Raw genomic sequence first — 57,442 nt, forward strand, 5'->3', positions numbered from 1 at the left:
ACAGGAACGCCAGCATGGCCAGCGCGAACAGCAGGCCCTTGCCGCGGAAGCGCAGCTGCGAGAACGCGTAGGCCGCCATCAGGCTGATCGCCATCGTGATCACGGTGACCGCCAGCGCCACCAGCGCGCTGTTGAACAGCCAGCGCACCAGGTTGCCGGCGCCCAGGGTCTTGGCGAATGCGTCCAGGGTCCAGGTCTGCGGCAGCCAGTGGAAGTCGGCGGACACGGTTTCCAGTTCCGGCCGCAGCGCGGTGCTGAGCGCCCACAGCAGCGGCGCCGCCCACAGCGCGGCCAGCACGATCGCGCAAATCGCGCCGACTACCGTCCAGCCGAGGTTCGATCGTGCGAAGTTAGAGCTCGACTTCATGCGTCGCGCCTTTCCATAAAGCGCACCACCCACGCCTGCAGCAGCGACAGCAGGATCACCACGGCCACGAAGGCCATCGCGATCGCCGCCGCATAACCGGCATCGCTCTGGGTGAACGCGGTCTCGTACATATAGTGCAGGGTCACGCGGGTGGTGTTGAACGGCCCGCCGCTGGTAAGGATGTAGGTCTGCCCGAACACCTTCAGCGACGCGATCAGCTGCAGGATCAGGCAGGTGGTCGTCACCGGGCGCAGCGCCGGCCAGGTGATGTTGGCGAACAGGGTCCAGCCGCGCGCGCCGTCCAGCGCCGCCGCTTCGTACTGCTCGGCCGGGATGTTGCGCAGGCCGGCCAGGAACAGCAGCATGTTGAAGCCGACAGTCCACCAGATGGTGCCGATCGCCACGGCCGGCAGCGCCCACACCGGGTCCGCCAGCCAGGGGCGCTGGCCGCCGAGGATGTGGTTGACGATGCCGCTCGACGGCTGCAGCATCCAGTCGGCGATCAGCGTCATCACCGAGATCGGCAGCACGAAGGGCAGGAAGAACACCCCCTGCAGCCAGCCCTGGGCCGCCACGAAGCGGTTGACCAGCAGCGCCATCAGCAGCCCGAGCGCCGTCAGCGGGACCACCGTCAACAGCGAAAAATAGAAGGTGTTGCCGAGCGCATCCCAGAACGAGGCGTCATGGACCAGGGTGGCGTAGTTGGCCAGGCCGACGAAGGCGTTGGTGCGGGTCAGGCTGCTTTCGGTGAGGCTGAGCCAGAAGGTTTCCACGGCCGGCACCAGGAAGAACAGCAGGAAGGCCAGCAGGAAGGGGGCCAGCAGCGCCAGCGCCGGAAGATTGTCGCGGCGCGCGGTCGTGGCGCCGGCGGCAAGGGGAAGTCGTGTGCGTTCCATCGTCTCCCCTTCTCAATAGCGCGGCGGCGCCTTGCGCACCAGCCGCGCAGACTCCGTCTCGAAACGGCGCATGGCCTGGGCCGGCGTCATGTAGCCGTACAGCGCGGCCGGCATGAACTTGGAGGCGATCGCTTCCAGCGGGCCGGCCGCGCCCATGTACCAGCCGTCCGGGTCGTAGATCACGTTGTCCGCCGCGGCCGCGTACATGGCGTTCGGCATCAGTGACTTTGCCTCAGGCGATGCCGCCACCGGGCGGTAGGCCGGGATGTGGCCGCCCTCGGCCCAGCCCATCGAATGCTTGCTGACGTAGGCGACGAAGCGCATGACCGCCGCCACCTTTTGCGGCGACGGCGCGTGGCCGGGATTGGCCGGCATGGCGAAGGCATGCGAATCGGCCCAGGTGCTGGCATTGGCGTACATCCTGGGCAGCGGCACGATGCCGTAGTCGAAGCCGAGGGTACCCGCCCTGGTGGCGCGCACCAGTTCCGGTACCTCCCACACCCCGTTCAGCATGAAGGTGGTACCGCCGCCCATGAACTGGCTGGTGGACGCCGGGTAGTCGAGTCCGACCTGGGCGTAGCCGCGCCGGAACCAGGTCGAGATGGTGGCCAGGGTGGCCTCGCCGGCGCCGCCGTAGATGAAGCGGCCGTCGCGGATGATGCCGACTTCCTGCTGCGCCAGCATCGAGGTCCACAGGCGCCAGATCGCGTAGGAACTCTGGCTGCTTTCCATCGTCAGGCCGGGCTTGCCCGTGCGCTCGGTGGCGATGCGGAAGGCGTCGCCCAGCGCATTCACGCCTTCGATCGGCTTGAGCTTGCCGTCCGCGCCGAGCAGGCCGGCCTGGCTGGCCAGGGTCTTGTTGTAGTACAGCACCAGCGGGTGCATGTCGATCGGCACCGCGTAGGCGGCCCCCTGGTAGTTCGATTTCTGCCACTGGCGCGGCAGATAGTCGGACCCTTGCAGCCCGGCCGCCGCCATCTCGGCAGGGGCGATTGGACGCAGCACGCCGCCGCCGGCCAGGTTGACGATGCGCGACAGGTGGACGGTGGCCAGGTCGGGCCCGGCCCCCACCACCGACGCCGTGATCAGCTTCGTATAAAAGGGTTCGCCCCACTTGAGCGTCGTGCTCACCACCCGCACGTCGCGCTGGCTGGCATTGAAGTCATCGACCAGCGCGCGCATGCGCGCACCGTCGCCGCCGCTGAGCAGCGTCCACATCCTGACTTCGAGCTGGGCCGCCGCCTGGCCGGAAGCCAGGGCGGCGGACAAGCCGACCAATGTCTGCAACAGCGCGGCGGCGAGTTTCCATTCTCGTCGTCCCACTTCGTCTCCTTGATTAGGGAGTCCGCGCTGTCTTGTTGTTGCTGCCGATGGTCAAGCCACCTTTTTGCGTGCGCGCGGACCCGTTGCGCCCCGTCCACGGCGTTCGAATCCCGGCGGATTGGCCGGTCCCGGACCCTGCGGCGGTTGGCGCTCACCGGGATAGGCTAACACTTCTGCCGTTTCTCCGACGCGCGTCCATTCAATCGGGAAATCCGGACCGCGCCGGGTGCGCCAGCGTTCGTCGTGGCCGAGCGGGTCGAGGTGCCAGTTGTAGCGCAGCGCATCGGGTCCGCGGGTGGCCGCCGCCAGCGCCTCGATCGGCGCTTTCGGTACCCTGTCCTCGGTCAGCAGGCCGTTCTTTTCGAGGAAGGTGTCGGTCAGCTGGGTGTAGCAGAAACCCGACAGCGGGCGGCAGCGATGCAGCGCCGTCATCAGTTCCTGGTAGCGCGCCAGCAGTTCCTTGCCGTCCTTGGCGGTCGAATAGCCCCAGCCTGCGCCTGCCGGAGATCCCGCAGCGCCCGGCGCCGGCAGGCAGGCGATGCCGCCGAATTCGGACAGGAACAGCGGCTTGCCCTGGCCGGTGAAACCGTCGATCACGATGCGGCGGCGGTCCGGCTGCACGTGTTCCAGCGTGTAGGCGACGCGTTCGCGGGTGCCGTAGCGCTCGATCAGCACCTCCGGGTCCTGCTCGTAGTCGTGGACGCAGACGAAGTCGCCGCACGGGGCTTCCCAGCCGTCGTTGCCGACCACCGGGCGGGTGCCGTCGAGCGCGCGCGTCATGTGGTACAGCGCGCGCACGAAATCGACCTGGCGCCGGTCGTTCATCAGTTCCGGCACGCCCCAGGATTCGTTGGTCGGCACCCAGGCCACCACGCAGGGGTGGGACACGTCGCGCTCGACCAGTTCCTTCCACTCTTCCATCACGGTGTGCACGGTGGTGCTGGAGAAGCCGTAGGCGGACGGCATCTCGGCCCACACGCACAGGCCGAGCACGTCGCACCAGTACAGCCAGCGCGGATCTTCGGACTTCTGGTGCTTGCGCGCGCCGTTGAAGCCGAGGCGCTTGATCAGGAGGACGTCGTGGCGCAGCTGGTCGCTCGAGGCCACCATCAGGCTGTCCGGCCAGTAGCCCTGGTCGAGCACCATGCGCAGGTAGTAGGGGCGGCTGTTGAGCACGAAGCGCTCGCCTTCGACGCTGACGGTGCGCAGCGCGGTGTAGCTCTGCACGGCGTCGAGCAGGTTGCCGTCCGCGGTGCGGATCTCGATCTCGGCGTCGATCAGCTGCGGGTGTTCCGGACTCCACATCCACTGGCCGCGGGCATCGTCGATGCCGGGATCGGGCAGCTGGAAGATGCGCGACAGGCGCGGCCCGGTCAGCAGGCAGCGGTCGTCGACCAGCAAGCGGTCGCCCATCTTGAGGCGGACATTGGCCACGCCGCCCGCCGGCACGTGGGCGACGTCGGCGTCGAGGCGGATCTGCCAGGCGGCGACGTCGGCGATCCAGCGCAGCTGGGTGACGTGGGCGCGCGTCACCTTCTCGATCCAGACCGTGCGCCAGATGCCGCTGGTGCGCGGATACCAGATCTTGTGCGGCTCGGCTTCCCAGTCCATCTTGCCGCGCGCCTTGTGCATGTCCTGCGGGTCGTCCTCGGCCTGCACCACGATTTCGAGGCTGGAACCGTCGAGGTGGCGCGTGATGTCGACCGAGAACGGGCTGTGGCCGCCGCGGTGCTCGATCGCGAAGCGGCCGTTGACCCAGACCCGGGCGCGGTAATTGACGGCGCCGAAATGCAGCATCAGGCGCTCTTCCGCTCCCGGCGCCACCGATGGGATCAATGCGGGATCCAGCAGGAACTGGCGCCGGTACCAGACGCGGCGCCGGAAGCCGCGGTCGTGCACGCCGCTGGCGCGTGCCTCGGGGGGATACGGCACGTTGATCGTGCGGTCGTACGGCACCTCGGCCGGGTCGGCGTACGCCGCCGCGTCGTCGAGCATGGCTTGCCATGGACCGTCCAGGCTGCGCCAGGCGGCGCGCCGCAATTGGGGGCGGGGGTATTCCACGTTGTGACTCCTGTTGACTTCTTGTCTCTCACTGCCTGCGACCCACTTTACCGACCTGCTTCCGCCGCTGGCAAGGGCTTTCGTACGCGATCATGCGGATCGTATATCTGGCGCGACAGCCCGGAAACCGCGATCCGCGTGAACAGTGCGCGGCCGCTGCCGCCCATCGCGACCAGCCCCAGCCGGGCCGGTCCGGGGCGCCCCTTGTCCAGGCGGTGCGTCCACACGGCACCGCCGACCCAGGCCCGGCCGTCCTGGCTGGAATACGCCGTATAACGTTCCTGGTCGCCGTCGCGGCGGACATCCAATCGTAACCAGGTGTGACGGCCGGGCGTGCCCGCCAGCGTATTGCCGTAGCGCGGCCAGTCGGGCGGCACCGGCGCCACTTCCTTGCCGAACTCGACCTGGCGCAGGCCGCCGCGCGCCAGTTCCACCAGCTTGACGTAGTTGTCGTCGTCGCGCATCACCACCAGCCCGGCCTGGGCCGAAGCGCCCTCCTTGACGTCGAGTTCGAGCTCGGCTTCGATGCGGTAGTCGCCGCTGCGCGGCAGCGCCGCCTGCAGCACGCTGGCCGTGTTGGTGTCGACGTACAGGTCGCCCGGCTCGACCGGCAGCGCCAGGCCGCGCGTGTCCGCGGTCGCGGCCAGGGCAGCGTCGGCGCGCGGGCGCAGCCATTGCCAGCGTTCGTCGAGGCGCGGGTCGCGCAGCGTGTCCGTCCACAGCGGCGTCGCCTGCTGCTCGGGCAGCGGCATCGGTGTTCGAGGCGCGGGCGCGCCGGCGCCTGCCACGACGATCGGCGCCGCCATCGGGCCGTCGTTCGGCGCCTGCCCGCCACCGGCGACCGGCCAGCCGTCGACCCAGTCGATCCGGTCGAGCATGGCCAGGCGCCGGGTCAGCTTGTCCTTGGCGCTGAAGAAGGGTTCGTTCTGGTCGATCGCGTGATAAATGGTCCACCACCCGCCGGCGGCGTCGGTGAACACCGTATTGTGGCCAGGGCCGACCCAGCGGTTGCCGTTCTGGAGCAGGAACGGGGTGCCGCCGGCGCGGCCCTTGGCCATGTCGTTGCCGAAGCGGTCGAGGAAGGGGCCTTCCGGCGTACGCGCGCGGCCGACGAACACGCCGTAGCCGGTCAGCGGGCCGTTGCAGCAGTTGGTGGCGGAGGCGAACATGTACCACCAGCCGCCGTGCTGGACGACGTCGGTGCCTTCGTAGCGGCCGTCGGCGCCGACCCGGATGGCGTCGCCGTGCACCGCCATGCCGTCGCCGTCCAGCCGGCGCACCCAGGTGCCGCCACCATAGCTGCCGTAGTACAGATACTTGCGCTCACCGTCGACCACCACCTTCGGATCGTAGACCCAGTGGAAGGCGCAGCGGGGGCCGGCGCGCTGCGGCCCCACCACTGGCGCCCGGCTGGCGCGCCACGGCCCGGCCGGACTCTCGGACGTGGCCACGCCGATCGCGCTGTCCGTCCCGCAGCCGGGTTCCGGGCTGTGGGCGTCGACCACGTCGGTGACGGTGAAATACAGGTAATAGCGGCCGTTCATGTAGACCGGTTCCGGGGCCCACAGGCCCGACGTCGGGTCGGCCAGGCCCTGCGGCCGGTCGATGAAGGCGTCGGCCACGAAGTCCCAGTGCACCAGGTCGTTCGAGCGGTAGACCGGCATCATGCGGAACTTCCAGCCGCCGTCGCCCTCGTGGCCCGAGCGTTCGCGCTTCGAGACCGGGTCGCTGGTGCAGTACAGGTACCAGGTCGGCTTGCGCGCGCGCGGGTCGCGCAGCACGGCCGGGTCGGCGCAGTTCTGGGCAAGTTCGCCGCTGGCCAGGCGCACCGGCAGCGGGTTCTGGTACAGGGCAGGCGGCGTCGCGGGTGCACCTGCGGCAGCGCACAGGGGCGCGGCGCAGGCGCATGCCGCCAGCCAGTGGCCGGGTCGGGTCATGCTGGGTCTCCTTTTTTGTTGTCGGGCGAGCTTACTGCAAGCGCTCTGGTCCATGTTGCACGCTTGAAAACCGCTCCGCAAGGGATATTGAACGCGATGGGGCCGTCCCCGGCAAGGCCTCCCGCGCTCTGGTATCATTGCACCCATTTCGATTCCCCATTTCCCCAATGCCCACGAGGATGACTTTCCGTCATGGACGCAGCGCCACGTTTGCGGCCATGCTGGCCGCAGCGCTGGTGCCGGCCGCCGGCCAGGCTGCCGATATGGTGTTGCGCCCGTGGCCGGCCGCCCAGCCGACGCCGGCCCTGAAGCTGGCCGGCCTGGACGGCCAGCCCTGGGACCTGGCCCAGCTGCGCGGCAAGGTGGTGGTGGTGAATTTCTGGGCCAGCTGGTGCGGCCCGTGCGTGGCCGAGCTGCCGGTGCTGGGCGCCCTGGCGGGGCGGCCGGCGTGGCGCGGCAAGGTGGCCGTGGTCGGCGTCAACTACAAGGAATCGCTGGACACCATCAAGGACTTCACCGGTGCGCGCAGCATCCCTTACCCGATCCTGCGCGACCGCTCCGGCGACATGTTCAAGGCCTGGACCGCCGGCGTGATGCCGACCACGATCCTGGTCGACCGCCAGGGCCGGGCACGCTGGCGCAGTGCCGGCGAGATCGACGCCGGCGACACCGGCCTGCAGCGCAGCATCGACGCCCTGCTGGCGGAATGACCGGGGCGGCCGCCGCCCGGACGGCAGCGCAGGCGACACCCAACCATTGCACGACCAATAACCAAGGAAAAAACGAGCATGACTGACACCAACCACCTCCGCCGCACCGTCCTGAAAGCCGCCGGCGGCCTCCTGCTGGCGAGCGCCCTGCCGCGCACCCTGCTGGCCCAGACCGCCGCGGCAGTGCAGGAGCGCCACTTCGACCCGAAGCCGGGCGAGTGGAAGAGCTACGAGGTGGTGACCCAAGTGAGCCTGCAGCGTGCCGAGGGGCCGTCGACGGTGTGGGTGCCGCTGCCGGCGCTCGACACCGACTGGCAGCGCACGCTGTCCAACAACTGGACCGGCAATGCGAAGAGCGTCAAGGTCGGCAACGACAGCCGCTACGGCGCCAAGTACCTGGTCGCGCAATTCGACGGCTCGGCCCCGCCGATGCTGGAAGTGGTGTCGCGCGTGCAGACCCGCGACCGCGGCGAGGACTGGAAGAAGGCCACGCCGGGCGGCGAGTCGGCCGAAGACCTGCGCCTGTGGCTGCGTCCGACCGACCTGATGCCGCTGGACGGCATCGTGCTGAAGACCGCCAACCAGATCGTGGCCGGCGCCCGCACCGACGAAGACAAGGTCCAGCGCATCTACGACTGGATCCTGCTGAACACCTTCCGCGAGCCGAAGGTCAAGGGTTGCGGCCTCGGCGACATCAAGACCATGCTGGAAACCGCGAACCTGAGCGGCAAGTGCGCCGACCTGAACGGCCTGTTCGTCGGCCTGTGCCGCGCCGTCGGCGTGCCGGCGCGTGACGTCTACGGCGTGCGCATCGCCCCGAGCGCCTTCGGCTACCGCGAGCTGGGCGGCAAGCCGGCCGCGCTGCAGGGCGCCCAGCACTGCCGCGCCGAGGTCTACCTGAAGCGCCACGGCTGGGTCGCGATGGACCCGGCCGACGTCACCAAGGTGATGCGCCAGGAAACCGCCGACTGGATCAAGGATCCGGACCACCCGATCGTGGCGCCGGTGCGCAAGGCGCTGTTCGGCGGCTGGGAGGGCAACTGGATGGGCTACAACTTCGGCCACGACGTGCACCTGCAGGACTCGAAGGTGATCGGCAAGGTCGGCTTCCTGATGTACCCGCAGGCCGAGAACCGTGGCGAAGCCTACGATTCCATGAACCCGGACGCGTTCAAGTACACGATCACCTCGCGTTCGATCTGAGATTGCAATAGACGATGTCCAGCCTAGAACCCGTGACTGTTTCGAATTCCGCCGCCGGCAGCGAACGCAAGGCCGGCCGCCTGGTCGCGCTCGCCGTGGTGGCCTCGCTGCTGGCCTCGACCTGCTGCGTGCTGCCGCTGGTGCTGGTGCTGGTCGGGATCACCGGGGCCTGGATGTCGACGCTGGTGGCGATGAAGCCGGTGACACCGTACGCGACCGCGGTCTGCATCGGCGCGCTCGGCTGGGCCGGCTGGCTGCTGTTCAAGCCGGCCGCGGCCTGCGATATCGAGGACGGCAGTTGCGCCACCACCCGCCCGGTGGCACGCCGCGTGTTCGTCGTGTGCGCGCTGCTGATCGGCCTGCTGCTGAGTTTCCCCCAATTTGCACCGCTGTTCTACTAAACCCTGGATGCCATGATGACCAAATCCTTCCTCGCCCTGCCGCTGCTTGCCACCCTCATCGCCGCACCGCAGTTCGCGTTCGCCAAGCAGCAGACGGTGTCGCTGAACGTGCCGACCATGGATTGCGCAACCTGCCCGATCACGATCAAGGCGGCGCTGAGCAAGGTGCCGGGGGTGGCCAAGGTCAAGGTCAGCTACGAGAAGCGCGAGGCGGTGATCGTGTATGACGATGCGCAGGCGACGGTGGCCGACCTCAAGAAGGCGACCGAGGATGTGGGGTATCCGGCGATGCTGAAGATGGCGCGGTAAAGTAATTTACCTGCCAACCTGAAAACCGTCGCCCCTGCGCAGGCAGGGGCGACGTTGTTTTATTGCGCGGCTAGGCGCCCTTCCCCCGCCGCGGCAGCAACTCCCTCACCACCGCATTCAGTCTCTCCACCGACACCGGCTTGCCCAGGTGCGCCGAGAACCCGGCCGCGCGTGCCTCGGCGATGTCGGCGTCGCGCCGCATGCCGGTGATCGCCACCGCCGGCAGGTTCGCATACTTCGGCATCGCGTGCGCGCGGCGCAGGAATTCGTAGCCGTCGATCTCCGGCATCGAGATGTCCGAGATCAGCAGGTCGATGTCCTCGCGCGCGAGGATGTCGAGGCCCTGCAGCGCGCCGGTCGCCGCGAACACGGTGGCACCGCTCATTTCCAGCAGCGACTGGAACACGTGCAGCATGTCTTCCATGTCGTCCACCAGCAGGATGCGCAGCCCGCTCATGCCTTCGTCGTCGTCGGCCGCGGCGCCGGGCAGCGGCGTCGCCTTGCTGTCCAGCAGCGGCAGCCACAGCGTGAAGCGGGCGCCCTTGCCGATGCCGTCCGAGGCCGCCTCGACGCGGCCGCCGTGCAGGCCGATGATCTCGCGCACCAGCGCCAGGCCGATCCCGAGGCCGCCCTTGGAGCGGGTGGTCACCGACATGCTCTGGCCGTACATGTCGAACACGTGCGGCAGGAAGGTCGGCGCGATGCCCTGGCCGTTGTCGATCACGTCGATCCGCACGAAACCGTCTTCGCGCGACAGGCGCGCCTCGATGCGCCCGAACCTGGGGGTGAATTTCACGGCATTGCTGAGCAGGTTCATGACCACCTGCTCGACCCGCACCACGTCGGCCAGCACGGTGGCGCCGTCGGCGCTGCCGTGCATCTCGATGGTGAGGTCCTTGGCTGCCGGGTCGCTGCGGGCGACGTCGACGATACCCTGCACCACCGCATCCAGCACCACCGGCGCCATCGTCAGCGACAGCTTGCCGGTGCGCACCCGCGAGATGTCCATCAGGTCGTCGATGATCTTGGCCTGGCTCATCACCGCGTTGCGGATGATCGTGGCGGCGCGGGTGAAGGTCGGCGACTGGCGCAGCTCGGGCATGCGCGACAGCAGCTCGACGTTAATGTGGATCATGTTGAGCGGATGGCGCAGCTCGTGCGACATCACGGCCAGGAACTCGTCCTTCAGCGCGGCCGCGTTCTCGGCGTCGCAGCGCTCGGCCTGTTCGCGGTTGAGCGCCTGTTCGCGCTCCTTGCCCTGGCGTTCGCGCGCGGTCTCGTCGCGCGCGATCTTGGCATAGCCGTACAGCTGGCCGCGGCCGTCCTCGCCGCGCAGCGGGGTGGTGACGCCGCTGCAGAAGAAGCGCGACCCATCCTTGCGCACGTGCCAGCGCTCGTCCTCGGCGCGGCCGTCCTCGCGCGCACGGCGCAGCTCGTCGGCCGGCGCGCCCCTGGCTACGTCTTCCGGCGTGAACAGGCGATCCAGCACCTGGCCCAGCATTTCCTGCTCGCTGTAGCCGAACAGGGTTTCGGCGCCCTTGTTCCAGCTGGTCGTGCGCCCGAGCTCGTCCTGGGTGATGATGGCGAAGTCGTTGGCGCTTTCGGCCACCATGCGCATGCGCGCCTCGCTGGCGCGCGCCTGTTCCTCGGCGTGGCGGCGCAGCGTGATGTCGAAGAAAGTCATCACCGCGCCTTCGATGCGGTCTTCGTTGGTGCGGTAAGGCAGCAGGCGCACGATGTAATAGCGGCCGTCGTTGCTGCGCACCTCGCGCTCGACCACGCGCAGGGTGTCGAAGGTGGCGCTGACATCCTCGGCCAGCTGGTCGTAGTCGAGCTTGTGGGTCAGGTCCAGCAGCGAGCGGCCGACGTCGGAGGTGATGATCGAGAACAGGTCGGCCGCGCGCGGCGTGAAGCGCTTGATGCGCAGGCCACTGTCCACAAAAATGGTGGCGATGTCGGTCGAGGCGATCAGGTTGTTCAGGTCGTCGTTGGCCTTGCCGGTTTCCTCGACCTTGACCTTGAGTTCGTAGTTGACGGTGACCAGTTCCTCGTTCACCGACTGCAGCTCTTCCTTGCTGGTTTCCAGCTCTTCGGTGGCCGAGCGCAGCTCTTCGTTGATGGCCTGCAGTTCCTCGTTCGAGGCGCGCAGCTCCTCGGTCGAGATCTCGGAATTCTCCAGGGTTTCCTGCAGCTGTTCGCGCTTGCGCGCCAGCTCGGCCTCGAGCTGGGCCAGCACCACGTCGTGGCTGCCGTTCGGACGCGCCGGAATGGCCTTGTCGGACGCCGCCTCGACAGGGTTGAACAGCACCAGCAGAAACTCGTTCTCGGCCTCGGGGTCGCGGTAGGGCCGCACCGTCATCACCACCGTGCCCATCGCCTCCTTGTCGGCCAGCTCGATCGGGCGGCACTCCACCGCGGTGCCGTGCTGGGTGGCCTGGTACATGGCCGAGCGCAGGTCGAGCCGCAGTTCGGGCAGCACCAGCGACAGCACGTTGCGCGACGGTTCGCCGCCGCCCATGCGCAGGAAGCGCCCGGCCTGCTCGGACATGTGCACGATATTGCCGTCGGCGTCGAGCACAGCCGAGGGCGGCGCGCTCTGGGCCAGCGCACGCTGGTGCAGCTCGGCGTAGGAGAACTGGCGCTTGCCCGGCAGCTTGGGGCGGCTGACCTCGGGCAGGCGCGTGCCATACACCGCCGACGACGGGTTCTGGTGGTGGGCAGGACGGTTGTCGGTGCGGGCGCGGTAGATGCGGTTCTTCTTGTCGACCGGAACGAAATACTCGGCCACCGATTCGGCCGATTCCGAGGTGCCCAGGAACAGGTAGCCGCCGGGTTTCAGCGCGAAATGGAAGGTCTGCAGCACGCGCACCTGGACGTCGCGGGTCAGGTAGATCAGCAGGTTGCGGCAGGACACCAGGTCGAGGCGCGAAAACGGCGGGTCGCGAAGCAGGTTGTGCGAGGCGAACAGGATACGGTCGCGCAGCGGCTTGCGGATGCGATAGCGGTCGTCTTCCTTGGTGAAATACTGGCGCAGGCGCGACGGCGCCACGTCAGTCATGATCGAGGCCGGGAAGTTGCCCGAGCGCGCAGCGTCGATCGCGCGGTCGTCGATGTCCGAGGCGAACACCTGGAACGCCGGGGGGTGCTCCATCTGCGCAGCCTGGTCGGCCAGCAGCATGGCCATCGAATACGCTTCCTCGCCGCTGGAACAGGCCGCAACCCAGGCACGCACTTCGTCGCCCGGGCCCTTGTCCTTGAACAGCTCGGGCACCACCTCGCGCTCGAGCGCCTCGAAGGCTTCGCGGTCGCGGAAGAAATTGGTGACGCCGATCAGCATGTCGTCCAGCAGCAGCTTGTGCTCGCTGGCGTCGGCTTCGAGCAGGTCGCGGTACTCGGGCAGCGTATGCGCCTGGCGCACCTGCATGCGCCTTTCGATGCGGCGCAGCACGGTGGCGCGCTTGTAGTGGCGGAAGTCGTGCCCGGTGTGGCTCAGCAGCATGCCGATCACGTCCTGCAGCGCGCGCTCGGCCTCGGCCACGTCCTCTTCGGTCGGCGGCCGGTCGACCTGGCCGATGTCCTCGTCGCCATGCATCGGCAGCTGGATGGTCTTGGCGTTGTCCCACAGTTCGATCAGCTTCTGCGGCATGTCGCTCACGGGCAGCACGAAATCGACCGCGCCGGTGCGGATCGCCGCCGCCGGCATGCCGTCGTGCTCGGCGTCGGCCGGCGCCTGGGCGATGGTGACGCCGCCCTGCTCCTTGACACGTGCGATGCCGACCGCGCCGTCGGATCCGGTGCCCGACAGCACGATCGCAATGGCGCGCTCGCGGTGCACCGAAGCCAGGGTGCGGAAGAACAGGTCGATCGCGACGTGCTGGCCGCGCGGGCGCTCCAGCTCGCCGACCGTCAACAGCCCGTCCATCATCGACATATGCTGGTTGGGGGCGATCACGTACACATGGCCGGGCTGGATCTGGACCTGGGACGTGACCTGCACCACCGGCATGCGCGTGGCGCGCTGCAGGATTGCCGCCGCCGAGCTCGGATGCTTGGGCGACAGGTGCAGGATAACCACGAAGGCCATCTCGCTCACCGCCGGCATGTTCTCGAACAGCGTCTGCAACGCCGACAGGCCGCCGGCGGAGGCGCCGATGCCGACCACGGGGAAATGCAGTGTGCTGGGAACGACACCCGGATCGTGGGGCAGCGCAACGGATTCGGCAGTGGAATCGTACATCTTGGTAGCAACGGATGAACAAGCCATGAGTCTAGTCGATCCGCGCTACATTTTGGGGAAAGATTGTGAAAAAAATCACAATCTTTGCCCCGAAGATGTCGCCTATTCCCCTCTGTTAGCGAAAGGACGGTGCCGCAAACGTTTGCGACAACAGCAGTTGTGTCATGGCTGGGCGTAATCGCTGTATTCCCACGACCACGGCATGTCGGTTTCGCCGAGCGCCAGGCGCGCCAGTTCCGGATACAGCTGCCCGGCGCGGACGTCGTTGGAAAGGAACACGACGCAGCGCTGGCCCTGTTCCAGGCACAGCGCCATGTTCGCGGTCCACTCGTCATGCCCGCCCTTGAACCAGGCCGGGCCACTGCGATCTGTGAAGCTCACCACCCCGAGCCCCGCGGCCAGGCCCTGCGGCCAGGCCACTGCCGACCCGCCCTCGAGGGTCGGGAACTGGTGCTTCGAGGTGATCGGCAGCCAGCCCTTGACCAGCGCCGCGCGGCTGTCCGGACTGAGGCCCTCGCCGCGCATGATGCCGGCCCACAGCTTGGCCTGGTCGGCGATGGTGGTGTCCATCGAGCCGGCCGCGCGCACCCGGTAGCGCCGCTCGTGCGGGTGGACCACGCCGTCGAAGGCATAGCCCTCGGCCGCGTTCTCTGAAAACTCGGGGCGCCAGCGCATGCTGGTGCGGGTCATGCCGAAGCGGTCGAACACGCGCCGCTGCATCTCGTAGCCGACGTCCAGACCGAGGCCGGCTTCCAGCACCATCTGCAGCAGCAAATAGCCTTCGCCGGAATAGGCGTAGCGGGTACCCGGCTCGAAGTGGATGCGCAGGCGCTCGTCCGCCTCCAGCCAGCGGAAGTTGGCGAAGCCGGCACTGTGCATCAGCAGCATGCGCGGGGTGATGCTCTTCCAGCGCGGTTCGTCGGCCAGGTCGGCGTAGTCGAACTGGCGCTCGCGGTAGAACGGCAACGGCCGCGGCAGCAGCCGCGGGAGCGGGGCGTCGAGGTCAATTTTGCCTTCGTCGGCCAGCTGCAGCACCATGTAGGCAAACGCGGTCTTGGACAGCGACGCGCCGTACATGATGGTGTCCGGCGCCAGCGGCTGGCCCAGCGCCGCGTTGCGCTGGCCAAACACGCGCACCTTGTCCACCTTGCCGCCGGCGATGGTGGCGAAGGCCAGCCCCTGTACGCCCTCGCGCCGCATCACGCGCTGGATCTCGTTGTCGGCCAGCGTGCGTGCGGGGCGCATCTGGGTGCTGCAGGCCGCCAGCAAGGCCAGTGGCAGGCAGGCCAGCGCAAGGCCGAGTCGTTTTGTTGTTTTCATAGGGCGCCATGATGCCACGGCGGCCGGCGCCCTGCACTCCCGGTTCAGCGCGCGCGCCTGTACACCCGCACGTAATCGACCAGCATCTGCTGCGGCAGCGGCGTGGTGGCATCCGGATAGCCGGGCCAGAACCCGCCCACGGCCAGGTTGAGGATCACGAAGAAGGGGCGCTCGAACACCCACTCGCCGCCAACCGTGTCGGGGCGCTCGGTATGGTACAGGATGCCGTCGCGGTACCAGCGGATCACGCCAGGCTCCCATTCGAGCGCGAACACGTGGAAGTCGTCGGCGTAGGCGCCCTTTTCCAGCGCCTGCGGACGCCCCGGTCCCTTGGCGCCGGAATAGCCAGGACCGTGCAGCGTGCCGTGCACCAGGTTTGGCTCCTTGCCGATGTTTTCCATGATGTCGATCTCGCCGCAGCGCGGCCACTGGATGGTGCGGCAGTCGGCACCGAGCAGCCAGAACGCCGGCCAGATGCCCTGCCCGCGCGGGATCTTGATGCGCGCCTCGTAGCGGCCGTGGGTGCGTTCGACCAGGTCCTGGGTCTTGATGCGCGCCGAGGTATACGCCATGCCGCCCATGTTTTCGCGGCGCGCCTCGATCACCAGCATGCCCTTGTCGATGCGCAGGTTGTCCGGGCGCGCGGTATAGAACTGCTTTTCGTCGTTGCCGTTCTTCGGATCGCCGGTCTCCTCGACCCATTTGGTATGGTCGAGCGCCGGGCCGTCGAACTCGTCGTGCCAGTCGAGCACCCAGCCGGACGGCGCGGGAACCGGGGCGGACGTGTCGGCTGCCGCTCCCGCGGCTGCGCTCAAGGCGAGCCCTGCGATAGCCGCCGCCAGTACGCTTTTTATATAGTGATGCATCGTGTCTCCGTTTCTTGGAATCATTTGGAAACGATCCCAAATGGTGGCTCGACTATAGCATTTTCGGCATGAGTGTTGCGTGCGCCCCGCGCCGGCGGCGTCTGCCGGCGGCACCGGAGAATATTCCGTTGACAATTTTTTTTCTTGAACATAAGATTCCTGCAACTTGTATGGAAACGTTTCCATACCGGCCGAGAAAAGCTGGAGAGAGTACGGCACCGCTAGCACGGTCACCGGTTCCAAGAAAAAAACAGGAGACAACAACGATGCATCACCCCAAGGTAACCCCAAAACTGATCAGCCTGGCGGTGGCCGGCGCCTGCGCGGCCTTCGTCCTGCCGGGCTACGCCCAGGACGGCAACAGCCCATCCGATACCTCGGTGCCCACCGGCGCGGTGCAGGCCGCACCGGTCCAGCAGGTCGTGGTCAGCGGCATCCGCGCCTCGATGGCCTCGTCGCTGAACCTGAAGCGCAACGCCGACGGCATCGTCGACGGCATCGTCGCCGAAGACATCGGCAAGTTCCCCGATACCAACCTGGCCGAGGCGCTGCAGCGCATTTCCGGCGTGTCGATCGACCGCTCGATCGGCGAAGGCTCGAAAGTCACCGTGCGCGGCGTCGGCCCCGACTTCAACATGGTGCTGCTGAACGGCCGCCAGATGCCGACCTCGAACCTGGACGACCGCAACGGCCGCGCCTTCGACTTCGCCAACCTGGCCTCGGAAGCGATCTCGCAGCTGCAGGTGTACAAGACCAGCCGTTCCGAGACGCCGGTCGGCGGCCTCGGCGCGACCATCAACGTGATCACCGCGCGCCCGTTCGACAAGATGGGCACCTGGTCCAGCATCGGCATCAAGGCGGTGCACGACACCACCAACAACAACCTGCCGGGCGACGTCAAGGCCAGCAGCTCGACCACGCCGGAATTCTCGGGCATCTATTCCACCACCTCGAAGGACGGGCGCTGGGGTATCGGCATCAGCGCCAGCTACCAGGAGCGCAACCTGGGCTACAACCAGGCCTCGGTGTCGAGCGGCTGGAAAGGCCCGTACCGCGGCGACGAGAGCGGCTGGGGCACGATTCCGCCGGCCGGTTCGCCGGCCGTGACCAACCACCCGAAACCGGGCGACGTCTATGAGGTGCCGCAGAACCTGAACTACAGCTTCAGCGGTGTCAAGCGCCAGCGTACCAACGGCCAGCTGACCCTGCAGTTCGCGCCGGTCAAGGACCTGACCACCACCCTTGATTACACCTACTCGGAAAACAAGATCCAGACCCGCCGCAACGACGTCTCGGCGTGGTTCAACTTCGGCGAGTCCACGTCGACCTGGACCGACGGCCCGGTCGCCGCGCCGCTGGTCTACACCGAAGTCAACCGCGACCCCCGGCCTGCCGGCGACATCGCGATGGGCGCCGGCGACTTCGCCACCAAGAGCGAAAACAAGTCGCTCGGCTTCAACGCCCAGTGGCGCGCTAGCGCCGACCTCAAGCTGGAATTCGACGCCCACCACTCCACCGCGGAGTCCAAGGCCGACAGCCCCTTCGGTTCCTTCAACACCCTGGGCACCGCCAGCTTCAGCCGCGGCACCACCTCGGTCGACTTCTCGCAGGAATTCCCGGTGCTGAGCATCCAGGGTGCGGACTTCGTGCGCGCGCCGCAGCAGGTGACCGGCTCCAACTTCCAGAACCGCTACGTCAAGAGTACCGTCGACCAGGTCCAGGCCAAGGGCCGCCTGCGCGTGCTGGAGTCCTCGAACCTGAACTTCGGTCTCGGCGCCACCAAGATCGGCAACCGCTCGGCCGAGTCCAACAACCAGAGCGACACCTGGGGCGGCGCCACCCGGGCGGAGGACTACGCCAGCAGCCTGTGGCATCCGGAAACCGTGCGCGGCTACTTCGACCAGCTGAACGGCAGCAACAACCCGAACCTGTTCAACAACTTCTACACCTTCAACTTCAACGAAGTGCGCGAAGCGGCCGCCCGCGCCACCGGCAAGCCGCAGTTGTACACCGCCAACAGCAACTTCAACACCTTCCAGCGTATCCGCGAGAAGTCGAAGTACGCCTACCTGCAGCTCAATACCGACTGGGATACGGCGATGCCGATGCACACCGCGGTCGGCTTCCGCTACGAGAAGACCGACGTGGTCTCGCCAGCCGAGGTGCCGACCGCGACCGGCATCAGCTGGGGTTCGCAGAACGAGTTCAGCGTGCTGCAGGGCCCGACGGTCAGCACCTCGCTGGGCGGCAGGTACCACAACCTGCTGCCGAGCCTGGACTGGGACATGGACGTGCGCCCGGACATGAAGGTGCGCGCCAGCTACGGCGAAACCATCGGCCGGCCACGCTACGACCAGATCGCCGGCGGCCTGGTGCTGAGCACCCTGGCGCGGGTCGAGGGCGGCACCGGTTCGCAGGGCAACCCGGGCCTGAAGCCGGTGCATTCGAAGAACCTCGACCTGTCCTTCGAATGGTATTACGCCAAGCAGAGCTTCGCCTCGGTCAATGCGTTCTACAAGGACCTGGAAAACTACGCCGGCCAGTCGCAGCTCATCCTGCAGCCATACGGCCTGCACACCCCGGTGGGCGGCGCGCTGTGGAACGAAGCGCTGACGCGCGGCTGCACCACGGCCGACACCACCTGCATCCGCAACTACATCTTCCGCAACCACCCGACCGCACCGGGCGTGACCGCCACAGGCGTCGACGGCATCGGCAACTACACCGGCCAGATCGTCGGCCAGCCGGGCGACCCGGTCGCCGACTTCCGCGTGACCACCTTCTCGAACCAGAAGAAGGCGAACCTGCACGGCCTGGAATTCAACGTCCAGCACATGTTCGGCAATTCCGGTTTCGGGCTGCAGGCCAACTACACGCTGGTGCGCTCGAGCCTGAAATACGACAACGCCTCGGTCGGCGAACAGTTCGCGCTGCCGGGCCTGTCCGATTCGGCCAACCTGGTCGGTATCTACGAAGACAGGAAGTGGGCGATCCGCGCGGCCTACAACTGGCGCGACGAGTTCCTGTCCTCGACCTTCGACGGTGCCGGTCCGAATCCGATCTACGTGGAAGCCTATGGCCAGCTCGACCTGAGCGTCGGCTACAACATCACCGAGAAGCTGAGCGTGCAGGCGGAAGCGATCAACCTCACCAACGCGACCACGCGCAGCCACGGCCGCCGCAAGGAGATGGTCGAGTACGCGACGCAGACCGGTCCGCGCTACATGCTGGGGGCGCGCTACAAGTTCTGAGTGGCGGCGCCGGCCACCGGAGATGCAGTTGGCGCAAATACTTGCTGAAAAGCTAGCAACTTTGCGCTAGACTCCGGTGGCCGGTTCCCTCCACAGGACATCTGATGAGCAACACCATCGAACACATCGTGGTGGTCGGCGGCGGTTCGGCCGGCTGGCTGGCCGCCGCGGTCATCGCAGCAGAACACCGCCACCTGCGCGTCACCCTGGTCGAATCGCCCGGCGTCCCGCCGATCGGCGTCGGCGAAGGCACATGGCCTTCGATGCGCGACACGCTGCACCGCATCGGCGTGTCGGAATCCGCGTTCTTCCGCGAATGCGACGCCGCCTTCAAGCAGGGCTCGCGCTTCGACCGCTGGGTCGACGGCAGCGCCGGCGACTATTATTTCCACCCCTTCGTCCTGCCCCAGGGCTACGGCGATGCCAACCTGGCCGCGGCCTGGCAGGCGCAGCGCCGCCACGTGCCCTTCGCCGACCTGGCCAGCTTCCAGCCGCACCTGTGCGTCGGGGGACGGGCGCCGAAGCAGGCGCGCACGCCGGAATTCGCGGCGGTGGCGAACTACGGCTACCACCTCGATGCCGGCAAGTTCGGCCTGTTCCTGCGCGCGCACTGCGTCGAGAAGCTGGGCGTGCGCCACGTGCTGGATCACGTCGATGCGGTAGTCCCCCATGACAATGGCGACATTGCCGGCCTGCGCCTGCGCGACGGCGGCGTGCTGGCCGGCGACCTGTTCGTCGACTGCACCGGCATGCAATCGCTGCTGCTCGGCGGCCACTACGGCGTGCCGCTGCTGCACCAGCGCCACGTGCTGTTCAACGACCGCGCGCTGGCGGTGCAGGTGCCCTACGCCACGCCGGATGCGCCGATCGCCTCGCAGACCACTTCCACCGCCCAGAGCTGCGGCTGGATCTGGGACATCGGCCTGCCGACCCGGCGCGGCATCGGCCACGTGTATTCGAGTGCCCACATCGGCGACGACGAGGCCGAAGACCAGCTGCGCGCCTACGTGGCGGCGAGCGGCGGCCCGTCCGACATTGCGCCGCGCAAGCTGCGCTTCGAACCGGGCTACCGCGAGCGCTTCTGGCAGCGCAACTGCGTGGCGATCGGCCTGTCGGCCGGCTTCATCGAGCCGCTGGAAGCGTCGGCGCTGGCCCTGGTCGAGATGTCGGCGGCGTGGCTGGCCGACGACATGCCGGCCACCCGGGCCCAGGTCGACGTGGTGGCGGACCGCTTCAACGAAGCGTTTGCCTATCGCTGGGAACGGGTGATCGAATTCCTCAAGCTGCACTACGTGCTGTCGAAGCGCAGCGACGCGCCTTACTGGATCGATCACCGCCGGCCGGAGACGATTCCGGCGCGCCTGCAGGAACTGCTCGGGCTGTGGCGCACGCGCCCGCCCTCGCGCCGCGACTTCCCGCGCATCGAGGAGGTATTTCCTTCCGCCAGCTATCAATATATCCTGTACGGGATGCAGACCCCGTTCGAGGGCGCGCCGCGCGCATCCGACCTGCCGCAGGAGGCCGACCGCCACTTCCGCGAGGCGGCGCGGCTGACGGCGCAGATGCTGCCGGCGCTGCCCTCGAACCGGGCCCTGCTCGAGCATATCCGGCTGCACGGCTTGCCGCGCATCTGAAAACGATAACAACACAAAGAGACACCATGCCCAACCACGCAATCCTGAACAACGTCGACCACAAGCACCTGCGCGTCATCACCGCGCGCGGCGCAGCCTACGGCGACGCCGTCATGTCGGCCCTGACCTTCCCGGCCGAATTCCGCGAACTCCAAGCCTCGTACCCGATCGTGTTCGCCAAGAGTGCCGACGGCACCTCCTTCGACGCGCTGGCCCTGTTCGGCTTCCAGCACGGCGAAAACCTGTTCCTCGAAGAGCGCGACGGCGTTGCGCGCTGGGACGCGCCGGCAATCCCGCTGAGCCACGAGCGCCTGCCCTTCCTGATCGGGCGCGGCGGCGAGGAGCTGTCGATCCACGTCGACATGGACCACCCGCGCGTCGCCGGCGGCGACGGCGCCGTGGAAGGCGAAGCGCTGTTCCTGACCTACGGCGGCACCAGCGAATACCTGGAGCGCATCGCCTCGGTGCTGCGCACGCTGCACGACGGCCTGGACGCGGCGCGCGGCTTCACCGCGGCCCTGCTCGAACTCGAGCTCCTGGAATCCTTCGTGCTCGACATCGAACTCGACGACGGCTCGCAGAACCGCCTGGCCGGCTTCTACACCATCAACGAAGAGCGCCTGCAGGCCTTGTCCGGCGAGCGCCTGGAGCGCCTCAACCGCGCCGGCTACCTGCAGGCGATCTACATGGCGACGGCCTCGCTGTCGCAATTCCGCGCGCTGATCGACCGCAAGAACCGCACCTTGACTTCCTCCACGTCCGGCCATGCTGGCAATCGCTGACAAGGTACGCGAGCTGGCCGTCGGCGAGCGCATCCCCGACGAGCTGCTGCGCGCCACCACCCCCTACATCGTGCGCGGCCTGGCTTCCAGCTGGCCGCTGGTGCAGGCCGGACGCCAGTCGCCCGACGCCGCCGACGCCTACCTGCGCCGCTTCTACCGCGACGCCACCGTCAATGCCATGCTCGGCAAGCCCGAGATCGGCGGCCGCTTCTTCTACAACGAGGATCTCACCGGCTTCAACTACATGTCGGTGCGGGCGCGCCTGGACGGCGTGCTGGACGAGCTGAAGGTCCAGCGCGGGATGGAGCGCCCCGGCGCCATCTACGTCGGCTCGACCACGATCGACACCGCCCTGCCCGGCCTGCGCCAGGACAACGACGTCGACCTCGGCGGACGCGACGCCCTGGCCAGCATCTGGATCGGCAACCGCACCCGCATCGCCGCCCACTACGACCTGCCGGACAACCTGGCGGTGGTCGCCGCCGGCCACCGCCGCTTCACGCTGTTCCCGCAGGATCAGCTGCCCAACCTGTACATCGGCCCGATCGACTTCACCCCGGCCGGCCAGGCCATCAGCCTGGTCGACTTCGCGGCGCCCGACCCGGTGCGCTTCCCGCGCTTCGAGGAAGCGCTGGGCCACGCCCAGGTGGCCGAACTCGGCCCCGGCGACGCCCTGTTCATCCCGTCCATGTGGTGGCACCACGTGGAAGCGCTCGACCGCTTCAACATCCTGGTGAACTACTGGTGGCGCCAGTCGCCGGACTGGATGGACACGCCGACCAACGCGCTGATGCTGGCCCTGCTGACGATGCGCGAACTGCCGCTTGAACAGCGCCAGGCCTGGCAGGATATCTTCCGCCACTACATCTTCGAGCCCGACGAGGCCAAGCTGGCCCACATCCCGCCGCATGCGCGCCATGCGCTGGCGCCGCTGGACGACGACCGCGCGCGCATCCTGCGCGGCCAGCTACTGAAAAGAATCAACCGCTGAAGGAGACAAGATGGAGACCAAGACCATGGACACCCAGGGCACGGGCACGCCGGTGCGCCGGATCGTGATCGCCGGCGGCGGCACCGCCGGCTGGATGGCCGCCGCGGCGCTCTCGCGCACCCTCGGCAAGCGGCTCGACATCAAGCTGGTCGAATCCGACGAGATCGGCACCGTGGGCGTGGGCGAGGCCACCATTCCCTCGCTGGTGCACTTCCACCGCCTGCTCGACATCGACGAGCGCGAATTCATGGCCGCCACCCAGGCCACCTTCAAGCTCGGCATCAGCTTCGAGAGCTGGCGCGCGCGCGGCGAAGACTACATCCACTCGTTCGGCATGACCGGCACCGACCACTGGACCGCCGGCTTCCAGCACTTCTGGCTGAAGGGCCGCGCGCGCGGCCTGGCGCACGACTACGGCGACTATTGCCTGGAACTGCTCGCCGGCAAGGAACACCGCTTCGCGCACCTGCCGAATCAGGGCCTGAACTACGCCTACCACCTGGACGCCACCCGCTACGCACGCTACCTGCGCCGCTTTTCCGAGCATTTCGGGGTCGAGCGCATCGAGGCCAAGATCGAGAGCGTGGAAGCGCGCGACGGCAGTATCTCCGCACTGCTGCTGGACTCCGGCAAGCGCATCGAGGGCGACCTGTTCATCGACTGCACCGGCTTCCGCTCGCTGCTGCTGGGCCAGACCCTGGGCGTGGAATACGAGGACTGGTCGCAATGGCTGTTCAACGACAGCGCGATCGCGGTGCAGACCGAGTCCAGCGGCCCGGCGATTCCGATGACCCGCTCGATCGGGCACGACTGGGGCTGGCAGTGGCGCATCCCGCTGCAGCACCGCACCGGCAACGGCATCGTGTATGCCAGCCGCTACGTCGACGACGATACGGCGCGCGCCGCGCTGCTCGGGAACATCGAGGGCAAGGTGCTCACCGAGCCGCGCGTGATCCGCTTCAAGCCGGGCCAGCGCAAGCAGGTCTGGGCCGGCAACTGCGTCGCCCTCGGCCTGGCCAGCGGCTTCCTGGAACCGATCGAGTCGACCAGCATCCACCTGATCCAGCGCGCCGTCATCCGCCTGCTGCAGATCTTCCCGACGCATGGCATCGTGAACGCCGACGTGGACGAGTTCAACGCCCAGGCGCACGAGGATATTCGCACCATCCGCGACTTCATCATCCTGCACTACAAGGTCACCAACCGCCGCGACACGCCGTACTGGACGGATGCAGCGACGATGCAGGTGCCCGACTCGCTGCAGCACCGCATCGACCTGTTCCGCGACACCGGCCGCGTGTTCCGCCTGCAGAACGAGCTGTTCGCCGAGAACTCGTGGGTGCAGGTGATGCTGGGCCAGGGCCTGAGCCCGGCCAGCTACCACCAGAGCGCCGACCTGATGGGCGACGAGGAACTGGCCGGCTTCCTGGACGGCATCCGCGCCAACGTGCGGCGCACCGCCTCGCAGCTGCCGCAGCACGCGGACTACGTCAAGCAGTACTGCGGCAGCAAGCCCTGAGGGGCCGGCCCGCTTGGGTGCGCTAAGGTGCGCCGTTGCGGGACGAAGCGGTCTAGTATTGGCGCATGCTCAAGCAAATCGCACCCGACATCTGGCACATGGAAGCCGGCATCCAGACCGCCGGCATCCCGCTCACCGCACGCATGACCGTGGTCCGTTTCAAGGATGGCCGCGTGTGGATCCATTCGCCGGTGCGCTTCGGCCCCGAGGTGCGCGCGCAGATCGCCAGGCTGGGCGAGGTCGCCTGGATCGTGGCGCCCAACCGCGCCCACCACATGTTCATGGGCAAGTGCAAACAGGCGTTCCCGGACGCCCGCCTGTACGGCGCGCCCGGCCTCGAGCGCAAGCGCTGGGACCTGGCCGACCTGCATCCGCTCGGCGACGCGGTCGAACCCGCATGGGCCGCCGACCTCGACCAGGTGCTGGTGCGCGGCATCCCGCTCGTGAACGAAACGGTATGGTTCCACAAGGCGTCGGCCACGCTGATCGCGACCGACCTGCTGCAGTGCTGGTGCGGGCAGCTCGACTGGCGCGCGGCGGCCTATGCGCGCCTGACCGGCGTGCGCGGGCACCTCGACGTACCGCACACGGTGCGCCTGGCCACGCGCGACCGCGCCGCCGCCACGGCCAGCCTGCAGTCGCTCCTGCGTTGGCCGTTCACGCGCGTGATCACGGCGCACAATGCGATCATCGAACAGGACGCGCACGGGGCGGTCGAACGGGCGCTGGCCCGGTTCAGCCGCTGAGCAGCCACCAAGTATCCACAGCTGTTGCCGACCTGTAGGCAAAGGATTAACATCGGTGTTTTAATTACCGGAAACACCATGTCCTCTTTCCGCCGCCTGACCGGCGCCGCCGCGGGCGCCCTGTGCCTGTCGGCCGCCGCCGCGGTACCCGCCATCGCCGCCGCCGATGCCTGCGCCACGCGCGACAAGTGCATGGATGCCATCATGGAAGCGGCGCGCGACGGCCGCCAGCTCGACGAAATGGCGCTGATGCGCGCGCTGCCGCGCAACTACGGCACCCGTCCGTCGCCGGCCGCCGCGCATCCGGCCCCGGACGCGCGCAGCGACGATACGCTCGCGGTCGGCGAACCCGACACGGTGCTGATCGCCCTGCTGCGCGACGCCAACCGCGCCGGCCTGCCGGCGCCCGAGCGCCACCGCGCGCTGGCGCTGGCCTACCTGCAGGCCAACAAGCCGGCCGACGCCGAGCTCGAACTCGACGAAGCGATCGCCAACCAGCCCAGCTACGCGCCGTACTGGCTGGACCTGGCGGAAGTCCATGCGCGCCAGGGACGGCACGACAAGGCGGCAGCGGCGCTGGTCGTCGCCACCGACTGGACGGTCGACGCCGGCGCCCTGCGCCAGGCCTACGCCCGCGCGGCCCAGCGCGGCGGCAGCGGCGCGCCCTACGCGCAGGCGCTGCAGCTGCTGGGCGCCCGGACCGAAGCCCTGGCCCGGCGCGAAGCGGCGCTGGCACCGCGGCCGCTGGCAAAGGACCGCGGCGTCAAGGGCGAGCCCATGCCCATCATGCGCTTCGATACCTGCATCAGGCCCGAGTACCCGCGCTCATCGCTGCGCAACGAGGAAACCGGCATGGTCCAGCTCGACTTCCTGGTCGATGCCGAGGGCAAGCCGGTCCAGATCCGCAAGGTCCGCTCCAGCGGCTATGCGGACCTCGACAACGCCACCCTGCTGTCGCTGTCGGCCTGCAGCTTCAAGCCGCTGGTGGTCGACGGCAAGCCGGCCGCGGCCTGGGCCGCGGTGCAGTACGTCTGGACGCTCGAATAAGCGCATCCAACCTCAGTGCGGGCCGATGTGCTCGTACAGGATGATGCAGCCGATCGCGATCAGCACCAGGCCGCCGGCCAGTTCGGCGCGCTTGCCGACGATGCGGCCGAGGCCACGGCCGAGCATCACGCCCAGCGTGACCATCACGAAGGTGGCCAGGCCGATGGCGCCGGCGGTGGTGAAGATGTTGGCGTCGATCAGCGCCAGGCTGGCGCCGACCACCATGGCGTCGATACTTGTGGCAAAGCCGGTGATCGCCAGCAGCCAGAACGAATGCTTGCTCGGTTTCTCGTCGTCGTCGTCGCCCGCCGCCAGGCTTTCGCGGATCATGCGCAGGCCCAGCACGACCAGCAGCGTGAACGCGATCCAGTGGTCCCAGGCTTCGACGTAGGGGGCCGCCACGTGTCCCAGCGCCCAGCCGACCAGCGGCGTCAAGCCTTCGATGACGCCGAAGATGATGCCGGTGCGCAGGGCTTCTTTCAGGTGCGGACGCTGCAGGGCCGCCCCCTTGCCAATGGCGACGGCAAAGGCGTCGGTGGACATGGCGAGGGCGATGGCGGCGGTGGCGAGGAAATTCATGTGATTCTCGGGCCGGGCAGGAACGGAGGTACGCCAGCGCGGCCCGGACAGAGCGCACCGGCATACCCAAGGTCTTGCCAACCGAGACGGCTGCCCGTACCACGGCACTGTGGCGCCGAGTGTGTTGATACGGGAACTTTCCGCCGCCGATAAAGCTGGGCGAAAAGCAGGCTACTCCCCTGTGGGATTGCGCGCATCATACTACAAGCGCAATAAAAAACCCAGCGCGGGCACGGGGCCGGCGCTGGGAAAGGGGCAGACAACCGGGAATTCAGGCGCCGGGGTGGGCCGCCACGTGGTCGGCCAGCATGGCGGCCGCGCCGCGCAGCGCCGGATAGGGTTCGGTAACGACCCAGGTCGGCACCCGCGCCAGCCAGGGCTGCAGCCGGCCCTTGGCCTCGAAGCGGGCGCGGAACGCCGATGCGTGGAACAGGCGCCCCAGGCGCGGCACGATGCCGCCGCCGATGTACATGCCGCCGGTGGCGCCCAGCGTCAGCGCCACGTTGCCGGCCACGCAGCCCAGCACGGCGCAGAAGACGTCGACGCTCTCGCGACAGGCGCCGCTCGTGCCGTCGATCGCGCGGGCGCTGATCTGCGCCGCGGGCAGGCGTTCGCCGGACAGCACGCGGTGGATCGCTTCCAGCCCGGCGCCCGACAGCAGGCGCTCGGCCGACACGTGGCCGTGCTCCTCCAGCAGTGCTTCCAGGATGCGGATTTCCTGCTTCGTGGTCGGCGCGAAGCTGGCATGGCCGCCCTCGCCCGGCAGCACGATCCAGCGTCCCGCATGCGGTACCAGCGCCGACACGCCGAGGCCGGTGCCGGGCCCGACCAGGCCGAGCGGACGGTCCAGCGGCGCCACGCATGCGGGGCCGACCCGCTCGCGTCCGGCGTCGCCCAGGTGCGGCAGCGCCATCGCCAGCGCGGCGAAGTCGTTCACCACCAGCAGCGTGTCGAGGCCGAATGCGCTGCGCAGGGCTGCCGTCGAAAAGCGCCAGTGGTGGTTGGTCATGGCGACCACGTCGCCTTCGACCGGCGTGGCGATCGCGATCGCGGCGTGGCGCAGTCCGTCGACCGCCATCCCGCGCGCGCGGGCACCGGCCAGGTAGGCGGCCAGCGCGGCGTCCAGGGTCGGGTAGTCGCTGCAGGCCAGCACCTCGACGTCGCTGAAGGCGCGGCTGTCGGCTTCGGCCTGCAGCGCAAAGCGGGCGTTGGTGCCGCCGATGTCGGCCAGCAGCCTCATTGCAGCTCCTCGCAGCGCACCGTGTCGGTATCGCGCGCGGCGCCACCGACCACGTCGACGTTGCCGAAGGCGGCCGCGAAGCCGCTTGTGGACGTCACGCTGAACGGGGTGTCGACGCGCGCCAGGTCGACGCCTTTCGCCGTGAAGCAGGCCAGCGGGATCTTGACCACCTGTTTGCCTTTGCCGGCCAGGCGCGCGAACACGCGGGTGGCGTCGAGCGGCTGGCCGCAGGCGGCGCCTGCGCACCCCATCGCGATCGTCACCTTGCCGGCCGGCGCCGCCTGCACCATGGTGTCGAAGCGCAGCACGCCGTCGGTGGCCGCTTGCGCCGGCAGCGCCAGCGGTCTTGCGCCGTGCGCCTCGAAGCTGGCCGGTCCGGTCCAGGTGACCAGGCGCGCATCCTGCTGGGTCTTGATCTGGACCACGGTGGCGCTGGCGCCGGGCACGCTTACCGTCGCATTCAGGTCGGCGCCGAAGGGACGCACTCCGGCGCCGCTCCGCAAGCGCAACGGGAAGCTGGCGCGGTCGGCCTGGCCGTGCAGCGGATAGGTGTTGGAGGCGCTGCAGCCGCCCCCCGCGTAGGCCGCATCCAGCCGGCCCAGTTGCGAGCGCTGGCCGGCCTTCAGCCCGTAGCCGTAGGCGAACAGCGGCGCATAGCCGGCATCGCCGACGTTGAGCGGGGTCTGGCACACGGTCTTCGGCCACGAATAGGTCAGCGTGCCGCCGAAGTCGTAGCGTTTGGCGCCCTTGGCCGCCACCAGCAGGTCGGACACGCCCTTGCCTTCGCTGCCCGGCAGCCAGGCGGCGATGAAGGTGTCCGACAGGTTCAGAAGGTCGTTGACCCACAGTGGCCGGCCCGACATCAGCACCGTGATCACCGGCTTGCCTTTGCCATGCACGGCCTGCAGCACGGCCAGGTCCTCGGGATAGCGGCTGCTGTGGCGCAGCGTGCCGGAAGGGACGATGTCGCCGTCGCCTTCGGCATACGGACCTTCGCCGATCACCGCGATCACCGCATCGAACCTGGACGGGTCGACGCCCTTGCCATCGGCACTATAAGTAACGTTGGCGGCGCCGGCGGCCTCGCGCAGCCCGGCCAGCACGGTGTCGCCATGCGGGAAGTCGGCATTCGTGTTGTCGGTCCCCTGCCAGCTCAGCGTCCAGCCGCCGGCCTGGTGCATCATGCTGTCGGCGGCCTTGCCGACCACCAGCAGGCGCCGGCCGGTCGCCAATGGAAGCGCCGGTCCTTCGTTCTTCAGCAGCACCAGCGATTCGCGCACCGCACGCCGCGCCAGTTCGCGTGCCTGCAGCGCTTCCGGCTTGCCGGCGTAGCGGTTGGCGGACGGGCGCTGGCCGAACAGGCCGGCGCGCAGCTTGACGCGCACGATGCGGGTGACGGCGTCGTCGATGCGCGCCATCGGAATGCGCCCGGCTTCCACGTCCTGCACCGTGTTGCGGATAAAGGCCTTCCAGTCGTCCGGCACCATCACCATGTCGACGCCGGCATTGATCGCGCGCGCGCAGCTGTCGTTGCGGCAGCCGGCCACTTCGCCGATGCCGTTCCAGTCGGTGACGACGAAGCCGTCGAAGCCCATCTTGTCCTTCAGGATTTCGGTCAGCATGCGCCGGTCGCCGTGCAGCTTGCCGTGGTCCTGCTTGTTCTCCGTGTCATACCAGCTGTTGAACGAGGCCATCACAGTCTGCGCGCCCGCTTCCAGGCCGCTGAAGTAGCCGGGGGCGTGGATGTTCATCATCTCGCGCTCGCTGGCGCGGGTAACGCTGGTGTTGACGCCGTTCTCGGTGCCGCCGTCGCCCATGTAGTGCTTGATGCTGGCGATGACGTTGGCGTCGTCCCTGAACGCGCCCTGCAGGCCCTTGACGTAGACGCCGGCATAGTCCTGGACCAGGCGCGGATCTTCGGAAAAGCCTTCGTAGGTGCGGCCCCAGCGGTCGTCGCGCACCACCGCCACGGTCGGCCCGAACACCCAGGCGATGCCGGTGGCGCGCACCGCGCGGCCGGTGGCGGCGCCGATCTCGCCGACCAGGGCCGGATCGTGGGCCGCACCCAGGCCGATATTGTGGGGGAAGATGGTGGCGCCATACACGTTGTTGTGGCCGTGGACGGCGTCGGTGCCCCAGATCACCGGCACCTTGACCGCCATGTCGGTCGCCATCGAAGCGTCGTAGAAGCTGTCGGCCAGTTTCACCCAGTCGGCGGGGCCGGCAAACTTGTTGTTGCCCGGCTTGCTGCCGCCGCCGTTCAGCACCGAGCCGAGGTAGTACTGCCTGACCTCGTCCGGCGTCACGCTCTTGATCTCGGCCTGGGTCATCTGGCCGATCTTCTGCGCCAGCGTCATCTTGCCGACGATGGCCGCGACGCGCGCCTCGAGGGCGGGGTCGGGCGCGATCGCGCTGCGGATGCGCGGCCACTCGCTTAGCGGCGTTTGCGGCTTGTGCGGCGCCGGGTCTGCGGCGATGGATGGCGCGCCGGGCAAGGCCAGCGCCACGGCCAATGCCAGCGCGCGCCGGCGGAACGGATCAAGCATGCAGGGTCTCCTATGTTATGCGGCAGCGCTTCCGGACAGATTTGGAAACGATTCCAATGTGTACCCGGATAGTGAATGCAAACGCCGCCCCTGTCAACTCATCCCTCAGGTCATTTACCGACTTCCTGCAGGAAGGACCGGTACCACAGCGCGCTGTCCTTCAGGCGCCGCTGCTGGGTCGCATAGTCGACGTGGACCAGTCCGAAGCGGCGCAGGTAGCCCTCCGACCACTCGAAGTTGTCGAGCAGGCTCCAGGCAAAGTAGCCCTGCACCGGCACGCCTTCGCCGATCGCGGCGTGCAGCGCCGCCAGGTGGCGCATCAGGTAGCGCTTGCGCCCGGGGTCGCGCACCGCCCCGTCCGCGGCCACCGTATCGTCGTAGCAGGCGCCGTTCTCGGTCACGTAAAGCGGCCCTGGACGGTAGTCGCGGTGCACGCGCTGCAGCAGCTCGGCCAGGCCCTGAGGCGCCACCGGCCAGCCCATCGCCGTGGTCTCGCCGCGCGCTTCCAGCACCCGCACGCCGAGCGGACCGTGGCCGGGCGCATCGGCCACCGTTTCGGGGAAGTAGTAATTCACGCCGAGGAAATCGGTGGGCGCGGCGATCGCTTCCAGGTCGCCCGGCAGGATCACCGGGGCCGCGTCGCCGACCAGGCGCAGGGTGTCCTCCGGATAGCCGCGGCCGTACAGCGGATCGAGGAACCAGCGGTAGCGCAAGCCGTCGTGGCGCGCCAGCGCCGCGTGATCGAGCGCACTGTCGCTGGCCGGACGCAACGGATGCAGGCTGAGCGCGATGCCGGCGCGCGCATCCGGCACATTGGCGCGGATCGCCGGCAGCGCCTTGCCGTGGGCCAGCAGCACGTGGTGCGCCACCTGCAGCGCGGTCCTGAAGTCGGCGATGCCGGGCGCATGCCAGCCCTCGTGGTGGCCGATCATCGCCGTGCACCACGGCTCGTTCTGGGTGATCCAGTGCTGCACGCGGTCGCCCAGGCGGCGCGTCACCGCATCCGCCAGTTCGACGAAGGCGTCGACCGTGGCGCGTTCGTTCCAGCCGCCGCGGTCCTGCAGGGCTTGCGGCAAGTCCCAGTGATACAGCGTGGCCCAGGGCTGCAGGCCGCGCGCCAGCATGCCGTCGACCAGGCGCTCGTAGAAATCGAGGCCCTTCGGGTTCGGCTTGCCGCCCGGCCCGCCGAAGATGCGCGGCCAGGCGATCGAGAAACGGTAGGCGTTGAGCCCGAGTTCGCGCCCGATGTCGAGGTCCTGCGGCCAGCGGTGGTAGTGGTCGCAGGCCACCGCCCCGCTCGAGCCGTCGCGGATCCTGCCGGGCGTCGCGGCGAAGCGGTCCCAGATCGACTCGACGCGGCCGTCGAGTTTTGCGCCCCCTTCGATCTGGTAGGACGAGGTGGCGGCGCCCCACAGGAAGTCGGTGGCGAAATCGGCGCGCTGCGGCGCCCGGGGTTCGAGTTCCTGCTCGTCAGCCTGGAATATCGTCGTCATGGTCGGGTCGGGGATGGATTATGCAAAGCGGTTTACCGCGGGTGGAAAGGTTTCCATATACAGCGCAAAAAAAAGCCGTGCCGGCTCATGCGGCCTTGCGCCTGGTGCCCGGCGCTCGTGCCAGCGATGCGCGCAGCGTGACGCTGACCGGGAAGTCGCGCGACACCGGCCGCTTCATGTCGTAGCACAGGTTGAGCAAGGCATTCACGCCATTCAGCGTCATCTCGCGCCACGGCATGTGCACGGAACTGAGGCGCGGCGCTGCATAGGCGGCGCTCGGGGTGTCGTCGTAGCCCAGCACCGACAGGTCGTGCGGCACGCGGATGCCGGCTTCCTGGAAATACGCCAGCGCGCCGGCTGCCATCTCGTCGTTGGCGCAGAACAGCGCGCTGCAGGGCGTGCCGGAGGCGATCAGGTCCCTGGCCGCGGCAAAGCCGCCGGCCGGCGAAAAATCACTCTCCACGCGCCATACCTTGTCGGGGTCGATACCGTTGTCGGCCAGCTCGCTCATGAAGCCGGCAATGCGCTCGTTGTTGTCGGCCAGGCTGCGCGGCCCTTCCACCACGGCGATCTTGCGGTGCTTGTGCTCGAGCAGCGTGCGTGCCGCCAGGCGCCCGCCCAGCACGTGGTCGACCGTGAAACACTGGTCGGGCATCGATTCGAAGGCGTGGTTCAGCGCCACCAGCTGGCCGGCCTTGGCCCCGAGCGCCGCCACGTCTTCCTCGAGCAGCGCGCTGGTCATCACGATCAGGCCGTCGCAGCCGCGTTCGATCAGGAAGTCGATGCCTTCGATCGCCTGCCGGCGCGCATCGCCGAGGCCGACGCCGAAGGCCAGCACCATGTGCAGGCCGGCGGCACGCAGCTCGGTATCCATGATCTGCAGGATCGGCGTGTAGAAGGTCCCGCTCAGCACCGGGATGTAGACGCCGACCATGCGGCTCGATCCCGACAGCAGCGCGCGCGCCGCATGCGATGGACGGAAACCGAGTTCGTCGATCGCCTTCCTGACCCGCTCGAGCGTGGCGGGCGAGACCGAACCGCGCCCGCTGACCACGCGCGAGGCGGTTCCGAGGCCGACGCCGGCCAGCTTCGCTACATCCTTGATCGTCGCCACGGCGGCTCACCTCATCCAGGGGTTGAACAAAAACAGTCGATACCAAACACCGAAGCATACTGCATTCGCCGCCCGGTGCCTACCTCGGGGCCGGCATCGTCATTACAGGCGGCGCCCGTCCTGCGGGTCGAACAGCGAGACCCGGGCCGCATCGATGCCGAAAGCGACCTCGTCGCCGGGCGCGAATGCGCGCGTATCGTGCACCAGCGCGCCGAGTGCAGCCGTGCCGCAGCGCAGCCACACGACCTGGTGGTTGCCCATCGGTTCCACCAGGGTCACCTCGGCGCGCAGCGGACCGGCGCCGATGGCCACGTGCTCGGGGCGCACGCCCAGCAGCGCCGGCCCGCTCGCCCGCCCTGCCGCCCCGACCCCGGCCGGCAACTCGATGGCGCCGGCGCGGAAGCGCCCCGCCGCATCGAGCGCGCCGTCGATGAAGGCCATCGGCGGCGATCCCAGGAAGCCTGCGACGAAGCGGTTGGCCGGGCGCGCGTACACCTCGGCCGGGGTGCCGACCTGCTGGATGCGGCCCTTGTCCATCACCACGATGCGGCTGGCCAGCGTCATCGCCTCGGCCTGGTCGTGGGTCACGTAGATCATGGTCGAGCCGAGCGTCTGGTGCAGCAGCTTGAGTTCGCGCCGCAACTCGGCGCGCAGCTTGGCGTCGAGGTTCGACAGCGGCTCGTCGAACAGGAACACGCGCGCTTCGCGCACCAGCGCGCGCCCGATCGCCACCCGCTGGCGCTGGCCGCCGGAGAGCTGCGCCGGCTTGCGCGACAGCAGCGCATCCAGCTGCAGCATCGCCGCCGCGCGTGCCACGCGGCGCCGGATCTCCTCCTTCGGCGTGCCGGCGATGCGCAGGCCGAAGGACATGTTGGCTTCCACCGTCATGGTCGGGTACAGCGCATACGACTGGAACACCATGCCGATGCCGCGCTCGCTCGGGTCGGCATCCGTCATGTCGCGGCCGCCGATCTCGATCGCACCGGCGGCCGGTTCGACTAGGCCGGCGATGCTGTGCAGCAGGGTCGACTTGCCGCAGCCGGAGGGGCCGAGCAGCACCAGGAATTCGCCCGGCTCGACCTGCAGGTCGAGGCCGCGGATGATGTCCCTGCCGCCGAGGCGGATATGCAGGTCGCGCAGGTGGACGTTCGCCATCGCGGGGTCAGCCTTTCACGGCGCCGGCGGCGATGCCGCGCACGAACCAGCGTCCGGAGAAGAAATACAGGGCCAGCGGCAGCAGCGCCGTCAGGATGGTGGCCGCCATGTTGACGTTGTACTGGCGGGCACCGGTGGTGGTGTTGATCACGTTGTTCAGCTCCACCGTCATCGGCAGGTTGTCGCGGCCGGCGAACACCAGGCCGAGGATGTAGTCGTTCCACACGCCGGTGACCTGCATGATCGCCGCCACCACCACGATCGGCAGCGACATCGGCAGCATCACCTGCAGGAAGATGCGCCAGAAACCGCCGCCGTCGATGCGCGCAGCCTGGAACAGCTCGTGCGGCACGCCCGCATAATAATTCCGGAACAGCAGCGTCATCACCGGCATGCCGAACACCAGGTGTACCAGCACGATGGCCGGCAGCGAGCCATAGACGCCGGCCAGCGCCATCACGCGCACCAGCGGATAGATCATCACCTGCACCGGCACGAAGGCGCCGGCCAGCAGGATACCGAACAGCAGGTTGGCGCCGCGCGGGCGCCAGAACGACAGCGCGTAGCCGTTGACGGCGCCGATCGCGATCGCCAGCAGCGTGCTCGGCACCGTGATCCAGACCGAGTTGAGGAAGCCGCCGCGGATGCCTTCGCAGGCGGCGCCGGTGCAGACGCCGCTCCAGGCCTGGCGCCAGGGTTCGAGCGTCCAGGCATGCGGCAGCGCCAGGATGCCGCCCTGGCGGATCTCCTCCATCGGCTTGAGCGAGGTGACGATCATCACGTACAGCGGCAGCAGGAAAAACGCGCCGGCGCTCAGGAGGAACAGATAGATGCCGATGCGGGCCGGACTCCAGCGCCGGCGCCGGGTACGGCCGCGCGCCGGCCGCTTCACCGGCTCGAGCGCCGGCTCAAGCGCGGGCTCGAGTGCCGTTTCGAGCGCGGTCGCAATCGCGGCCTGGTGGACGGTCGGCGTCATGCGGCCTCCTTGCGCGTCCGCGCGTAGGCATACGGCGCCAGCAGCGCCAGCACCGGCACCAGCAGCACGACCGCGCCGGCCGAGGCCAGGCCGACGTTCGAGCGCAGGAACAGGTGGTCCATGATGAACTTGGTCGGTACCTCGCTGGCGGTGCCGGGGCCGCCGTTGGTCATCGCCACCACCGCGTCGTACAGCTTGACCACGGCGGTCGACAGCAGCAGCAGGACGGTGGCGATCGTCGGCCACAGCATCGGCAGCACGATGCGGGTGTACACGCGCCACGGCGGGATGCCGTCCAGGCGCGCCGCCTTCCAGATGTCGGGGTCGACGCCGCGCAGCCCGGCCAGCATCAAGGCCATCACCAGCCCCGAGGCCTGCCACACGGTCGCGATCACGACGGTGTAGATCACCAGGTCCTGGCGCACGATCCAGTCGAAGGTAAAACCGGAGAAACCGAGCCCGCGCACCACGCCGTCCAGGCCGTCGCCCGGCGTCAGCAGCCATTGCCACACCAGGCCGGTGGCGACGAAGGACATCGCGTACGGGTACAGGAAGATGGTGCGGAACACCCCTTCGCCGCGCACGCGCTGGTCGATGAAGACCGCCAGCAGGAAGCCGATCGCCAGGCAGGCCAGGATGAACAGCACGCCATAGACCGCCAGGTTGTGCAGCGACAGCATCCAGCGCTCGTTGTCGAACAGGCGCCCGTACTGGGCCAGGCCGATGAAGCGCCCCGAGGGGAAGGTGCGCGAGCCGGTCAGGGAAATGACCAGGGTCCAGGCGGCGGCGCCGAGGTAGGCGACGATGGCGGTCAGCGCCATCGGCAGCAGGGCCGCGTGCGGTGTCAGGCGTGTGAGTTTCAGCGCGGGCCTCATGTCAATAGCGCAGCGCCGAGGCGATGCTGTTCTGGGCCTGTTCCACCGGCATGTCGGTGTTCCAGTAGGCGGTCAGCACGTCCTGCAGCGCGCCGTTCTGGTCGGGGGTCAGGTAGATCTCCATCACGCCCAGCGGCCGCGCGCGGTCGCGCGCAATGGCCATGCCCTTTTGCGCACAGGCGTCCAGGCTGGCGGGATCGGCATCCAGGCGCGCCGGGATCGACCCCTTCAGGCGGTTGAACGACAGCTGCACGGCGGGGTCGGCGACCACGCGCGCCACCAGCTTCTGCGCCCGCAGCACCGCCGGATCCGCCGTGCGCGGGAACACCAGCACGTCGCCCTGGACCAGGTAGGGGCTGGCCGCGCCCAGGCCCGGCAGGCAGCCGTAGTCACGCTCCGGCTGCTGGCCGGCCGCCGTGAATTCGCCCTTGGCCCAGTCGCCCATCACCTGGATGCCGGCGCGGCCCCCGATCACCATCGCGGTGGCGTCGTTCCAGTTGCGTCCCGGCGCGGCCGGGTCGACGTAGCCGTGCAGGCGTTTATAGGCCAGCAGCACGCGGCGGAAGTCGTTCGATCGGATCGCGGCCTGGTCGCGGTCGCGCAGCACCCGCAGGTAGAGCGCGCGCCCGCCGAGGTTGGACAGCATCAGCGAAAACAGGATGCTGTCCTGCCAGGCCTGGCCGCCATGCGCCAGCGGCACCAGCCCGGCCGCCTTGAGCTTGTCCAGCGCCGCGAACAGTTCCTCGACGCTTTGCGGCGCACGCGCGATCCCGGCGCGGGCGAACGCGGGCTTCGAATACCACAGCCAGGTCTGCATGTGGACGTTGACCGGCGCCGCGTACCAGTGGCCGTGCACCTTGATGACGTCGACGATCGGCTGCGGCAGCGTGCGTTCCCAGGCGCCGCGGCGGGCGGCATCGTCGACGTCGTTCAGCAGGCCTTCCTCGATGATGTCGACGAACTGGCGCGAGGTGTTGAACTGGGCCGCGGTGGGTGGCTTGCCGCCGATGATGCGGTTGAGGGTGACGGCGCGCGACTGGTCGCCGCCGGCGATCGCGGTGTCGACCCAGGTGCCGCCGAGGCCGCGGTAGGCCTGGGCCACCTGCCTGACCGCGGCCGATTCGCCGCCCGAGGTCCACCAGTGGATCACCTCGGCGCGCGGTCCGGGCTGGGGCGCGGCGGCCGCAGCAGCGCCGCCGGCCGCGCCGACGATTGCGCCGACGATTGCCCCGGCGCACAGCGCCCGTGGCCAGCCGCGCAGCATGGTCTTGCCTGCTCCGAGCATCCTGTCTCCTGTCGGCTGCCATTTACGCACGCATCGGATGCGTGACCATGGCTTGTTGGCGGACGCGCGGTCCGGGCCGAATGTAATGTCAGTTGGAAATTAATAAACGGATTTTCCTACAAAAACCGCCGCTAATGTTAGGAAATTTCATCTAGAGCGAGGCGGCCGGCCGCTCCTGACCCGGCGCCGCCTGCGCACGCCGCCCGCCAAGTCCGGGCAGCAGGCGCAGCGCCGGCATCTCGATCCAGCGGTAGCTGGCCCAGGCCAGCGCCAGCAGCACCGGCACCAGGCCCAGCACCAGCGCGCAATATGCCGGCGCCGGCCAGCGCGCCACCACGGTTGCGCCGAACACCCAGTGGATCGCCACGTACAGCACCAGCCCGTGCAGCAGGTAGATGCTGTAGGTCGGCTCCCCCAGCAGGCGCGACACCCGGCTGGTCAGGGCACCCGACAGGCTGCAGCCGGCAGCGACCAGCGTGAAGGCGCACGCCAGCAGCAGCATCGGCGCCGGCGCGTAGGCTGTCGGGAACAGCAGCACGGCGAGCGCGACGCCCGCCAGCACCAGGCCGGTGCCGGCAGGCGAGGCTGCCAGCCGCCGCACGCCGGGCCGCTGCGCCAGCGGCACCGCCAGCGCGCCGCCGGCAAAGGCCGGCATCACGGCCAGGTGCGCGTGCTGCCAGGCCGCCAGCGCCAGCGACGCTGCCGCCAGCAGGCAGGGGACGGCGCCGGCGCGCCGCCCCAGGGCCAGTCCGAGCAGCGGCAGCGCCAGGTAGAAATGCCACTCGGACGCCAGCGACCAGACCACGCCCGCGGTGATCAAGTGGGTACCGCCGAAGCCGTTCACGGGGCCGTAGCCGGCGATCGAAAAGGCCAGCCACTGCGCCACCTCGCGCGCGACGACATGCTTCGGCTCGAGCAGTGTCCAGCCGGAGTCCACCGCGACCACGGCGAACATCAGGCCCATCGCCAGCGCATAGGCCGGTACCAGGCGCAGCACGCGGCCGAGAAAGAATGCGCCCCAGCCGAAGCCGCCGCGCGCGGCCTGCAGCTTGCGCACGAACAGGAAGGCCGTGATCATGAAGAACAGGGTGACGCTCGATTCGCCGAAGTGGGTGAACAGGCGCGACGGCGGCGCCGTCCACTCCCGGGTCGCCAGGTAGCCGCGCCAGATCGCGGCATGGTGCAGGAACACGAAGAAGGCCAGGTAGCCGCGCAGGCCATCGATGGCGGCATTGCGCCCGCCGCCGGGCGGCGCCGGCAGCCAGCGGCGGCAGGCATGCACGACGCCCAGGGCCAGGCCCACGGCAAGCACGGCGAACAGCGGATCGGTCGGCCCCATCGAGCGCTCCCTCGGTGACAATGGCTCAGCTTACGCCAGCTACCGCAAGTCACTCAAGCATTTTGTCGTTCAGGGCTGCAGCCGGTAGCCGACCGCGGTCTCGGTCAGCAGGTGGCGCGGCTGGGCCGGATCCGCTTCGAGTTTCTGGCGCAAATGCCCCATGTAGATGCGCACGTAATGGCTGTTGTCGGCATGCGACGGTCCCCAGACTTCGCGCAGCAGCTGCGGCGCCGTGACCACCCGGCCGAGGTTGGCCAGCAGCACCGTCAGCAGCTTGTACTCGGTCGGTGTCAGGTGCACCGGCTGGCCGTCGCGCGCCACCAGGCGCCTGTGCAAGTCGACTTCGATGGGGCCGACACGCACGCTCGACGGCGCCTCGGCGATGCCCTTGTGCTGGCGCCGCAGCGCCGCGCGCACCCGCGCCAGCAGCTCGCCGACGCCGAAGGGCTTGGTCAGATAGTCGTCGGCGCCGGCGTCCAGCGCCGTAATTTTGCCGGCTTCGTCGACGCGCGCCGACAGCACGATGATCGGCACCGGGCTCCAGGCCCGCACCGCGCGGATCAGCGCCAGGCCGTCGCCGTCGGGCAGGCCGAGGTCGAGCACGATCAGGTCCGGGCTGCGGGTGCCGGCCTCGATCACGCCGCGCTGCACGGTCTCGGCCACGTGTACCTGCCAGCCCTCGCCTTCCAGCGCCATGCGCACGAAGCGGCGGATCTGCGGTTCGTCCTCGACGATCAAGGCCACCGGCGGCGCCGCGGCCGGGGTACCGGTAGCGCTCACGTGCTCTCCCGCGCGCGCAGCGTGAACCCGAGGTCGATGCGGCGCTGCGCCGGCGTGCGCCCGCCGATCACGTCCAGCAGCAGCGAGGCGGCTTCGTAGCCGATGCGGTAGCGCGGCGTATCGACCGTGGTCAGCGAGGGCATCATCCATTCCGAAGCCGGCAGGTCGTTGAAGCCGGCGATCGCCACGTCCTGCGGCACCCGCACGCCATGGCGCTGGCAATGGTAGATGGCGCCGTGGGCCAGGTCGTCGTTGCAGCAGAACACCGCATCGCAGCCGAGCGCCAGGGTGCGCTGCATCAGCCGCGCGCCGAGCGCGATGGTCGACGGCTCTGCGGTCATTACTTCCAGCGCCGGATCGGCCAGCCCGGCCGCCCGCATCGCCTGGCGGTAGCCATCGGCGCGGCGCAGCGTCCGTTCGTCGAGCTGGGCGCCGATGAAGCCGATGCGGCGGTAGCCCCTGTCGATCAGGTGGCGCGTCATGGTGCTGCCGGCGTCGAGCTGGGAAAAGCCGACCGACAAGTCTTCCTCGCCTTCGGCCAGGTCCATCATCGACACGATCGGAATCTGCAGGCTGCCCAGCACGCGCTGCACGTGGGGGCTGTGCGACACGCCGGACAGCAGCACGCCGTCCGGATTCGACTGCAGGTAGATATTCAGCAGCTTTTCTTCTTCGGCGTCGGAATAACGCGTGTTGCCGATCAGGAGCTGGTACTGGCTGGCCCCGACCGCGTCATGGATGCCGTCCAGCACCGCCGTGAACACCGCGTTCGACAGCGAGGGCACCAGCACCACGATCACGCGCGAATGGGCCGACGCCAGGGCGCGCGCGGCGCGGTTCGGCACGTAGCCGAGTTCGACCACCGCCTGCTCGACCTTGGCGCGGGTGGTTTCCGATACCAGCCGCGGCTGGCTCAAGGCGCGCGACGCCGTCATGGTGGACACGCCCGCCAGCGTGGCCACTTCTTCCAGCGTGGCGCGCCCGGTCCCCCTCACCTTCCCTGCTCCGGTTCTGTTCATTCTTCTTGTCTTGGATCCTGGCAGCAAGCACCGCCGACCCTTGATTCGGCCACGGATTGGACAACTTGTCAACTCCTGTACGGCACGTCCTACGTCGCCACGCCCTCTATTCCGATTGCCGCGGGCACCCGGCGGTCTAAGATAAAGCCTATCGGATATACATAAGGAGCACCATATGCCAAGCAACCAGGAATACAAAGGCAAGGGCATCAAAGGGCGTAATTATGATGAACTCAGCGGCGTCGGCACCAGCAGTGCCGGCAAGACCGGCACCACTGGCAATCTGAACGATGGTGGCCGCGACGGCGGCGTCGGCAGCCCCGACCTGGCCGATTCCGGCAACTTGCAGCAGGCCAAGGGCCAGCCGGGCGGTACCCCGGCCCAGGGCGATTCGACCCGCAGCCAGGGCAACCGCCAAGGCGCGCAGGGCTCGCCCGACGACGCTGCGTAACAGAGGTAGTATGTAATAGAGGCAGCAGACACGTCATCTCGACACGTCACCCCGGCGCCGAGTCCTCCACGGCGCCACCCGCCGCCCCGGCACCCCCGCCGGGCGGCGGCCCCCTGTGCGCTATCCGGCAGCGCCGGCCGGGCGGTCCTCGAATCACGCTGGAGTGTCGCTTATTTACCGCACCTTGTTAAACGTTGCTGTCGGGAATGATAAAATCTGCGATGGGTAGATTGCCCCGTACTGGAACCCCATGAGCAGACAGCCCGCCTCCTTCGACAGCCTCCCCCTCGCCCACGATGCCAGCCTCCCGGGCGTTTCCGAAGCCGTGGACCGTTCGCAGCAACGCATGAACGCCATGCTCGAGAGCATCGGCGATGCCTTCTTCGCGGTCGACCGCGACTGGCGCGTCATCTACGCCAACCGCAAGGCGGCCGCCTTCGCCGGCATCGAACTCGGCGACGGCATCGGCCGCAAGCTGCTGGACGTGGCGCCGATGCTCGAGGGCACCGCGCTGCTCGACTACTACCGCGGCGCCATGGCCAGCGGCCGCGCCGGGGTGCTGGAGACGCTGTGGGCGCCGACCGGCGCCTGGGTCGAGGTGCGCACCTACCCGACCGAGGACGGGCTGTCGGTCTATTTCCACGACATCACCGACCAGCGCTGCGCCGCCGACGCCCTGCGCCGCAGCGAGCAGCGCTTCCGCAGCCTGTTCGAACAGGCCGGCGACAGCATCCTGATCGCCGACCGCGACCTGCGCGTGGTGGCCGCCAACGCCAGCGCCTGCGCCACCTTCGGCTACAGTGCGGAGGAATTCGTCGGCAGCAGCGTGCACCTGGTCGACAGCGGCTTCCCCTACGACCTGGCGCTGCTGGAGAGCCTGCGCGCCGGCCAGACCCACCTGCTGCGCATCACCAAACGCCGCCGCGACGGCAGCACCTTCCCGGCCGAAGTGCGGGTATCGCGCTTCGAGGACGGCGGCCAGGAATTCTTCCAGGCGATCATCCGCGACCTCAGCGAGCGCGAAGAGGCCGAACGCCGCCTGCGCCACCTGGCCACCCACGACAGCCTGACCGGGCTGCCCAACCGCACCCTGCTGCACGAACGCCTGCAGGCCGCGCTCGACGCCTGCACCGGCGACGCCTCGGTCGCGGTGCTGTTCCTCGACCTCGACCGGTTCAAGGAAATCAACGATTCCTTCGGCCATGACCTGGGCGACGCGCTGCTGTGCGAAGTGGCACAGCGCCTGCGCCGCGAGCTCCGTCCGGACGCGACGCTGGCGCGCCTGGGCGGCGACGAATTCGTGGTGGTCGCCCCCTGCGCCGGCGGCGCCGCCGAGGCCGAGGGCATCGCCGCGCGCCTGCTGGCGCTGCTGGGCGCGCCGGTGCCGGTCGGCACCCAGGACGTGATCATCGGCGCCTCGATCGGCATCAGCCTGTACCCGCAGGACGCCGCCACCCGCGAAGTGCTGTTCCAGACGGCCGACACCGCGATGTACCGCGCCAAGGCGGCCGGGCGCAACCGCTACCGCTTCTTCGAAGCCGCCATGACGGCGCGCGCGCAGGCGCGCATGGCGCTCGAGACCTCGCTGCGGCCGGCGCTGGCGCGCGGCGAATTCGCGCTGGCCTTCCAGCCGCGCATCGACCTGCGCAGCATGGCCATGGTCGGGATGGAAGCGCTGATCCGCTGGAACCATCCGCAGCTGGGCCGGGTCGCGCCGGGCGAGTTCATCGCCATCGCCGAGGAAACCGGCCTGATCAACGAGATCGGACACTGGGTGCTGCACCAGGCCTGCCGCGCGACGCAGGCGCTGGTGGCCAGTCACGGCAAGCCGGTGCGGGTCTCGGTCAATGTCTCGGCGCGCCAGCTGGCCCAGGCCGGCTTTGTCGGCGACGTGCGCGGCGCGCTCGAAGCGTCCGGACTGGCGCCCTGCCACCTGGAGCTGGAGCTGACCGAAAGCGCCCTGATCGAAGACATGGAACGCACTGCAGCCATGCTGGGCGAGCTGCAGGCGCTGGGGGTCAAGATCGCGGTCGACGACTTCGGCACCGGCTATTCCGGCCTGGCCTACCTGCGCCGTTTTCCGATCGACGTGCTCAAGCTCGACCGTTCCTTCGTGCTGCAGGACGACGGCCGCATCAGCGCTTTCGATTTCGTGAAGGCCTTCGTCGACATGGCGCATGCGCTGCGCATGTCGGTGGTGGCCGAAGGCGTCGAGACCGCCGAGGTGCTCGACTTCCTGCGCGCCGCCGACTGCGACGAGGCGCAGGGCTACCTGCTGGCGCGCCCGATGCCGCTCGAGGCGATCGGCGCGCTGCTGGGCGTGGACTGAGCGCTTCAGGCTGCGGCGATGGCGCGCCCGCCGGCGCCGCTGCCGGCCGCGGGTTCGGCCTCTGGCTCGGGCACCAGCAGGTGCAGCTGGTCGTCGAGCACCTCGAAGCGCAGCGGCAGCGCCATCCTGCAGACTTCGCCGTCGGTGGCGACCTTCAGGCGGCGCCGGCCGGACAGCAGCGGCCCGCGCACCGTCATGCTGCGGAAGGCAAAGGCATCGACGTCCTCGGCTTCACCGAGCCGTCCCATGGCGCCGCGCACCAGCAGGCCGAGCATGCGCAGCTTGCCCACCGCGCGCGGCGCGATCGCGGCCAGCCGTCCTTCGTCGAGCGCATGCTGCAGCGGCGGCATGCCGACCTGCTCCATCTGCAGCCGGTTGTTGCCGACGAACAGGGTCGGCGTGCGCAGGTGGCGCGGCTGGCCGTCGAGTTCCAGCGTGATGCGCAGGTTGCGGTGGCGCCCGAGTGCGGTCTTGAGCGCCGACAGCAGCGCCACCACGCGCGAACGGCCGTACTGGCGCTTGTCGTGCTCGCGCTCTTCGAGCAGTTTCGGGTACAGGCCGACGCTGGCGTTGACCAGGAAGATGCGCTCGTTGACCCGGCCGATCTGTACCGGGCGCACGCGCGCACGCAGCAGCGCATGCACGGCCTCGGCCAGGTCTTCGGGAATATTGTGGGTGCGGCCGAAATAATTGAAGGTACCCTGGGGCAGTACGCCGAACGGACAGCCGGCGCGCACCGCCTCGTGGGCTACCGTGTTGAGGGTGCCGTCGCCGCCGGCCGCGACCAGGATGCCGCCCTCGGCGCGCGCGCGCGCCGCCATCCGTTCGGCGGTGGCGCCGAGTTCGGACGCATCGTGCACCACCTCGAGGTGGCAGCGCCGGCCGGCGCCCTCCAGCACGTCGCGTATGGTCGAGCAGCGCAGATCGGTCTCGGCGTGTCCCGACCCGGCGTTCAGTACCACCAGGAAAGGCGCGTCCGGGCGCGGTTCGGTCATCTGCATGCTGGGTCTGCCTCCATGGTTGAATTGGTCGACGCCAGCATAGCAGTGTTTACGGCCACCCCGCGGTCCGCTTGGCGGCCGCGGGGCGGATCGCCGCGCGTGTCGTATATTTGTCGACGCGCCAAGGGCGGCAGCGGGGTTATACTCGCCCTCGTAATCATTACACAAACGAGACATACCCTACGGTCGGACCGAGCAAGCGCCCGGAGAGGCTACGCCACGGCGCATTCGCCGCCCTCTATCCATAGTCATCACAATGAGAATCAGCAAGGAAAAGGCCGCCGAAAACCGGATGGCATTGATCAAAGCTGCCAGCAAGCTTTTCCGCGAACGCGGCATCGACGGCGTCGGCGTCGCCGAAATCAGCAAGGAAGCCGGCCTGACGCACGGCGCGCTGTACGCCCACTTCAAATCGAAGGAAGAGCTGGCGCTCGAAGCGCTGGCCTACGGCCTGGAACAGGCCAACGCCCGCATGTACGCCTCCACCCGGGATGGCATGCCTGACCTGGGCGCCTATCTCGACCATTTCCTGGCCGTGGACGGCCGCGACGACTATGGAACCCGCTGCCCGATCGCGGCCTCGGCGAGCGAGATCGGACGCCAGGACAAGGCCATCAGCGCCCGTTTCGCCGAAGGCTACATGGTGCTGGCCCGCGCCTTCGAGCGCCAGATCGCGGCCAACCAGCCCGGCAGCGACGCGCTGGCGCGCGGCATGGTGGCGGTGGCGGCAATGGTCGGCGGCCTGGCCGTGGCGCGCGGTGCCGCCAAGGGCAATCCGGCCATGTCGGAGCAGCTCCTGAAGGCGACGCGGCAGATGCTCGACGAGCTGATGCTGGCAGCGCCCAAATAAGAACACGTCCTTCCAAAGGGAGGCGGCCGCCTCGCAGGGCGGCCGCCGCTTCATCCATGCCTGCCGTATGGCTTACTTGGTGACCGCGATCTCGGTGCGGTGACCGCCCTTGAAGGTGTACAGCGTGATCGCGCCGTCGCGGATGTCGCCGCGGTTGTCGAAGGCGATGTTGCCGGTGACTCCCTTGTATTGGGTTTTCGCCAGCAGCGGCAGGTACTTGGCCGGCTCGGCCGAGCCGGCCTTGTCCATCGCCGCCGCCAGCAGCAGGGTGGCGTCGTAGGAGTACGGCGCGATGATCTGGACGTCGATGCCGTAGCGCTTGCGGTAGTCGGCGCGGAACTTGTCGATCGCGGCCTTGCCCGCCGCTTCGACGCCGCCGGCTTCGGCGCACACCACCTGGCCGTCGGCCATGGTGCCGCCGGACAGCTTGTGCATCTCGTCCGAGCAGATGCCGTCGCCGCCCATCATGCGCGCGTTCAGGCCCAGCTGCTTCATCTGGCGCAGCATCGGACCGGCCACCGCGTTCATGCCGCCGAAGAACACCAGGTCCGGCTTGGCGGCGCGCACGCGGGTCAGGATCGCCGCGAAATCGGTTGCCTTGTCGTTGGTGAATTCCTTGGCAACCACATTCACGCCCTGCTGGCGCAGGCCGTTGCTGAACTCGTTGGCCAGGCCCTGGCCGTAGGCGGTGCGGTCGTCGATCACGGCGACGCGCTTGACGCCCATGGTCTTGGCGGCATAGCGGCCCAGCACATGGCCGAGCTGGATGTCGTTGGCGACTACGCGGAAGGCGGTGTTGAAGCCCTGCTGCGTATATTTCGGCGACGTGGTCGAGGCCGAGATCTGCGGGATGCCGGCATCGTGGTAGATCTTGGAGGCGGGAATCGTGGTGCCCGAGGTTTCGTGGCCGATCACCGCATTCACCTTCGCATCGGCCAGCTTCTGCGCCGCGGCCGTCGCCTGTTTCGGATCGCCGCCGTCATCCTCGCCGACCAGCACCCATTTCACTTTCTTCCCGCCGATGGTGGCGCCGCGCGCGTTCAGGGCTTCGACCGCCATGCGCACGCCGTTCTCGCTGTCCTTGCCGAAGTGGGCCACCGGGCCGGTCATGGCGGCCACGTGGCCGATCCGTACCGTTTCCTGGGCGTTTGCCAACCCTGCGGCGGACAGCGCCGCCATCAACAACACCTGCTTCTTCATTCCATCCTCATCTAATTAAGTGATTCTTTATGCCAAACCGATAGGGTACCGTGCTTGGCCGTAACTCACAAGTATTCCGGGACAACTGCCGGTTTCAGGCACAATGCAGGTTTTGCCTCTCGCTACGCACAGATGTCCGCAGACCACCCGCCGTCTCCCAGAGCGCTGCCCACGCTGAACGCCTTCACCCTGCTGCGCGGCCTGTTCCGCCGGCGCCGCCGCACGTCCGGGGCGCGCACCCCGCGCAGCGCCTTCGTACTGGACGCCATCGATCCGGCCCGGGTGCAGCGCTACCGCCAGGCGCTCGGCTTCCCTGCTTCGGCAGAACCAGCCGCGATCCCGCTGACCTTCTATTACCTGCTGGCGCAGCGCGCCCAGGTGGCGACCATGCTCGACCCGGCCTTTCCGTTCCGCCTTGCCGGCACCGTCCACGCCGAAAACGCCCTGCATCTGGGCGCGCCCCACCAGCCGGCGCTGCCGCTGGGGCTGAACACCACGGTGGCAATCCGCCCGCCCAACGAGAAAGGCGCCGTCTACGCCACCCTCGAGACCCTCGGCGAGCAGGACGGCCACACGGTGTTCACCTGCCGCAGCACCTACCTGGTGGTGCGCGGCGGACGCGGCGGCCATGGCCGGACGCGCCCGCCCGACACCTCGCTGCCGCCCGTCGCCGCCTGGCGCCTGGCGGCTGCCAGCGGACGCGCCTACGCCCGCCTGTCCGGCGACTGGAACCCGATCCACCTGTGGCGCTGGTCGGCCAACCTGATGGGCATGAAGCGCCCGATCATCCACGGCATGCACACGCTGGGGCGTGCCTGCGCCGAACTGGAGCGCGCCGGCGGCCGCCCGCTGGCCGCGCTGGACGCCCGCTTCAAGGCCCCGGCCGCCCTCGGCAGCGAACTGGCGCTCGGCGCCGACCTGGCCGGCGGCACCTTCGCGGTGCGCTGCGGGGAACGCACCGTGGCCGAAGGACGCTTCAGCCTCGGTGCCCCGGACGCCTGAACGGCGCCGCGGGCGGACGGTCCCGGGTTTGATGCAGGTCAACCGATGCACTCGGCATATTTGTCATGCTGATTACATCGGGGCCACGCGGTCCCGCATCGGAGCCTGCACATGAGCCAGCCGCTCGACAATCCACTGTATCGCCGCATCCTGCTACCGACCGATGGCAGCGAGGCATCGCAGCGCGCGATCCTGGCCGGCGTCGCTTTCGCCCGCGAAGTCGGCGCCGACGTGGTGGGCTTCACTGCCATGCCCGCATTCCACGTCCTGAGCACCGACCCCGACATGATCGGCGACACCGCCGAACAGTACGCCGACGCCAGCCGCGAGCGCGGACGGCGCCTGCTGGCCGACGTCGACAGCGCCGCGCGCGAGGCCGGCGTTCCCTGCACGCTGGAACAGGCGGTGTCGGACGAGCCGTGGCAAGCCATCATCGGCACCGCGCGCCACCTGGGCTGCGACCTGATCGTCATGGCTTCGCACGGCCGGCGCGGACTCGGTGGCCTGCTGCTGGGCAGCGAAACCCAGAAAGTGCTGGTGCACAGCGCCATCCCGGTGCTGGTGCACCGCTGAGGACTTGCCATGGTTAATCCGATCGCACATCCGGCTGGCGCGCCGCGATACAAGCGGATCCTGGTGCCGACCGACGGCTCCGACGTGTCGGCCGCGGCCGAGCATGCCGCCGTCGAGTTCGCACGGGCGCACGGCAGCGAGATCGTGGCGCTGTCGGTGGCGCAGACCTACCCTACCTATGCCGCGGCCGAAGCCGCGATGGCGGTCGATCCGAACCTCGACAGCGAAGCGCTGCGCGCCTGGGCCGAACGCAACGTGCGCCGCGTCAGTGCGGCCGCGGCCGGCGCCGGGGTCGCGTGCACGCCGCTGACCGTGTTCTCGCACTCGGCCAGCGACGCCATCCTCGACAGCGCGCGCGACCACGACTGCGACCTGATCTTCATGGGTTCGCACGGCCGCCGCGGGCTGTCGCGCCTGCTCGCCGGCAGCGAGACGCAAAAAGTGCTGGCCGGCGCCGAGGTCCCGGTGATGGTGCTGCGGCCCAGGCCGGGCAGCGCCTGAACCTCGCCGGAGGCTGCCGTGTTCCACCGCATCCTGGTTCCCACCGACGGCACCGAACGCTCGACCGTTGCGCTCGAAGCGGCGCTGCGCCTGGCCGCGCTCGGCGGGGGCACCCTGATCGGCGTCCACGCCAGCCCGCCGCCCTACGTGATGGCGCCCGAGCTCGGCCTGGCCGCGCCGATCCACGACGCCTGGCGCCAGGAGCGCGAACAGCTGGGGCAGGATGCGGTCGCCTATATCCGGCGCCGCGCCGGCGAGGCGGGCGTGCCCTGCGAAACCCTGCTGGTGACCGGCCTGCCGCCGAGCGAGGCGATCATCCGCAGCGCGCGCGAGCAGCTGTGCGACCTGATCGTGATGGCTTCGCGCGGCCGCGGCGGGCTGGCCGGGCGCCTGATCGGCAGCGAGACCTGGAAGGTGCTCAGCCATAGCGCGATACCGGTACTGGTGCTGCGCTAGGGCTGATGCGTGTATCTATGCGCGCGGGGTGCTGAGCGTGTCCAGCATCTGCAGCTCGAGCGGGCTGCGCAGCAGGTCCGGCAAGGCGGCGCCGAAGGCGCGCATGTAGGGCATCTGCAGGTGTTTGTCGAGCTCGCCGCGGTCGACCCAGTTCTCGTACATCACGAAAACCGATGGGTCTTCCTGCAGGCGGTGCAGGTCGTAGTCGATGCAGCCGGCTTCGGTGCGTGTCTGCGGCACCAGGCGCAGCAGATGTTCCTGCAAATCGGCTTCCTTGCCGGGTTTGGCGCGCATGGTGGCGATGACGGTGAGCTGGGACATGGCTTCCTTTCTTGGATCGAAAGTTGGCAGTATAGCCGCCCCCGCCATTCGCTTCAGCGCGCGCGCCGGCCGAGGCGGCGCAGGCGCACGCGCCAGCGCTCGACTTCTTCCTCGCTCAAGTCGTCGGTGCTGCCGACCACGGTGGCCCGGACCGGACCGATCCCGGCCGGTACGAAGATGCTGCGCCGCACCAGCTTGAGGCTGGGGGCACCGTGCAGCCAGCGGTAGACCGGCGCCGCTACCGGCGTGCTGACCACGACCCGCGCGGTACGGCCGCGAAGCGAGCCGTCGCCCGACAACCGCACGGCCGACGGGTTGGCCGCAAAGCCCGGGCGCAATACGTGTTCCAGGAAACCCTTCAGCATGGCAGGCATGTCCCCCAGCCACAGCGGGTACATCAGCACCAGGTGGTCGGCCTGGCGGATCGATTCCTGCACGGCTTCCAGCTGTGGCGGCAGGGTGCCATGGCGCCACTCGGCCGGACTGCTCAGCAAGGGAAAGGCCAGGCGGGCCGGCTCCACCAGCTCGACGCTGTGGCCGGCTTCGCCGGCGCCTTCGGCATAGGCTTCGGCCAGCGTGTGGCACAGGTGCGGACGGCGGCAATCGGGGTGGCCCTGCACGATCACGATGCGCAGGCCCATCAGCGCACCTCGCGCGGCCGCAGCATCAGCGCCAGCTGCGCCGAGCCGTCGGCCGCACGCAGGATCTGGAATCCGCAGCGGTGCGCCAGTGCCAGCATTGCCGGGCAGCCCGCCGGCACCGATCCGCAGGCCAGCGTGACCCGGCGCTGCAGGCACAGGTCGAGCACGCTGTGCAGCAGCAGCCGGCCGAGCCCGCGGCCTTGCAGCGCCGGCCGCACCGCCAGGGCGAATTCGGCGGCAACCTTGCCGCGATCGATGCTGATGCACAGTTCGCCGAGCAGCCAGTCCCTGCCACCGGCGGCCGATGCCTGCGCCAGCACCAGGCGCAGCTGCACCCCGCCGTCGGTTGCCGGCTGGGAGAATGCGCGCATGCGCCGCCCGCGCTCGCCCAGTGCCTGCACGAAGGCCGCGTGCGTCGCCGTATCGCCGGGCGCCAGCGGACGCAGCCGCAACGGCCCGAACACGCTGTCGAGGCGGCGGTCCGTCAGCGGCGCCGGGTCCGCGGAGGTCGCGACGGGCGCATCACCGCTCCCCTTGCCGACCGCGCGCAGCACGCCACCGCCGGCGGGGGCCGAGAGGCGGTCCGTCAGCAGGACCGGCATCGGGTCATTGAGCAGGTTTGACATGGAACCAAGCCTAGCCGTAGGGGTAAGCGTTACTTTGAGGAACATCAAAGCCGACGGTAACTCCGTTGGAATCGGCCCCATCCATGCGGGCGGTGCGCACGCTACGCCACTTTGCGGAACACCTTGAGATGTATCAAACTGAGACTCCGGCCGGCGCCGACACTGCAAGCGCCGGCCCGTGACGGAGGAAAGCCGCATGAAAGCCCACGCCGCCAAGCCCACTCGTCCGCGCACCCTGGTCGCCGCGCTGCGGCATGCGCGCAAGGCCTTGTGCTGCCGTGTGCGCGCATTGATGGCCGCCCCGGACGCCGAACTGGTGCATGCCTTCGCGCCGCTGGTGGCAGAGGTCGAGGCCGGCTTCCGGCACGAGGAACTGATCAGGGGCACACTCGGTTATGAACGCCTGCGCGAGCAGCGTGCGGAAAACGCGGTGGTGCTGAGCGCCCTGCACCGGGTAATGCCGCAGGTCGAGGCTGGCGACGCCGTGCTCGGGCGCACCGTGCTGGACGCCCTGCTCGATGTGCTCGACCTACACCGGCTGAGCACCGGGGTAGCGCTGGCCGTTGCCGTGCAGCCGCCACCGCTGCGGGTACGCGGCAGCGCGGCGCGCATCACGCAGCGGGTCGGGATGCGGGCGCGCCACCCGCGCTAGCGCCCGGTGCGGCGCTTATTTGAGGCCACGGCGCCGGCGCCGGATCGTCGGCCCGGCCACCATGAACATGCCGTCGCCCTGGTAGTGCAGGGTTTCCGGATGGCGCGGCGTGGCCAGCGCCCGCGCCGCCACCACTTCCCAGACGAAGAAATCGTAGCGCTCCACCAGGCTGTCGTCATGCAGCCGGCACTCGAACTGGGCGTGGCATTCCCGGATCGCGGGCGCGCCGACCCGCTCGGCCGGCTCGGGCGTCAGGCCGAAGGCGGCGAACTTGTCGATATCGGCCCCGCTGGTCGAACCGACGCCCAGAACCTGCTCGAGCTGGGCGCGGGTCGGCAGGTTCAGCACGCACTCGCCGCTGGCGCGGATCAGCCCGTAGCTATGGTTGGCGCGCGAGATCACGCAGCCGACCAGCGAGGGCGAGAATTCCATCACCGTATGCCAGCCCATCACCATCACATCGGACTCGCCTTCGTGCGCCGAGCTGACCAGCAGCACCGGGCCGGGCTCGAGGTAGCGCCGCACCTGGTCGAGCGGCACCTCGCTTTTTCTTGCGGTACTGCGCTGGCTGGCTGGCATCCTGGCTCCCGTGTCGATGGCTGACGGCCATTATCGATGCCGGGCCCGCGCGGCGGCGTACGCCTGGGCGCGGCGCCGGTGCCGATGGCGTAAAATCGCCGCTCGTCATCTTGAAGGAGGCAAGGCCATGCCCGCAGTGCGGCTCCACCAGCACGGCAACCGCGACGCGCCGTCGCCCGACCAGGTGCCCGTACGCCGCATCGCCGGGGCGCACGCGCCGCGCGGCAGCGGCCGCGCAGCCGTCAACATCGTGCTATTTGCGGGGACGCCCTGATCCGGACCGCCCTGACCGGCCGGCTGCGCCGGCACCGGCGCCTGCTGGCCCTGTGCGGGCTGTCGGCGCTGGCGCACCTGGCGCTGCTGGCATGGTTTGCCGGCACCGATGGCGCGCCGCCGGCCGGGCCGCAGGGGAAAACGGCAGCCGACGACCTGGTGCTGCGCCTGATGCCGGCCGACACCGCGCGGCGCGAGGACGGGCGCCAGCCGGCCCGTGACGCCGCGCCGGCGCCGGCCCCTGCCCCGGTGCCGCATCCGGCGCCGGTTCCCGTAGCCGCGCCTGCAGTCGCTGCCGATACGCCGGCGGCGCCCACGGTGCCATCCCTGCCTGCCGCCGCGGCAGCACCGGCCGGCCAGACCGCGCCGGACACCCCCGCCGACGCTGCACCGCTGGTGCAGATGCCCAGCCGCTACCGCGTGCGCATGCCCGAGCCCGTGCTGCTGACCTACACGCAGACGCGCCAGGCACCGGGCGCCAGGCCGGAGACGCTGGCCGCGGCGCATATCGACTGGCGCAGCGACGGCGAACGCTATCAATTGCAGGTGGATGGGGTACTGGGCCGGCTGTCCAGCCAGGGCGGCAGCGGCGATGCCGGTGTCATGCCACGCAGCGCGTCCGAGGAGAATGGAGGAAGTCCGAGCGTCACCGAGTTCGGCAACGGCGAAGTGCGCTTCCGCGCCAGCGGCCGCAGCGTGCCGGACAGCGTCGGCATCCAGGACCGCGCCTCGCTGCTGATGCAGCTGGCCGGCATCGGCCTGGCCGAGCCGGAGCAGCTGCGCGGGACGGTCGAGGTGGTGGTTGCGGGGCCGCTCGAGGCGACCATCGAACGTTTCCAGGCGGCCGGCGTGGAGACGCTGGCCACGGCGCTCGGTCCGATCGAGGCCTGGCACCTGGCGCAGCCGGCGCTGCCGGGCCGGCCGCGCCTCGAAGTCTGGCTGGCGCCGGCGCGCGGCTGGCTGCCGGTGCAGCTGCGCCTGACCGGCGCCGATGGCGTCGTGTCGACCCAGACCGTCAGCGCCATCGCGGCACCGCCGGCGGCACCCGCCGCAGCGGCGCAGTAGAAGCGCCTGGCCGCGCTCAGTCCCCCCTCAGTCGCGCACCCGGCGCCAGCCGGTCTTGCGCGCATCCTGGTCTTTCGCCGACGGCAGTTCCTTGGTGGTGTTGCCGCCATCGGCCGTGGTCGCCACCAGCTTCAGCGCGCCGCTCGGCAGGCGTACGATGATGAAGCCGACCGCGGCCGCGGTGTTCGACAGCGAACGGCCACCGATCATGCCGTCGGTCTGGTCGTTCAGCAGCGGCTTGCCGGTGCAGACGTCGAGCTGGTACAGGTTGCTGGTGCCGCCGACCGAGCAGGCGCTCGAGTTGGTCGGGATGTTGCTGACCACGTTGAGCGTGCCCGAGACCACCTTCGGGTCGAGGTTGACGCGCTCGCCGCGGTTCTGGTCCAGGTCGAAGTACCAGCCGGCCTGGGTGCCCAGGTCGACCGCCGGACCGCTGATCTTGTAGTTGCCGGCGTCGGTGGTGCTCAGGCTCTGCTGCGCCATCGCTGCCGCGTTGCGCCAGTCGGCCGACGAGATGCCGGTGCCGCGGTCCTTCAGCACGTACACGCTCTGCCTGCTCACGTCGCCGATGTCGCCCAGGTCGAGCAGGCGCCCGGTGCCGAACACCACGGCACGGGTGGTGCCGGCCGTGACCGTGCCGGCGGTGTCGCGGCTGCTCACCGCGCACAGGGTGACTTCCGGCCGGGTCGTGATCGGATGGGTGGCGTCGGCGTCGCCCATCTGCAGCACGGCCGGGGTGCCGCCGGCGCTGAAGTCGAAGCGCCACATCTTGCCCAGGTTGTCGCCGCCGTAGACGTAGGTCACCAGCGGGTCGGTCTGCGGGTTCGAGGTGATCGCGGTGATGCGCGCGAAGCCGGACGGGGTCGTGGTGTCGCCGGCGCCGGTCGAGGTCTTCTTCAGGATCTGGCCGGTGCCGGCATCGACCACGTACAGGTAGCCCTTGCCGTCGCCGCCGGCGACGCCGTCGGTGCCGGGCACGTTGTTGTAGCCCGAGGTCAGGAACACCACCCAGCGCTCGGTGCCGCTCGCGTCCTTCCAGGTGCCGAACTGCGGGTTGCCGAACGACAGGCCGAGGTCGGGGTCCGCATTCGCGCACAGGGCGGCATCGGCGCACAGTTCCCAGCGCGCCTTGGGCGCCGCCGGGTCGGTGACGTCGAGGGCGTAGAAGCCGCGGCCGCCGGCGTTCAGGCCGGCCACCAGCAGGCTCTTGAACTCGCCGCCGATCATGACGTCGCCGATCTCGGGCGCGCCGTCCGTGGTGAACTGGTGGTTCAGGCCATAGGTCAGGCTGGCCTGGGCCGGCAGCTTCTTCATCGTGATGCGTGGCACGTAGGCCCAGGTTTCCTCGCCGGTCTTGGCGTTGAACGCGTGCAGCATGCCGTCGTTGGCGGCCACGAACACGGTCGGGGTACGGTCCTTCCAGGTCGTCTTGAAGGTGTTGTAGGCGCTGCTGCTGTAGCCCTTCCTCGGTTCGCGCAGGTAGGCCGGCTTGGACGACGCGATGTCGCCCATGACGATCGGCAGCGGTCCGCTGGCGCCGGCCGGGGTCTTGTCGGTGCGGGTGTAGGCACGCAGCACGCTATCGTCGGCATACGCCTGGCGGCCGCGCAGCCAGTTGACGATGTTGGCGCCGCTGTTGACGATCACCTGGTTGTCGGCGGTCAGGGCGGCGCACTGGGACAGCATGCCGCACTTGTTGTCGAACCAGGCGCGCTCGGTCGCGCTCATGGCGGCGTAGCTGAAGTCCTTCAGGCCCATCGGCACCGTGCTGGTGTCCAGCATCTTGATCACGCGGGTGTCGCTGGTGTTGCCGACCTTCAGGCCGACCGTGTCGGACGAGGTCCAGGCCACGGTGGTGCCGACGATGCCGGTGGCCGGATCGATCTTGCGGTCCGACAGTTCGCCGAACCACTTCACGGTGGTGAACGTCGACGAGAAGATGTCGTTGTCTTCCTGCGAGATGTTGGGGGTCGAAGTGGCGGCTGCCGCGGCCGCGCCGACGCGCACCTGGATGTTCGACAGCGCCGTGCTCAGGCCCTGCACCACCTGGGTCGGGTCGGACGCGCTGAAGTACTTGCCGTGGCCGTTGATGGCGGCGTGCCACAGGTCGTCCACGCGCGACTGGTAGGCGGCCGAGCCGCTGTTGTCGCCGGTCTTGGGATCGGGCCAGTTGTAGGCGCCGCCGTTGTTCCACGGGCAGCCGCGCGTCACGCCGTTCTTCAGGTTGAAGAAGTCGCCGCCCGGGGTTGGCAGCGTGTCGTAGTTGGCTTCGTAGTTCATGACGCCGTCCACGCCCAGGCCGAGCGCGTAGGTATTCATGTGCAGGCGCTGGTTGTCGCCGTTGGCGGCGGGCACCAGGCCGCGCTTGCTCCAGTCCTCGAGGTCGGTGCGCAGCGAGGCCACGCCCGAGTTGGCGCCGCCGTTGTACCAGTACAGGGCGACGTCGGCCAGCGAGTTGTAGGTCTGGGTGGCGGGATCGACGCAGCCCGCTTCGCGGGTGCAGAAGCGCGCCGTGCTCTCGACGTTGTCGTTGTTGACCACGCCGGTGGCGGCGCCGCCGTTCCAGTAGCCGTCGGTGGTGATGAAGGTGAAGTTCTGCTGGCACGGGTACTGCACCGCCGCCGCATCGCGGTCGAACACGTAGGGGTCCTTGTTGGCGTACATCTTGCCGATCGCGTGCAGTGCCTGGCGGATCGGGGTCGACTGGCTGCCGTTCATCGCATACAGGCGCGCATACCAGTCGCTGCGGTTGTTGCCGGAGAAGACGCGCGGCGGGGTCATCGTGCCCTCGGCCGCGGCCACCGACAGCGAGACGATGCCGACGTTGTAGTTCGACGAGAGCGCCTGGAAGGCCTGGCCGACCGCGGTCTTCATCATCTGGTTGCGCGACTTGTAATAGGCATACCAGTTGGCGAAGTTGGTCATTTCTTCGTCGTAGGTGCAGGTCGCGCCGGCGCAATCGGTGCGCGTGACCGCCCGCGGGTAGCTGTTCACGGCCGGGACGATGTCGGTGCGCACGAAGATCGCGGCGCCGGCGCCGAACGGGGTGGTCGAGGTGGGAATGGTGTCGACCGCACTCGCCTGCGGGGTGCTGGCCGGCTGCACGGTGAAGGTCAGGCCCTTGGTATTGTTGTCGACGCTGCCCATGGTCACCGCCTGGCCGCCGTTGGCGGACACGGTGTCCACCAGGCAGACCACGCTCTTGCCGTACCCGGCGCACACGTCGGTGACCCGGTTGCCGCCGACGTAGGCCTTGATGCTGCCGCCGGTACCGATGGCGTTGACGATCGTCGTGGCGACCGTCTGCGAATCCATGCTCTTGAGCGCGAGGTTGCCGCTCAGCAGCGCGGTGCTGCCGAGGCTGGTGGTGGGTTTCAGCACCGCATTGTTCGGGGTGCTGCCGGCCACGGTGATGAGCGCGGTCGGACGCTGGGTATCGGTGATCACGACCGAGTCGGATTCGACGCTGATGGCCCAGCCGCTGCGGCTGTCGTCGGACACCAGCGAGCACTGCCCCACCGTCTTGCCGGTCACGCCCGAGACGCAGTCGATCGGCACCACCGCCACGATGTTGTTGGCGGCCAGGTTGATGTTGTAGCCCGAACAGGCCGGCACACCGTAGCCGCTGGTCGGCGTCTTGACGCAGGCCACGTACTGGTTGGTCAGGCCGGTCTTGGCGATGATCGATGCCGCCAGCGCGGTCGCCATGGTCGCCTGTTCGCCCGAGGTATTGGTGCCGCCGCTGGCGGTGACGGCGCCGTTGGTGATCGTGACCGAGCCGCCCGGCTCGGCGACGCTTACCGCGTTGATCTTCAGCGAGGTGTTGTCGCGCGAGGCGCCGATGGTGATGGTGCCGTAGGCGGCCACCGGCACCGCGTTCGGATTGCCGTAACGCGGGTATTTATAGTCGCCCACGTACTTGGCCTGGCAATCGCTCAGCGCGCGGTCCTTGCACCAGCGGACCTTGGCCGGCACCGGGAAGCCCGACGGCGCGTCGGCGCCGACCGCGGTCGAGGTGCAGGTCTTCATGTTGGTGTCGCTGCACCATTCGGCCACGTTGATCGTGTAGTAGTACGGGTTGGTGTTATAGGCCACCGCCGTGTAGCGCGAATCGGTCGGATAGGTGTAGGTGGCGGTGTTGTAGCCGCAGTTGGCGTTGTTGGTGTCGCACCACTTCAGGTCGGGGAAGCCGGTGGCCAGGTTGCTGCTCGAGGCGCTGGCGCCCAGCAGGTTCCTGGTGTTGATGCCGAACCCGTCGGTGGTCACCGAGGTCCAGCCGCTGGTATAGCTGCGCGTCATCGACTGGTAGCTGGCGCCGCTGGCGTCGACCGGCGGCAGGTAGCGCACCTTCGGATCGTAGTACTGGCGGTTGAAATCGGCGCTGTTGAACGGCGGCTGGCCGATCGTGCAGCCGCGCGTGCCGCCATTGGTGACGTTGCTGGCCATGGTGGCGCCCGCGCGGCAGGTGGAACTGTCGTCCACGTAGTCGGGCGTGAAGTGAGAGGCCATTGAGCCCGAGTTATCGTACAGCAGCATCAGGTTCGGCTTGACGTTGCCGGTGCCGTTGATGTTCAGCAGCGGCAGCTGGGCGATGCTGGTGATGCCGGCCGAAGCGCCGGCACCGCACAATTGCAGGCAGAGGAAGCCGAGGAGGCCGAGGATCTTCTTCATAAGCGGTCAGTCGTAAATGGGCTCGGCGCAGGCGCGCCGGGCGGTTCTCCGGGCCGGGGCTCAGGCCCCGATCAGCACGATCATCTGGTTGGTGACGCTGGCACCCTTGGCGCCGCGCAGGCGCGCGGTGATCACGTAGTGCACCTGCGGCGTGCCGGCATAGTCGGCGGTATCGCCCGCCAGGCTGCTGCCGACGGCCACGGTGCTGCCCAGCGCCATCGGATTGGCTGCCGTCTGCACGCACTGGTTC

General features: G+C 68.9%; 49 protein-coding genes and 1 riboswitch (2 of these 50 running past the window's edge). Of the genes, 21 read left to right on the forward strand and 28 right to left on the reverse strand.

Translation table 11 applies throughout. From position 1 onward, the window contains the following. The 5 genes in view from FBX97_RS08140 to FBX97_RS08160 are tightly spaced (at most 51 nt apart) and all read right to left on the reverse strand, a layout consistent with a single transcriptional unit that may run on beyond the window. Positions 1–367 carry the 5' portion of a carbohydrate ABC transporter permease gene (locus FBX97_RS08140; RefSeq protein ID WP_141830180.1) on the reverse strand. Its footprint begins 482 nt before the window's first position, so the window shows 367 of its 849 coding nt (coding positions 1–367); the start codon lies at positions 365–367; its stop codon lies off the left edge, out of view. Further along, positions 364–1,263, reverse strand: a complete 900-nt coding sequence (locus FBX97_RS08145) for a carbohydrate ABC transporter permease (protein ID WP_141830182.1) — start codon at positions 1,261–1,263, stop codon at positions 364–366. Before FBX97_RS08145 ends, FBX97_RS08140 begins: the two co-directional genes overlap by 4 nt. A 12-nt stretch (positions 1,264–1,275) precedes the next feature. Continuing rightward, positions 1,276–2,586: an extracellular solute-binding protein gene (locus FBX97_RS08150; protein WP_255517348.1), complete on the reverse strand. Its 1,311-nt coding sequence runs from the start codon at positions 2,584–2,586 to the stop codon at positions 1,276–1,278. Between the two features lie 51 nt (positions 2,587–2,637). Then, complete coding sequence (locus tag FBX97_RS08155) at positions 2,638–4,647, reverse strand: glycoside hydrolase family 2 protein (protein ID WP_255517349.1); 2,010 nt, start codon at positions 4,645–4,647, stop codon at positions 2,638–2,640. A 47-nt stretch (positions 4,648–4,694) separates the two neighbouring features. After that, positions 4,695–6,584 carry a family 43 glycosylhydrolase gene (locus FBX97_RS08160; RefSeq protein ID WP_185748504.1) on the reverse strand — a complete coding sequence of 630 codons (1,890 nt, stop codon included), beginning with the start codon at positions 6,582–6,584 and terminating at the stop codon, positions 4,695–4,697. A 179-nt stretch (positions 6,585–6,763) separates the two neighbouring features. Between FBX97_RS08160 and FBX97_RS08165 the strand changes: the two genes are divergently transcribed. From FBX97_RS08165 to merP, 4 genes are all read left to right on the forward strand, one after another. Further along, positions 6,764–7,294, forward strand: a complete 531-nt coding sequence (locus tag FBX97_RS08165; RefSeq protein ID WP_185748505.1) for a TlpA disulfide reductase family protein — start codon at positions 6,764–6,766, stop codon at positions 7,292–7,294. Between the two features lie 78 nt (positions 7,295–7,372). Further along, positions 7,373–8,497: a transglutaminase family protein gene (locus FBX97_RS08170; RefSeq protein WP_141830187.1), complete on the forward strand. Its 1,125-nt coding sequence runs from the start codon at positions 7,373–7,375 to the stop codon at positions 8,495–8,497. A gap of 32 nt (positions 8,498–8,529) precedes the next feature. Next, on the forward strand, positions 8,530–8,898 hold the full coding sequence (locus tag FBX97_RS08175; protein WP_185748506.1) for a mercuric transporter MerT family protein: 369 nt from the start codon (positions 8,530–8,532) through the stop codon (positions 8,896–8,898). 15 nt (positions 8,899–8,913) lie between these two features. Continuing rightward, positions 8,914–9,207: a mercury resistance system periplasmic binding protein MerP gene (gene merP, locus FBX97_RS08180; RefSeq protein WP_141831036.1), complete on the forward strand. Its 294-nt coding sequence runs from the start codon at positions 8,914–8,916 to the stop codon at positions 9,205–9,207. Between the two features lie 70 nt (positions 9,208–9,277). Here merP and FBX97_RS08185 read toward each other — a convergent pair whose 3' ends face one another. The 3 genes from FBX97_RS08185 to FBX97_RS08195 form a co-directional block, all read right to left on the reverse strand. After that, positions 9,278–13,444, reverse strand: coding sequence for a chemotaxis protein CheB (locus tag FBX97_RS08185; protein ID WP_141830190.1), 4,167 nt, complete (start codon positions 13,442–13,444; stop codon positions 9,278–9,280). Positions 13,445–13,606: 162 nt separating this feature from the next. Next, positions 13,607–14,764 carry a serine hydrolase gene (locus FBX97_RS08190; protein ID WP_141830192.1) on the reverse strand — a complete coding sequence of 386 codons (1,158 nt, stop codon included), beginning with the start codon at positions 14,762–14,764 and terminating at the stop codon, positions 13,607–13,609. 44 nt (positions 14,765–14,808) lie between these two features. Further along, a complete protein-coding gene (locus tag FBX97_RS08195; protein WP_221631766.1) occupies positions 14,809–15,630 on the reverse strand; it encodes a family 16 glycosylhydrolase in 822 nt (273 codons plus the stop codon). Between the two features lie 266 nt (positions 15,631–15,896). On the opposite strand from FBX97_RS08195, the gene FBX97_RS08200 reads away from it, so the two are divergent. From FBX97_RS08200 to FBX97_RS08230, 7 genes are all read left to right on the forward strand, one after another. Further along, a complete protein-coding gene (locus FBX97_RS08200; RefSeq protein WP_141830195.1) occupies positions 15,897–18,881 on the forward strand; it encodes a TonB-dependent receptor in 2,985 nt (994 codons plus the stop codon). Between the two features lie 104 nt (positions 18,882–18,985). Further along, entirely contained in the window at positions 18,986–20,515 is a 1,530-nt protein-coding gene (locus FBX97_RS08205; protein ID WP_141830197.1) for a tryptophan halogenase family protein, read from the forward strand. Positions 20,516–20,541: 26 nt separating this feature from the next. Further along, entirely contained in the window at positions 20,542–21,297 is a 756-nt protein-coding gene (locus FBX97_RS08210) for a SapC family protein (protein ID WP_141830199.1), read from the forward strand. Beyond that, entirely contained in the window at positions 21,281–22,288 is a 1,008-nt protein-coding gene (locus FBX97_RS08215) for a cupin-like domain-containing protein (RefSeq protein WP_141830201.1), read from the forward strand. Before FBX97_RS08210 ends, FBX97_RS08215 begins: the two co-directional genes overlap by 17 nt. Positions 22,289–22,298: 10 nt before the next feature. Further along, positions 22,299–23,807 carry a tryptophan halogenase family protein gene (locus FBX97_RS08220; protein ID WP_255517350.1) on the forward strand — a complete coding sequence of 503 codons (1,509 nt, stop codon included), beginning with the start codon at positions 22,299–22,301 and terminating at the stop codon, positions 23,805–23,807. A gap of 65 nt (positions 23,808–23,872) precedes the next feature. Beyond that, positions 23,873–24,553, forward strand: a complete 681-nt coding sequence (locus tag FBX97_RS08225) for a DUF4336 domain-containing protein (protein ID WP_141830203.1) — start codon at positions 23,873–23,875, stop codon at positions 24,551–24,553. Between the two features lie 78 nt (positions 24,554–24,631). After that, entirely contained in the window at positions 24,632–25,600 is a 969-nt protein-coding gene (locus FBX97_RS08230; RefSeq protein ID WP_141830205.1) for an energy transducer TonB, read from the forward strand. Positions 25,601–25,612: 12 nt separating this feature from the next. Here FBX97_RS08230 and mntP read toward each other — a convergent pair whose 3' ends face one another. From mntP to FBX97_RS08290, 12 genes are all read right to left on the reverse strand, one after another. Next, the gene (mntP, locus tag FBX97_RS08235; protein ID WP_141830207.1) at positions 25,613–26,179 is read right to left on the reverse strand and encodes a manganese efflux pump MntP; all 567 of its coding nucleotides are present in this window, start codon (positions 26,177–26,179) and stop codon (positions 25,613–25,615) included. Positions 26,180–26,184: 5 nt separating this feature from the next. Further along, positions 26,185–26,371: riboswitch (yybP-ykoY riboswitch) on the reverse strand. Between the two features lie 79 nt (positions 26,372–26,450). After that, positions 26,451–27,419 (reverse strand): glucokinase, encoded by a 969-nt coding sequence (locus FBX97_RS08240; RefSeq protein ID WP_141830208.1) that lies wholly within the window; start codon positions 27,417–27,419, stop codon positions 26,451–26,453. After that, complete coding sequence (locus FBX97_RS08245) at positions 27,416–29,965, reverse strand: glycoside hydrolase family 3 N-terminal domain-containing protein (protein ID WP_141830210.1); 2,550 nt, start codon at positions 29,963–29,965, stop codon at positions 27,416–27,418. Before FBX97_RS08245 ends, FBX97_RS08240 begins: the two co-directional genes overlap by 4 nt. Positions 29,966–30,075: 110 nt before the next feature. Continuing rightward, positions 30,076–31,458, reverse strand: coding sequence for a GH1 family beta-glucosidase (locus tag FBX97_RS08250; protein WP_141830212.1), 1,383 nt, complete (start codon positions 31,456–31,458; stop codon positions 30,076–30,078). Positions 31,459–31,543: 85 nt separating this feature from the next. Continuing rightward, a complete protein-coding gene (locus FBX97_RS08255; RefSeq protein ID WP_141830213.1) occupies positions 31,544–32,572 on the reverse strand; it encodes a LacI family DNA-binding transcriptional regulator in 1,029 nt (342 codons plus the stop codon). 102 nt (positions 32,573–32,674) lie between these two features. Continuing rightward, a complete protein-coding gene (locus tag FBX97_RS08260) occupies positions 32,675–33,727 on the reverse strand; it encodes an ABC transporter ATP-binding protein (protein ID WP_141830215.1) in 1,053 nt (350 codons plus the stop codon). 7 nt (positions 33,728–33,734) lie between these two features. Then, a complete protein-coding gene (locus tag FBX97_RS08265) occupies positions 33,735–34,703 on the reverse strand; it encodes a carbohydrate ABC transporter permease (protein WP_141830217.1) in 969 nt (322 codons plus the stop codon). Then, the gene (locus FBX97_RS08270; protein ID WP_141830219.1) at positions 34,700–35,578 is read right to left on the reverse strand and encodes a carbohydrate ABC transporter permease; all 879 of its coding nucleotides are present in this window, start codon (positions 35,576–35,578) and stop codon (positions 34,700–34,702) included. The genes FBX97_RS08265 and FBX97_RS08270 overlap by 4 nt, the downstream gene beginning before the upstream one ends. Position 35,579: 1 nt before the next feature. Next, entirely contained in the window at positions 35,580–36,842 is a 1,263-nt protein-coding gene (locus FBX97_RS08275) for an ABC transporter substrate-binding protein (protein WP_141831040.1), read from the reverse strand. Between the two features lie 172 nt (positions 36,843–37,014). Continuing rightward, positions 37,015–38,202 carry an acyltransferase gene (locus tag FBX97_RS08280; RefSeq protein ID WP_141830220.1) on the reverse strand — a complete coding sequence of 396 codons (1,188 nt, stop codon included), beginning with the start codon at positions 38,200–38,202 and terminating at the stop codon, positions 37,015–37,017. Between the two features lie 69 nt (positions 38,203–38,271). Continuing rightward, positions 38,272–38,982, reverse strand: coding sequence for a two-component system response regulator KdpE (kdpE, locus tag FBX97_RS08285; protein WP_255517352.1), 711 nt, complete (start codon positions 38,980–38,982; stop codon positions 38,272–38,274). Continuing rightward, positions 38,979–40,001, reverse strand: coding sequence for a LacI family DNA-binding transcriptional regulator (locus FBX97_RS08290; RefSeq protein ID WP_141830222.1), 1,023 nt, complete (start codon positions 39,999–40,001; stop codon positions 38,979–38,981). Before FBX97_RS08290 ends, kdpE begins: the two co-directional genes overlap by 4 nt. Before the next feature lie 175 nt (positions 40,002–40,176). On the opposite strand from FBX97_RS08290, the gene FBX97_RS08295 reads away from it, so the two are divergent. Next, the gene (locus tag FBX97_RS08295) at positions 40,177–40,452 is read left to right on the forward strand and encodes a hypothetical protein (RefSeq protein WP_141830223.1); all 276 of its coding nucleotides are present in this window, start codon (positions 40,177–40,179) and stop codon (positions 40,450–40,452) included. 250 nt (positions 40,453–40,702) lie between these two features. Continuing rightward, the gene (locus FBX97_RS08300; RefSeq protein ID WP_141830225.1) at positions 40,703–42,781 is read left to right on the forward strand and encodes a bifunctional diguanylate cyclase/phosphodiesterase; all 2,079 of its coding nucleotides are present in this window, start codon (positions 40,703–40,705) and stop codon (positions 42,779–42,781) included. Between the two features lie 5 nt (positions 42,782–42,786). Here FBX97_RS08300 and FBX97_RS08305 read toward each other — a convergent pair whose 3' ends face one another. After that, positions 42,787–43,782 (reverse strand): diacylglycerol kinase family protein, encoded by a 996-nt coding sequence (locus FBX97_RS08305; protein WP_141830227.1) that lies wholly within the window; start codon positions 43,780–43,782, stop codon positions 42,787–42,789. A 292-nt stretch (positions 43,783–44,074) separates the two neighbouring features. Between FBX97_RS08305 and FBX97_RS08310 the strand changes: the two genes are divergently transcribed. After that, positions 44,075–44,632, forward strand: a complete 558-nt coding sequence (locus FBX97_RS08310; RefSeq protein ID WP_255517353.1) for a TetR/AcrR family transcriptional regulator — start codon at positions 44,075–44,077, stop codon at positions 44,630–44,632. Positions 44,633–44,704: 72 nt separating this feature from the next. Here FBX97_RS08310 and FBX97_RS08315 read toward each other — a convergent pair whose 3' ends face one another. Beyond that, positions 44,705–45,832, reverse strand: a complete 1,128-nt coding sequence (locus FBX97_RS08315) for a branched-chain amino acid ABC transporter substrate-binding protein (protein ID WP_141830230.1) — start codon at positions 45,830–45,832, stop codon at positions 44,705–44,707. 132 nt (positions 45,833–45,964) lie between these two features. On the opposite strand from FBX97_RS08315, the gene FBX97_RS08320 reads away from it, so the two are divergent. The 4 genes from FBX97_RS08320 to FBX97_RS08335 all read left to right on the forward strand — a co-directional run bounded on the left by FBX97_RS08320 (position 45,965) and on the right by FBX97_RS08335 (position 48,364). Beyond that, positions 45,965–46,834, forward strand: a complete 870-nt coding sequence (locus FBX97_RS08320) for a MaoC/PaaZ C-terminal domain-containing protein (RefSeq protein WP_141830231.1) — start codon at positions 45,965–45,967, stop codon at positions 46,832–46,834. A gap of 111 nt (positions 46,835–46,945) precedes the next feature. Continuing rightward, positions 46,946–47,407, forward strand: coding sequence for a universal stress protein (locus tag FBX97_RS08325; protein WP_255517354.1), 462 nt, complete (start codon positions 46,946–46,948; stop codon positions 47,405–47,407). Positions 47,408–47,416: 9 nt separating this feature from the next. Further along, positions 47,417–47,908 carry a universal stress protein gene (locus FBX97_RS08330; protein WP_141830233.1) on the forward strand — a complete coding sequence of 164 codons (492 nt, stop codon included), beginning with the start codon at positions 47,417–47,419 and terminating at the stop codon, positions 47,906–47,908. A gap of 18 nt (positions 47,909–47,926) precedes the next feature. Next, positions 47,927–48,364 (forward strand): universal stress protein, encoded by a 438-nt coding sequence (locus FBX97_RS08335; protein WP_141830234.1) that lies wholly within the window; start codon positions 47,927–47,929, stop codon positions 48,362–48,364. 15 nt (positions 48,365–48,379) lie between these two features. Here FBX97_RS08335 and FBX97_RS08340 read toward each other — a convergent pair whose 3' ends face one another. The 3 genes from FBX97_RS08340 to FBX97_RS08350 are packed head-to-tail and all read right to left on the reverse strand — an operon-like array spanning position 48,380 to position 49,952. Continuing rightward, positions 48,380–48,685, reverse strand: a complete 306-nt coding sequence (locus tag FBX97_RS08340; protein ID WP_141830236.1) for a putative quinol monooxygenase — start codon at positions 48,683–48,685, stop codon at positions 48,380–48,382. A 53-nt stretch (positions 48,686–48,738) separates the two neighbouring features. Then, positions 48,739–49,326: an NAD(P)H-dependent oxidoreductase gene (locus tag FBX97_RS08345; protein WP_141830238.1), complete on the reverse strand. Its 588-nt coding sequence runs from the start codon at positions 49,324–49,326 to the stop codon at positions 48,739–48,741. Further along, positions 49,326–49,952, reverse strand: a complete 627-nt coding sequence (locus FBX97_RS08350) for a GNAT family N-acetyltransferase (RefSeq protein ID WP_185748507.1) — start codon at positions 49,950–49,952, stop codon at positions 49,326–49,328. Before FBX97_RS08350 ends, FBX97_RS08345 begins: the two co-directional genes overlap by 1 nt. 196 nt (positions 49,953–50,148) lie before the next feature. Here FBX97_RS08350 and FBX97_RS08355 point away from each other — a divergent pair, with 196 nt between their 5' ends. Further along, entirely contained in the window at positions 50,149–50,604 is a 456-nt protein-coding gene (locus FBX97_RS08355) for a hypothetical protein (protein ID WP_141830242.1), read from the forward strand. 15 nt (positions 50,605–50,619) lie between these two features. Here FBX97_RS08355 and FBX97_RS08360 read toward each other — a convergent pair whose 3' ends face one another. Continuing rightward, positions 50,620–51,183 carry a flavin reductase family protein gene (locus FBX97_RS08360; protein ID WP_141830244.1) on the reverse strand — a complete coding sequence of 188 codons (564 nt, stop codon included), beginning with the start codon at positions 51,181–51,183 and terminating at the stop codon, positions 50,620–50,622. Between the two features lie 127 nt (positions 51,184–51,310). Here FBX97_RS08360 and FBX97_RS29540 point away from each other — a divergent pair, with 127 nt between their 5' ends. Further along, positions 51,311–51,457, forward strand: a complete 147-nt coding sequence (locus FBX97_RS29540; protein ID WP_185748508.1) for a hypothetical protein — start codon at positions 51,311–51,313, stop codon at positions 51,455–51,457. Between the two features lie 158 nt (positions 51,458–51,615). After that, positions 51,616–52,521, forward strand: a complete 906-nt coding sequence (locus FBX97_RS08365) for a DUF3108 domain-containing protein (RefSeq protein WP_141830246.1) — start codon at positions 51,616–51,618, stop codon at positions 52,519–52,521. A gap of 27 nt (positions 52,522–52,548) precedes the next feature. Here FBX97_RS08365 and FBX97_RS08370 read toward each other — a convergent pair whose 3' ends face one another. Further along, the gene (locus FBX97_RS08370; protein ID WP_141830248.1) at positions 52,549–57,192 is read right to left on the reverse strand and encodes a pilus assembly protein; all 4,644 of its coding nucleotides are present in this window, start codon (positions 57,190–57,192) and stop codon (positions 52,549–52,551) included. A 60-nt stretch (positions 57,193–57,252) separates the two neighbouring features. Continuing rightward, positions 57,253–57,442 carry the end of a hypothetical protein gene (locus tag FBX97_RS08375; RefSeq protein WP_141830251.1) on the reverse strand. It continues 401 nt past the right edge of the window, so only the last 190 of its 591 coding nucleotides appear in the window; its start codon lies beyond the right edge, outside the window — the gene reads right to left on this strand; its stop codon occupies positions 57,253–57,255.

It is taken from the genome of Herbaspirillum sp. SJZ107, assembly GCF_006715485.1.
GTDB lineage: Bacteria > Pseudomonadota > Gammaproteobacteria > Burkholderiales > Burkholderiaceae_D > Telluria.

Coding starts and splice junctions, on each gene's coding strand:
- FBX97_RS08295 (WP_141830223.1), top strand. CDS start 40,177: ATGCCAAGCAACCAGGAATACAAAGGCAAGGGCATCAAAGGGCGTAAT.
- FBX97_RS08310 (WP_255517353.1), top strand. CDS start 44,075: ATGGCATTGATCAAAGCTGCCAGCAAGCTTTTCCGCGAACGCGGCATC.
- FBX97_RS08300 (WP_141830225.1), top strand. CDS start 40,703: ATGAGCAGACAGCCCGCCTCCTTCGACAGCCTCCCCCTCGCCCACGAT.
- FBX97_RS08315 (WP_141830230.1), bottom strand. CDS start 45,832: ATGAAGAAGCAGGTGTTGTTGATGGCGGCGCTGTCCGCCGCAGGGTTG.
- FBX97_RS08370 (WP_141830248.1), bottom strand. CDS start 57,192: ATGAAGAAGATCCTCGGCCTCCTCGGCTTCCTCTGCCTGCAATTGTGC.
- FBX97_RS08250 (WP_141830212.1), bottom strand. CDS start 31,458: ATGACGACGATATTCCAGGCTGACGAGCAGGAACTCGAACCCCGGGCG.
- FBX97_RS08195 (WP_221631766.1), bottom strand. CDS start 15,630: ATGCATCACTATATAAAAAGCGTACTGGCGGCGGCTATCGCAGGGCTC.
- mntP (WP_141830207.1), bottom strand. CDS start 26,179: ATGAATTTCCTCGCCACCGCCGCCATCGCCCTCGCCATGTCCACCGAC.
- FBX97_RS08325 (WP_255517354.1), top strand. CDS start 46,946: ATGAGCCAGCCGCTCGACAATCCACTGTATCGCCGCATCCTGCTACCG.
- FBX97_RS08265 (WP_141830217.1), bottom strand. CDS start 34,703: ATGACGCCGACCGTCCACCAGGCCGCGATTGCGACCGCGCTCGAAACG.
- FBX97_RS08305 (WP_141830227.1), bottom strand. CDS start 43,782: ATGCAGATGACCGAACCGCGCCCGGACGCGCCTTTCCTGGTGGTACTG.
- FBX97_RS08240 (WP_141830208.1), bottom strand. CDS start 27,419: ATGAGGCTGCTGGCCGACATCGGCGGCACCAACGCCCGCTTTGCGCTG.
- FBX97_RS08355 (WP_141830242.1), top strand. CDS start 50,149: ATGAAAGCCCACGCCGCCAAGCCCACTCGTCCGCGCACCCTGGTCGCC.
- FBX97_RS08275 (WP_141831040.1), bottom strand. CDS start 36,842: ATGCTGCGCGGCTGGCCACGGGCGCTGTGCGCCGGGGCAATCGTCGGC.
- FBX97_RS08245 (WP_141830210.1), bottom strand. CDS start 29,965: ATGCTTGATCCGTTCCGCCGGCGCGCGCTGGCATTGGCCGTGGCGCTG.
- FBX97_RS08350 (WP_185748507.1), bottom strand. CDS start 49,952: ATGTCAAACCTGCTCAATGACCCGATGCCGGTCCTGCTGACGGACCGC.
- FBX97_RS08145 (WP_141830182.1), bottom strand. CDS start 1,263: ATGGAACGCACACGACTTCCCCTTGCCGCCGGCGCCACGACCGCGCGC.
- FBX97_RS08225 (WP_141830203.1), top strand. CDS start 23,873: ATGCTCAAGCAAATCGCACCCGACATCTGGCACATGGAAGCCGGCATC.
- FBX97_RS08340 (WP_141830236.1), bottom strand. CDS start 48,685: ATGTCCCAGCTCACCGTCATCGCCACCATGCGCGCCAAACCCGGCAAG.
- FBX97_RS08165 (WP_185748505.1), top strand. CDS start 6,764: ATGACTTTCCGTCATGGACGCAGCGCCACGTTTGCGGCCATGCTGGCC.
- FBX97_RS08200 (WP_141830195.1), top strand. CDS start 15,897: ATGCATCACCCCAAGGTAACCCCAAAACTGATCAGCCTGGCGGTGGCC.
- FBX97_RS08210 (WP_141830199.1), top strand. CDS start 20,542: ATGCCCAACCACGCAATCCTGAACAACGTCGACCACAAGCACCTGCGC.
- merP (WP_141831036.1), top strand. CDS start 8,914: ATGACCAAATCCTTCCTCGCCCTGCCGCTGCTTGCCACCCTCATCGCC.
- FBX97_RS08190 (WP_141830192.1), bottom strand. CDS start 14,764: ATGAAAACAACAAAACGACTCGGCCTTGCGCTGGCCTGCCTGCCACTG.
- FBX97_RS08205 (WP_141830197.1), top strand. CDS start 18,986: ATGAGCAACACCATCGAACACATCGTGGTGGTCGGCGGCGGTTCGGCC.
- FBX97_RS08230 (WP_141830205.1), top strand. CDS start 24,632: ATGTCCTCTTTCCGCCGCCTGACCGGCGCCGCCGCGGGCGCCCTGTGC.
- FBX97_RS08185 (WP_141830190.1), bottom strand. CDS start 13,444: ATGTACGATTCCACTGCCGAATCCGTTGCGCTGCCCCACGATCCGGGT.
- FBX97_RS08280 (WP_141830220.1), bottom strand. CDS start 38,202: ATGGGGCCGACCGATCCGCTGTTCGCCGTGCTTGCCGTGGGCCTGGCC.
- FBX97_RS08345 (WP_141830238.1), bottom strand. CDS start 49,326: ATGGGCCTGCGCATCGTGATCGTGCAGGGCCACCCCGATTGCCGCCGT.
- FBX97_RS08290 (WP_141830222.1), bottom strand. CDS start 40,001: ATGAACAGAACCGGAGCAGGGAAGGTGAGGGGGACCGGGCGCGCCACG.
- FBX97_RS08220 (WP_255517350.1), top strand. CDS start 22,299: ATGGAGACCAAGACCATGGACACCCAGGGCACGGGCACGCCGGTGCGC.
- FBX97_RS08215 (WP_141830201.1), top strand. CDS start 21,281: ATGCTGGCAATCGCTGACAAGGTACGCGAGCTGGCCGTCGGCGAGCGC.
- FBX97_RS08320 (WP_141830231.1), top strand. CDS start 45,965: ATGTCCGCAGACCACCCGCCGTCTCCCAGAGCGCTGCCCACGCTGAAC.
- FBX97_RS08360 (WP_141830244.1), bottom strand. CDS start 51,183: ATGCCAGCCAGCCAGCGCAGTACCGCAAGAAAAAGCGAGGTGCCGCTC.
- FBX97_RS08270 (WP_141830219.1), bottom strand. CDS start 35,578: ATGAGGCCCGCGCTGAAACTCACACGCCTGACACCGCACGCGGCCCTG.
- FBX97_RS08330 (WP_141830233.1), top strand. CDS start 47,417: ATGGTTAATCCGATCGCACATCCGGCTGGCGCGCCGCGATACAAGCGG.
- FBX97_RS08260 (WP_141830215.1), bottom strand. CDS start 33,727: ATGGCGAACGTCCACCTGCGCGACCTGCATATCCGCCTCGGCGGCAGG.
- FBX97_RS29540 (WP_185748508.1), top strand. CDS start 51,311: ATGCCCGCAGTGCGGCTCCACCAGCACGGCAACCGCGACGCGCCGTCG.
- FBX97_RS08160 (WP_185748504.1), bottom strand. CDS start 6,584: ATGACCCGACCCGGCCACTGGCTGGCGGCATGCGCCTGCGCCGCGCCC.
- FBX97_RS08170 (WP_141830187.1), top strand. CDS start 7,373: ATGACTGACACCAACCACCTCCGCCGCACCGTCCTGAAAGCCGCCGGC.